The organism is Mesorhizobium sp. M2E.F.Ca.ET.209.01.1.1, from assembly GCF_004010375.2.
GTDB lineage: Bacteria > Pseudomonadota > Alphaproteobacteria > Rhizobiales > Rhizobiaceae > Mesorhizobium.
This window is the reverse complement of record NZ_SADP02000031.1, coordinates 1-55722: the sequence shown is the minus strand read 5'-3', so window position 1 is coordinate 55722 and position 55722 is coordinate 1. Positions and strand designations below refer to the sequence as shown.

Genomic DNA, 55722 nt, shown 5'->3' with positions numbered 1-55722 from the left:
CGGTGAGCGCGCCGACGCGTTCGGGATATTTCAGCGCCACGCTCTGCGCGAGCATGCCGCCCATCGACATGCCGGCTACATGCGCCCTGGCGACGCCGTGGTCGTCGAGCACGCGGACCGCATCGTCCACCATGTCCTCGAATGTGTAGGGCGGCGCGCCTGGCGGATATTTGGTCGACAGGCCGGTGTCGCGGTTGTCGTAGCGGATGACGAAGCGGCGGCGCCCCGCGAGTTGCCGGCAGAAGGCTTCCGGCCACCACAGCATCGAGGCCATGGCGCCCATGATCAGAAGGACCGCCGGATCGGCCGGATTGCCGAAGGCTTGCGAAACGATGTCGGGGCGCTGGGTTGCAGCGGTCATTTGCTCCTCCAATCCGATTGCATTTTGCAATCAGTTGCACGATAATGAAACCGATATCATAATGCAACTGGTTTTTCTGGAGACTGCCATGAGCATCGACCGACGATCCGGTTGCCCGATCAATCTCTCACTCGAAGTGTTCGGTGACCGTTGGAGCCTGATCATCCTGCGCGACATGATCTTCGGCGGCCGGCGCCATTTTCGCGAACTGCTCAATGGCTCGCTGGAAGGCATCGCCTCCAACATCCTGGCCGACCGGCTGAAGCGGCTGATGGCGCTCGGCCTGCTGACCAAGGCCGACGACCCCAGCCACAAGCAGAAGGCGATCTACAGCCTGAGCGAGATGGCGATCACGCTCGTCCCGATCATGGCGCAGCTCGGCGCCTGGGGACGCATCTGGCTGCCGGTCACGGAAGAATTGTCGATCCGCGCCGAGCTGCTCGAAAAGGGCGGCCCGCCGCTATGGGAGCAGTTCATGGACGAGCTGCGCCATGAGCATCTGGGCGCGCCTTCGAGGACACCACCGGGCGCGCCGACCGTGCGCCAGCAATTGCGGGCCGCTTATGACGCCGTCGTCGAGCGCAAGGCCGAGGAACTTCGCCACATCAAAACAGAAGCTTGAAGCGCGTTGCGCGGATCCGGTTAGAGCAATTCCAGGAAAAGTGTTCGCGGTTTTCCGTCCGGAATTGCGTCAAAACAAAGAGATAGAGCGGTTCGCCGTTTCCGTGAAACGGTGAAACGCTTTAGCGCGCCGCGATTTAAGACGAAGGGACGCACCTAAAGCGCGTCGCGATCTTTCAGATTCGCTCCGTGCGCTTTAGGTCTTGATTTTACGCATGTCTTTATCCCGAAACCGGTTCCCACTTTCGGGAGACATGCTTTGAGCGCGTCAGATGCCCTCGCCGGCGAGTTCTTCCGAAAGCGTCGAAACCTGGTCCTGGGCGCTGCGCATCATCGGATAGATCGCCAGCACCTTTTGCCAGGCCTCCAGCGCCGACTGCTTGTGGCCGGTCTCGGTCATGATCTGGGCGAGGCCAGAGAGCGCGCCGAAATGGCGCGGCTCGAGCTGCAGGGTGCGGTCGATGTCGGCCATCGACTTCCCGTAATTCTTCATCAGGAAATGCACGGTGGCGCGCCGGTTCCAGCCTTCGGCATAATCGGGCTGCAAGGTCACGACCTGGTCGAGGAAATCGAGCGCGACGTCGAATTTCTGGTCTTCCGTCGCCTTTTGCGCCCATTGCATCATCAGGTCGATCGAGGCGCTGCCTGACTGGTTCCATTCGTTCCAGATACGGCCAGCAATGCGCTCGGCCGCCTTTTCGTTGCGTTCGCGCTTCAACTCGGTGAACAGCTGATCGAGGCGGCCCTGCCTGGTCGGCGCGGCCGGCGGCGGTGTCGCAGCCGGCGGCGCGGCATCGGGAGGCAGCGCCCCCGGCACCGTTTCTGCTCCCGCGGGCAAAGCCGCGCCGGAAAGCAAAAACGCCGTGAAAAATGTAAAAAGAATCCGCATCGCCGGAATCTAATCCCGGGCGGCGGATCGTCAAAGTGATTTTAGCGTGAAAGGGCCGGCGAACCGGCACCCCGACATCAGCGCGGCGTGGTCTCTCCGTGCATGTCGTTCACCCAAACCGCTTGCCAGGTTTGGGCGAGATGCACTAAGCCGCGCGCAAGGATCAGCCCTGGCGCGCCTTGTAGCGCGGAGCGGTCTTGTTGATGATGTAGATGCGTCCCTTGCGGCGAACCAGCCGGTTGTCGCGGTGACGCGCCTTGAGCGCCTTGAGCGAATTCTTGATCTTCATGGTCTTGCCTGTTCGGTCAGGGCCCGTCCCGGGCCGAATTTTAAAGGCGCGCCCGGAAAAAGCGCGCCTTTGAACTTGGCGTGGCTCATAAACGAGGAGCCTTGCCCGTGTCAACCACATGAGCGCGCCCGAATGCCACAAGGAACGCGGCTTATCAAATATTTGCCATCGCGACGGGCGCGGCATTGCGCGACTCAAGGGTGGCTGGGATGGTGACCCAAAGCTCGAGCGACTGGAGATTTCCCATGCGCAGCCTCTTTCTGCCCGCCTGCCTGGTCCTTCTGGCAACCGCCCCGGCTGCCTTCGCCGAGGACTGCGACCGCAGCGACGACAGCCAGTCGATGCTGAACAGCTGCGCCGATGCCGACTATCAGGCGGCCGATGCCAAGCTCAACGCCGCCTATAAGAATATCGTCAGCAGCAACGATCAGGCCTCGAACAAGCTGCTGCAGACGGCGCAGCGCGCCTGGATCGTCTTTCGTGAAGCCGAATGCGCTTATGCGACCGCCGACAGCGAGGGCGGCTCCATCCATCCGATGGAGGTGTCGCAGTGCCTGACCAAGCTCACCAACGAGCGCATAAAGCAGCTCATCTCCGGCGCCAACTGCAAGCTGAGCGATCCGAGCTGCGCCGGCTCGGACGCGGGCGACGACGACCAGGATATGCAATAGAGCGCAATCACGGCCTGATGAGGCGCGTGAAATGGCCCATCTTGCGGCCGGGGCGCGACTCGGCCTTGCCGTAGAGATGCAGCATCAGGTCGGGTTCGTTAAGCAGCGCCGGTACCTTCAGCATGTCGTCGCCGATCAGGTTTTCCATCACGCAATCGAAATGGCGGTCGGGCGAGCCCAGCGGCAGGCCGGCGACGGCGCGGATATGCTGCTCGAATTGCGAGACGACGCAGGCGGCCTCCGTCCAGTGGCCGGAATTGTGCACTCGCGGCGCCAGCTCGTTGGCCAGGAGCGAGCCGTCGGCAAGCACGAAGAACTCGACGCCGATGACGCCGACATAATCGAGCGCGGAGAGGATTTTCGCGGCGGCATCCTTGGCCGCGGCAGCCGTTTGCGGGCTAATGGCCGCCGGCAAGGTCGAGCTGCGCAATATGCCTTCGCGGTGGACATTCTCGGCTGGATCGAAAGCGGCGATCGTGCTGTCGAGACCGCGCGCGGCGATCACCGAAATCTCGCGTTCGAAGCCGACGAGCGATTCCAGGATCAGCGGCACATTGCCCATCGCCTCGCAGGTGCCGGCAAAGCCGCCCGTTTCCATGTTGCGGAAGACGCGCTGGCCTTTGCCGTCATAGCCCATGCGTCGTGTCTTCAGCACGCCGCTGCCATTGAACTTCCTCAACGCCTCGGTCAGCTGGTCGTCATTGTCGACCGCGCAGAATTCGGCCGTGGGAATGCCGATACCGTTCAAAAAGCTTTTCTCGGTCACGCGATCCTGCGCCACTTCGAGCGCGCGGGCCGGCGGATAGACCGGAACTTTTGCCGCCAGCGTTTCGGCGGCGGCGACCGGGACATTCTCGAATTCGTAGGTGACGACGGCACTGGCGACGGCGAGCTCGGCAAGCGCCGCCGGATCGTCATAGGCGGCGACGATCTGCCGGTTGGCGACCTGGGCCGCCGGGCAGTCGGCCTGGGGCTCCAGGACGACGATGCGATAGCCGAGGCGAGCGGCAGCCATCGCCAGCATGCGGCCGAGCTGGCCGCCGCCGATGATGCCGATGGTCGATCCGGGCGCCAGGCTCACGGCGCGTCCGTCGGCTCGGTGGCGACCTTGGCGGTCTGCGCCGAACGCCAGGCGTCGAGCCGGGCGGCGAGCTTGTCGTCGTTGAGCGCCAGCACCGCCGCTGCCAGAAGTGCGGCATTGGCGGCGCCCGCCTTGCCGATCGCCAGCGTGCCGACCGGGATGCCGGCCGGCATCTGCACGATGGAGAGCAGCGAGTCCTGGCCCGACAGCGCCTTGGATTCCACCGGAACGCCGAAGACGGGCAGCGGCGTCATCGCTGCGGTCATGCCGGGCAGATGCGCCGCGCCGCCGGCGCCGGCGATGATGACCTTGAAGCCGGCGGCCTTGGCGCCCTTGGCGAAGTCATAGAGACGGTCGGGTGTGCGGTGAGCGGAGACGATCAGCCTTTTGTGCGGGATGCCCAGCGCATCCAGGGTTTCGGCCGCCTGGCGCATCGTCGCCCAGTCGGACTGGCTGCCCATGATGATGGCGACGTCGGCACGCTGATCGGTCAAGGTATCGCTCCCCGGCGGCAAAGGCGCGCCTTAGCGGAATTCGCCGATAGCCGCAAGGATTGTCGCGACGGCGACGCTTGAGCGTTTCACCGTTTCACGGAAACGGTGAAACGCTCTATCTCCTTGTTTTTACGCAATCCCGGAAGGAAAACCGCTCACACTTTTCCTGGAATTGCTCTAGTCCGGCCAGCGCAACGATCCGGCAGAATCCTTGCGCGCCACTTTCATCGCGTCAGCCGGCCGGTCCTTCGCCGTCAGCACCGCGCGCAGCCGCTCGGCCACGATCTCCGCCTCGCCTGGATGCAAATTGCAAGGGTCGAGGAAGAAATGGCCGCGCTCGACCTCGTGATTGCGCACGATGATCGGCGGCGAGCCAGCGGCGAGCGCGGAGGCAAGTCCGGCAGCCGTGAAGCGGCTCTCAGGGCGTACGAACACCTGCAGGCGATCGAGAGGGTTGTTGGTCGGGTCGGGAATGATCTGCGCATTGATACCCGGAATGCCCTGGACCGCGTCCTTCCACAGATTGAGCGCCGCCTCCTCGCGCTGGCGGATGCCGGCATGGTCGCGCTTTTCCCAGGCGTCGAGCGCCGCCATGGTGCCGGCGATGCTTTCCTTGCCAACCTTCATCGCGCGGGCCACGCCGCGGTTCTGCAGATAGGCGGCGCGGACCAGGTCCTTGCGGCCGGTGACGATGCCGCTGGTCGGGCCGCTCAAGAATTTGTGGCCGCTATAGACGACGATGTCGGCGCCGCGCGCCAGGAAGCTGCGCAGATCGTATTCCGAGGCAGCGTCGACGATCACCGGAACGCCCTTAGCGTGGCAAATCTCGCAAAACTCCTCCAGCGAGAGCATGCCGTACTGCACCGTATGATGGGCAACGACGTAGAGAGCCGCCGCCGTGCGCTCATTGATTGCCTCGCGCACATGGTAGTCCTGCGTGACGCTGACGGTGCCCGCCGGAATGACCTTGGCGCCGGCGACGCGGACCGACTGGTCGATGGGCGCGCCATAGTTGACGATGTGGCCAAGCTGGATCGCGACTTCCGACTTCAGCCCTTCCGTGTCGTCCGGCAGCCGCTCGATTGCCAGAAGGTTGGTGCCGGTCATCGCGCCGGCGATCGCCATGGTGATGCCTGAGGCGCAGCAGGCGGTGATGAAGCCGGCTTCGCCGCCGGTGAGACGTGCTACGACCGCGCTCGCTGCGCGCTGCAGATCGTCCATCTCCACCCATTGCGAGGCCATCTCGGCCATGGCGCTGATCGCCTCGGGTACGATGATCGAAGCACCCAATGCCGTCATCGTGCCGGAGACGTTGATGATGGGTCTCAGCCCCAGACGCTCGCGGATTGTCGTGTTGGAGCCGGCGTCGGAATAGGTTTTCATGAGGGCGAACTCCTAAAGTCAGGCGGTGATTTCGACGACCGCTTCGATTTCGACGGTGATGTTGCCAGGCAGCGAGCCGACGCCGATCGCCGAGCGGGCATGGCCGCCGATCTTGTCGAAGACATCGGCGAAAAGGTCCGAACAGCCGTTGACCACTTTCGGGTGGTCGCTGAAGGTCGGGGTTGCGTTGACGAAGCCGAGCAGTTTTACCACGCGCACGATGCGGCCGAGGTCGCCCGCCGCCGCATGCATGACCGCAAGCAGGTTGAGACCGGTGAGGCGGGCATGCTCATAAGCCTGCTCGACGGTGACGTCGTCGCCGACCTTGCCGGTGCACAGCGTGCCGTCAGCGCGCAGCGGCCCCTGGCCCGAAAGGAAGATCAGACGGCCGCTCTCAGCATGGGTTACGAAATTGGCGATGGGTGTCGGCGGCTCGGGCAGGGTCAGGCCGAGTTCTGCGAGCCGTTCGTAAGGCGACATGGAAGGGTACTCCTTGGATGGCGAAAGCCATCCGCTTTCAGAAATGCGAGGCGCGGAAACGCGCCAGGAAGGTGCGCAGCCGCTCATTGGTAGTCTCCGCGGCAAGGACTTCCTTCGGCGGCCCAACGGCCGAGACGCCGCCATCGGCCATGAAGACGATGCGGCTGGAGGCGTCGCGGGCGAAGGCCATTTCATGCGTCACCATCACCATGGTCATGCCGTCCTCGGCAAGGCTTTTCACCACGGCCAGCACCTCGCCCACGAGCTCGGGGTCGAGCGCCGACGTGATCTCGTCAAGCAGCAGGATTTTCGGTTCCATGGCGACGGCGCGGGCAATGCCGACCCGCTGCTGCTGGCCGCCGGAAAGCTCCGCCGGCAGGCTGTCGGCCTTGTGGGCGAGGCCGACGCGAGCCAGCCAGTGCTCGGCGATTGCGCGGGCCTCGGCGCTGCTCTTGCCGCGAACCTTGGTGAGGCCGAGCATGATGTTGCCGGCGGCGGTCAGATGCGGGAAGAGGTTGAAGCTCTGAAACACCATGCCGGTTTCGGCGCGCATGGCGGCCAAATCGCGCTCGCTGCGGCGCTGGCGCGTCCCGGCATCACGGTATCCGACTTCCTTGCCGTCGATGCGGATCGAGCCCGAGTCATAGCTTTCGAGGAAGTTGACGCAGCGCAAAAGCGTGGTCTTGCCGCTGCCGGACGGGCCGATGATGGTGACCACCTCGCCCTTGGCGACCTGCAGGCTGACCGAGCGCAACACCGCGACCGGGCCGAAGGATTTCGAGACCTCGGCGATCTCGAGAAGCGCTGGGCTGTTGTTGGAGCTGGTGGCCATGGCGTTAGTCCCGGATGAAGGCGAAGCGCCGTTCCAGCCTTCGGCTGGCGTAGGAAAGCGCGTAGTTGACGGCGAAATAGATCAGAGCGCCGAGGATATAGAGCGGCATCGCCTCATAGGTGCGGCCGATGACCTGGTTGACCGCCTGCATCAGGTCGGTGATGCCGAGCAGCGAAACCAGCGCGCTGCCCTTGACGGCATCGGTGACACCGTTGATCCAGGGCGGCAGGAAGCGGCGGAAGGCCTGCGGGAAGATGACCGAGGTGAGGCGCTGGCGGAAGGTGAGGCCGATCGCCATCGCCGCTTCCGACTGGCCTTTCGGTATCGAGGCGACGGCGCCGCGCACATATTCGACGACCTGCGCCGTCTTGAACAGCGTGAGCGCCAGCACCGCCGCCCAGAAGGACTGCAGATGCAGTCCGACCGCTGGCAGGCCGTAATAGACGAAGAACATCAGCACCAGGATGGGGATGCCGCGGATGGTGTCCGAGAAAATGCGCACCGCCCAACGCAGCGGCGCCGGCCCATAGACGAGGCCGATGCCCAGCAGGACGCCCGCAATCAAAGACAGGACCACAACCAGCAGCGAGACCCACAAGGTCACAGCGAAGCCTTCGGCAAGGAACGGCAGGGCATAGAGGATCTGGCTCAGCATCTCAGCGCGCCGCCCTGAACCGGCGTTCGACCAGCCTGAGCGCGAACAGCAGCGCATAGCCGGTAACCAGATACATCGCCGTTGTCACCAGATAGACCTCGACGATGCGGAATGTGTTGAAGTTGATCCACTGGGCGCCATAGGTCAGCTCGGGCACGGAGATGACCGAAGCGATCGAGGTGTCCTTGAACAGCGAGATGAAGGTATTGGACAGGGCCGGCAGTGTGATGCGCAGCATCGTCGGCAGGCGTACGTGGACCAGGCGCTGCCAGGGGGTCAGGCCGATCGCCTTGCCGGCATCGAGCTGGCCTCGGGGCACGGCCTCCAGGCCGGAGCGGAACACCTCGACCAGATAGGCGCCGCTATAGACCGACAGCGTCACGACAAAAGAGGTGGGCGCGCTGTAGGCGAGGTCTATGACGGTCGGCACACCGTAGAAGACGAGATAGACCAGCAGGATCAGCGGCACGTTGCGGATGAATTCGACATAGGCCGCGATGATCGTGCGCACGACGCGCCCGGCCGAGACGTACCAGACCGCCAGCACCAGCCCGATGACGATGCCGATGGCGATCGAGATCACGGCGAGCTCGAGGCTGAGCAGCAAGCCGCCCCACAGCTTGTCGAAATGCCGCCAGATCAGGTTGAAATTGAGCGTGTAGCCCATGCATCCGTCTCAATGGCTCGCGGTGACGAACACAGGTTCGTCATCGGCGTGGCCGATGTCGAGGAAAAACAGGCGGAAGAGCGCGCGCCCTTCCGCCGGCTTGGTCGTATGGCCAGGTCAGATGACCGGGAAGCCTGGATGGCGCGGCGGCGGCTCCTGGCCGAAATATTCCTTGAAGGCGGCATCGTAGAGCGCCGTCTCGTGGCCGAACATGGCGATAGTGAAGGTCTGGTTGACGAAGGTCAGCCAATCGAGGTCGCCTTGCCGGACGGCGGCGCCGTAGAGCATCGAGTACCAGCTCTTGCCGGCATCGAAATATTTGTCCGGGTTGCGCGAGGCGAGCCAGCGCACGGTCGACAGATCGACGGCCGCGGCGTCGGCTCGCTTGGATTCCAGCGCTTGCAGCACGTTCGCCTGGGTATCGATCTGCAGCACCTGAGCCTGCGGCAAGGCGAAATGCACCGAGCTTTCGGCATCGACATTCTGCAGGATCGAAACGCGGGTGTTGGCGCCATTGGCCAAGAGCTTGTCGAATGTCTTGTTTTCGGAGCCGGGCAGCGTCAGCAGCGCCACACCCTCCACATAGTAGGGCCGCGAGAAATGGATCAGCTGCGAGCGCTGCGCGGTCATGGTCATGAACTGGATGGTGATGTCGACCTTGTTGGTCGTCACGTTCGGGATGCGCTGCGCCGGGTCCTGGGTGACGAACTCGACTTTGGTCGGGTCGTCGAAGAGGCCCTTGGCGAGGATGCGGCCCATGGTGATGTCCATGCCGACCAATTCGCCGGCGTCGTTCTCGAAATGCCACGGCGCGTTGGTGCTGCCGGTGCCGACGATCAGCTTGCCGCGGTCGAGCGCGGTGCGCAGCACGCTGTCGGACGCGGCTTGCGCGGCGGCCTTCTCGGCGCTGATGGCGGTGAGTGCGCCGGCCGTGGCCAGCCCCGCCATTCCCAGTTTCAGAAAATCACGTCTGCCGGATGTGTCGTTCACGGCGACCTCCTTTGATGGTGTGTTCCCCAATGCAGCAGAAATACGCATCGCAATCAGCGATTGTCTCTTACAAGAGACGTGTGTATCCTGTACAAGACAGATACTAGCATCAGGAAGCGACAATGCAAGATGGTGAAACGATGAGCGGCTGGGCGGCGGAAGCCCCGCAGGAGGAGCGGCCGGCCGGCTCGCGCGAGAAGGGCCTCAACAGGGTCTTGAACATCCTGGAATTCCTGCACGCCAACCAGCGCGCAATCGGCATCGGCGAGCTGGCCAAAGGGCTGAATGCGCCGCGCTCTACCACCTACACGCTGGTGCGCGAGTTGGTCGAAGCGGGACTCCTGGAAATGGCCGGCGACGGCAATCGCGTCTATTTTGGCAAGAAGCTCTATCTCTATGGCATGGCCTATATGCGCGGCAACGACCTGCTCAGGCGCGGCCGCCAGGAGGTCGACACGCTGTCACGCGAGACCGGCGAGACGTCGGAACTCTGCATGCTGCAGAGCGGCCGATACACCATCATCCATTCCAGCCCGGGCACGAGGCCATTCCGCATCAGCTCGGCCACCGGCCTGCAGATCCCGCTGCCATGGACTGCTTCGGGCCGGTTGCTGCTGGCCGGTTTTGATCGCAGCCGAATCGAGGCGATGGTCACGGAAGACGATCTCGTGCTGCCGGACGGCCGCAAGATCGAGCTCGACAACTTCATCGACGACATCGGCAAGGCCCGCGTCACCGGCTATTGCGTCACGTCGGGCCTGGTCGATGCCTACACCAAATGCCTGGCAGCGCCCGTGTTCTCGGCGCCTGGCAAGGTCGAGGCGACGATGTGCCTTGTGGTGCCGATCGACACATCGGACGCGCGGACTGACGAACTGGTCGCGCTGCTGCGCGAGCGCGCCGCCCGGCTTTCGATCTCGTAGACGGCGAGCGCGGAAGCTGTCCGCTCAGGCGATGATGTCGGGAATGATGCGGTCTTCCAGCGCCGACAGCCGGTCTTTCAGCATCAGCTTCTTCTTCTTCATGCGCTGGATCTGAAGCGGGTCACAGCCGGTGGCGATCATCGCGTTGATGGCGGCGTCGAAATCGGCGTGTTCCTGTTTGAGCCGGGAATATTCGAGGCGTATTTCAGCCTGTTCCTGTTCGGACATTATCTACCGTTTTGCGTATGCGTCGCCCAATCGGGCTGCCTGGGCGGGGCCGGTCGGGTTTCTGTCTGTGACCGGCGCGCAGCCCTTATCACATTTCACTTTGTCGTGGAATGCTACCACGTGTCATTCGACATCGAGATCGGTTGGTGGCAAAGTGTCATTGTGCCGTCACAGTCTCAACCTGCGGTGGACGTGCCTGCGACGGCTGCAATCGAGGAAACCATGAAAGGGAGAACCAATCATGTCTCTTGCATCCCATCTTGATGAGTTGCAGCGGAAACACGGTGACATCGAGCGTGAGCTTATCGACGCGATGAACCATCCTTCGGTGGACGACCTCGAAATCGTGAATCTCAAGCGACGCAAGCTGGCAATCAAGGACGAGATTGAAAAGCTGAAGGGAAGCCCCACAGCACACTGAACATAGCCTAGGCAACATCACCGCACCCGCCGCGGTGCCAACCTACCGGTGGCAAGACATGCCACCGGCCTGTTGCCTTTAACTGAATCAGCCGACCGTTTTAGCGCGGATCTTGTAGCCCGAGGGTTGCGTGGGCCACCTGCGGTCGCCGATCGCGGGCCGTCGATTTGCCGGCCTTGCGGCTACTTGCCATTGACAAGCCATCTTTGCTCCGCCACCTCATGCCCGGAACTTTCAGATGAGGGCGGCCGGCATGACCGGATATTTTTCCTCTCCCTTTCCGCGCCGGACGTCGGTCGGCGTTTCGGTCGGCGGTGTGATCGTCGGCGGCGGCGCGCCCGTCGTCGTGCAGTCGATGACCAACACCGACACGGCCGATGTCGACCAGACCGTCGCCCAGGTCGCGGCGCTGCATCGCGCCGGCTCGGAAATCGTGCGCATCACCGTCGACCGCGACGAGAGCGCGGCGGCGGTCCCGCGCATCCACGAGAGGCTGTTGCGGCTCGGCATCGATGTGCCGCTGGTCGGCGATTTTCATTATATCGGCCACAAGCTCCTCGCCGATCACCCGGCCTGCGCCGAGGCGCTGGCGAAATACCGCATCAATCCCGGCAATGTCGGCTTCAAGGACAAGAAGGACCGCCAGTTCGCGGCGATCGTCGAAATGGCGATCAAACACGACAAGCCGGTGCGCATCGGCGTCAACTGGGGCTCGCTCGACCAGGAGCTTTTGACCCGGCTGATGGACGACAACCAGGCGAAGGGCTCGCCGCTCACCGCGCAGGAAGTGACCCGCGAGGCGATCGTCCAGTCGGCCATCCTGTCGGCCGAGATGGCGGAAGAGATCGGGCTTGGCCGCGACAAGATCATCCTGTCGGCCAAGGTCAGCGGCGTGCAGGATCTGATCGCCGTCTACACCGAGCTCGCCACCCGCTCCGACCATGCACTGCACCTGGGTCTCACCGAAGCCGGCATGGGCACCAAGGGCATTGTCGCCTCTTCCGCGGCGATGGGCATCCTGCTGCAGCAGGGCATCGGCGACACGATCCGCATCTCGCTGACGCCGGAGCCGAATGGCGACCGCACCCGCGAAGTGCAGGTGTCGCAGGAACTCTTGCAGACCATGGGCTTCCGGCAGTTTGTGCCGATCGTCGCCGCCTGCCCCGGCTGCGGCCGCACGACATCCACCGTGTTCCAGGAACTCGCCCAGAGCATCCAGGCCGATATTCGCAAGAACATGCCGGTCTGGCGCGAGAAATATCCCGGCGTCGAGAACCTCAAGGTCGCGGTGATGGGCTGCATCGTCAACGGCCCCGGCGAATCCAAGCATGCCGATATCGGCATATCCTTGCCCGGCACAGGCGAGACGCCGACCGCGCCTGTCTTCATCGACGGCAAGAAGGCGGCGACGCTGCGCGGTCCGTCCATCGCGCAGGATTTTGAGAAGATGGTCAGCGACTATATCGAGCAGCGGTACGGACACGGCAAAGCCGCGGCCGAATGAGCCCATGCCGAAAATCCACTTCGGCGGCCACCTGAAGGCGTCTTCTGTGCTTCCGGTGCTCACGGACTACCAGTCCGCTCCGCTCCGGTTCTCGAAGACACCATCATCTGGCTCGCCGGAGCGGTTTTCGACACGGGCTCGGCGCTCAATCCTTGCCATGGCGGTTGCCGTTTGCGTGATGTCGGTTTGGCTCCTTTGGGCTGGTCAGGCGCTCGCCGATCCGCCGCAGTCGCGGTCCGCGGCAAAACGGCTGATCAACCGTGTCTGCGATCTGATCGAAGCCCAGGCCCAGCAGAATGGCCTGCCCAAGGATTTCTTCGCCAGGCTGATCTGGAAGGAAAGCCGCTTCGATCCGAACGCGGTGAGCCCGGTCGGCGCCGAAGGCATCGCGCAATTCATGCCCGGCACCGCCAAGATGCGCGGCCTGGCCAATTCCTTCGACATCGAGCAGGCGCTTCCCGCCTCGGCGAAGTACCTTGCCGAGATGAGGGCAGGCTACGGCAATCTCGGCCTCGCGGCCGCGGCCTATAATGCCGGCGAGAACCGTGTGTCGCGTTGGCTGGATTCCGGCGGCTTCCTGCCGATGGAGACGGAAAGCTATGTCTTCGACATCATGGGCGAACCCGTCGACAAGTTTTCCGACAAATCCTATGCCGGCACCGTCCAGCCGCTCGACCCCAAGATGAGCTTCGCGGTCGCCTGCCGCAGGCTGCCGGTAATCATGTCGCGGACCGTCGCCATGGCCTCGATCAACGTCAAGCCGTGGGGCGTGCAGGTGGCGGGCAATTTCCGCCGCTCGGCGGCGATCGGCCAATGGCTGAGAGTCAAAAGCCGGTTCCCGGCCCTGCTCGCCAGCCATGATCCGGTGGTGAGCCGGGTGCGCACGCCGATCGGCCGGCGCGGCATCTACGCGGTCAGGATCGGCGCCGACTCGCGCGGCGAGGCCAACGGCATCTGCGAGAAGCTGCAAAGCGTCGGCGGCGCCTGCGTGGTGATGCGCAACCGGTGACTACGCCGTCTTCGCCGCCACGGTCTCGCTGAGCCAGGTGCCGATCTTGGCGCCGAGGCGATCGGGCGAGACAGGCTTCGGCAGATAGTCGTCCATGCCGGCCTCGATGCATTTTTCGCGGTCGCCCTTGAGCGCATGCGCGGTGACGCCGATGATCGGCGTGCGCTCGCCGTTCTGTTCCTCGATCGCGCGGATGGCGCGGGTTGCCTCATAGCCGTTCATCTCCGGCATGGAGACGTCCATCAGCACCAGGCGAGGACGCAGCGCGCGGTACATTTCGACCGCCGTGCGGCCGTTGCCGGCGATGCGGTAGCTCAGCCCGAAACCGTTGAGGATCTGGCCGAAGACCAGCTGGTTCACGTCATTGTCCTCGGCGATCAGGATATCGATCGGGCCGCTCGGCGCTGCGGTCGATTCCAGTGCCGCCGGCACGGGCACCGCCGGGCCGCGAATGACGGTGAAGGCCGGCGGCGCCGCCTGCGCCGCGACCGGCTCGCGCACGAAATGCGCCTTGGCGCCCTGCGTGCGCGCCTTCTGGATGGCGGAGATCACCGTGCCCAGCAGCACCGCCGAACGCGCCGGCTTGGTGAGATGCGCGACGATGCCGAAATCGATGACCATCCTGCCGAAATCGACCTGGTCGACCGAGGTGAGCAGCACGACCGGGATGGAGGAAAGACGGCTGTCCGAGGCGATCGCCTTAGCGACATCGGCGCCGTTCATGCCGGGCATCTGGTAGTCGAGGATGATGCAATCGACAGAGGCGCCGAGCTGGCAGGCGCGGTCGAGGAAGGCAAGGCCGACGGCGCCGCTTTCGGCGGCCGCGCAGTCGAAGCTCCAGCTTCTGAGCTGCTCCAGCAGGATCTCCCGGTTGACCGGATTGTCGTCGATGACCAGCACCCGGGCGCCCGTGACGTCGACCGGCACCAGCTTGTCGGCCGCTTCCTGGTTGTGCGCGGGCAGCGGCACGGCGAACCAGAAGACGGAGCCGCGGCCGATCTCGCTTTCGACGCCGATCTTGCCGCCCATCAGGTCGACGAGCCGGGCCGCGATCGCAAGGCCAAGCCCGGTGCCTTCGTGGCGGCGGGTCGAGGAGCCGTCGACTTGGGCGAATTTCTCGAACACGCTTTGCAGCTTCTCGGCCGGGATGCCGATGCCGGTGTCCTCGACGCGGACCTTGAGCTGGACCACGCCGTTCACGACATCGCCGCCGACATCGACCAGCACATGGCCCTTCTCGGTGAACTTCACGGCGTTGCCGAGCAAATTGGTGACGATCTGGCGGAAGCGCCCGGCATCGCCGACGACGAAGGCCGGCAGGCGCGGATCGACGCGCACGATGAGCTCGAGGTTCTTTTCGGCAACGCGCGCCGAGACCAGCGTCGCTACATCCTCGACCGCTTCGGCCAGGCGGAAGGGAGCGGGGTCGAGGGTGAGCTGGCCGGCATTGATCTTCGAGAAATCGAGGATGTCGTTGATGATGGTGAGCAGCGCGTTGCCGGATTTGACGATGACGTCGGTGAAGGTCTTCTGGCGCGGCGTAAGCTCCGTCTTGGCCAGCAGCTCGGCCATGCCGAGCACGCCGTTCATCGGCGTGCGGATCTCATGGCTCATATTGGCGAGGAATTCCGACTTGGCGCGATCGGCGGCCTCGGCCTTGAACAGCGACGCGGCGCTCTCGGCGAAGGCGCGCCGGATCGCATTCTCCATCGGCCGGAAGATCAGAACCGCGGCGATGCCGAGCACGGCAAACAGCAACCCGCTCGCCCACAGCAGCAGCCGGTCGTTGGAAGCGTCGGCGAGGCGACGCTCCTCGTCGAGCGCGGTGCGCACCTTGACCAGCATCGGCTGGGCGAACAGGTCGTTCTGATTGCGGATTTCGCGGTAGCTCCATTCATCGACCTTCTGGGCGGTCGACATCAAATTGAAGTTGCGCACCATGTCGCGTGCCGACCAGAACAGGTCGTTGTTCACCGAAGCGGTATCCAGCGTGTTGATGGTGTTCCTGGACAGGCGCGGCTTGATCGCGGCAAGCTGGGTGTTCAGGATCTCGATCTCGGCAGTCAGCCGCTCCGAATGCCCGCGCGCGGCGGCGGTCAGCGCATCGCGCGTCTCGCTGCGCCAGGCGGTGCCGGTCGTCTCGGCGAAATTGGTGGCGTTGCGCAGATCGCGGGCGAAGATGACGAAATTGCCGCTGAGGGCATCGACCTCGTGGCGGTACGAATTCACACGGTTGAGGGCGAACATCACGGCGGCCGAGGCCAGCGCGAAGACAAGCAGTCCCGAAATGTAGCGGATCCGGATCGACCGGAGGAAGGAAGAATATTCCGGCATGCGCAACCCCAACACATACGCACAATTTTAATGGTCGGGATTACGCTTGATTTACATTAAGATTTCGTTGGTGGGCGAGATTCCCCCGCGCTCACGGATCAAGTCGGGGGGCCGCTCTGCAAGCGGCCCCGCTTTTGGTCAATTCAGACCTTATTCCTTGGCCCGGTAGGCGTCGGGAATGACGAAGACCTCGTCGGCGCGGCCATAGCCCCCATCGGGAACCTCCTCGATCAGCACCATCGTGGTGGGACGCACACCTTCGCCGAAAAAGTCGACGAACATCTGCGTGGTCTTGTGGACCAGGTCTTCTTTCTGCGCCTTCGTGAGAGCGGCTTCGGGCATCTTGAAGTTGGCAAAGGGCATTTATCGGTTCCTTTCGCGTTGGGTTTCAGGGCTTTGGATGAAGGAGGTCGGCAAGGCCGATGCGCTCCAGAAGCTGAGCGCGGACGCGGTCGGCGACGCCGTTGACGATGGCAGCCCCGTCGTCGGACGGGTCGATATGGACGCGGAACGGCCGGCGGCCATGCGGCATCGCCACCAGATCGACGATGGCCTGCGCGACCTTGGAGGGGTCGACGTCGGCGGGCTCCAGGCCGGCAAGACCCTTGAGCGCCTGCTCATCCGCGCCCGCGTAAGGGCCTGACCAATAGGCGACAGCGCGCCCGGTGTCGGCCGGCTTGCCGGAATGAGCGAAATGCTCGGTGCCCTTGGTGAAGGCGCCCGGCACCACGATGCTCGTCTCGATCCCGAAACGGGCAAGCTCCAGCGCGTAGCTCTGTGCCAGCGCATCCATGCCCGCCTTGGCGGCGAAATATGGTGCGAGGAAGGGCGGCGTGCCGCCGCGCGTGCTGCTCGATCCGACCCATATCATCAGTGCGCGGCCGAGCGAGCGCATATGCGGAAGCACCGCACGGTTGACGCGCTGGGTGCCCAGCACATTGACGTCGTAGAGCTGCGCCAGCTGCTCTGGCGTGAAGGCCTCGGTCGGCCCGAACACCATATGGCCGGCATTGTGGATAACGACGTCGATGCGGCCGGCTTCCGCCAGGATGGTTTTTACCGCCGCCTCGATCGACGGTTCCGACAACACGTCCAACGCGATGGCGCGGATCGCCAGGTTCTCGTCGCGGGCCAGTCTTTCGATCTCGGCCGCGGCGGCGCCTCCACGCGCTTGCGGATCGCGCATCGAGGCATAGACCCGGTGGCCGGCCCTGGCGAGCGCCTTCGCCGTCATGGCGCCAAAACCGCTCGATGCGCCGGTGATGAGAATTGTCTGCTGCATGACCGCCGTCTTTCTGTTTCTGCGCAATTCCGGACGCAAAACCGCTGCGCACTTTTGCTGGAATTGCTTTTAGATCGCGCCGCCATTGGCACGGATGATCTGGCCGTTGACCCATTGGCTGTCCGGGCCGGCAAGGAAGGCGACGAGCCCGGCGATATCGTCGGGCTGGCCGAGGCGGCCGAGCGGAATGAGCCTGGTGATCGCCTCGATCTGCGCGGCGCTCTTGCCGTCGGTGAAGAGTTCGGTGTCGACCGGGCCGGGCGCGACGGCGTTGACCGTGATGCGGCGCGGGCCGAGCTCCTTGGCAAGGATATGCGTCATCGCTTCAACGCCCGCCTTGGTCGCGGCATAGACGCCGTAGGCCGGCTGGTAGAAACCCACGACACTTGAAGAAAAATTGATGATGCGGCCGCCATCGTTCAATCGCCTTGCAGCTTCGCGCATGCCGCGGAACGTGCCGCCGAGATTGATAGCGAGCTGGCGTTCGAATGCAGCGTCGTCGGTGTCGGCGATGGGCGACAGCCGCATCATGCCGGCATTGTTGACGAGGATGTCGGCCTTGCCAAAGGCCTTTTCGGCGGCGTCGAACAACGTGGCCATGCCGCTCGGTTCGCCGATATCGGCCTGTACCGCGAGCGCCTTTCCGGAGGCGGCTTCGATAACCGATACGACTTCGTCGGCCGCGTCCTTGCCACGCGCATAGTTGACGATGACGGCCATGCCATCCTGGGCGAGCCGTTCGGCGATGGCCGCGCCGATGCCTCTGGAGGCGCCTGTCACGATCGCGGTTCTTGTCTTCTGCATGATCGATCTCCGTTCATTGTTGTGAAGCGGATATAGATCGCGGCGCTTTCCGGATAATCAGGCTTCTATTGACAGCAGTATTCGGATGGAGCGAACAATTGGCGATGGATCGATTGGACAGGATGCGGCTGTTCGTCCGCGTGGTGGAGCGGCGCAATTTCACCGCGGCCGCGGCCGACCTCGGCCTGCCGCGCTCGACCGCGACCGAAGCGATCCAGCAACTGGAGGAGCATCTTGGGACAAGGCTGCTGGACCGCACCACGCGCCATGTCGCCACGACGCTCGACGGGCAGGCCTACTACGAGCGCTGCCTTTTCATCCTCGGCGAGGTGGAGGATGCCGAGGCCGGGTTTCGCAGCGCCGAGCCGCGCGGTCTGTTGCGCATCGATGCGCATCCGCTGATCACGCAGCGCTTCCTTTTGCCGGAACTCCCGGCCTTCCTCGAACGCTATCCCGGCATCGATCTGCATATCGGCCAGGGCGACCGGCTGGTCGACCTGGTGCGCGAAGGCGTCGACTGCGTCATTCGCGCCGGTGAACCGCAGGACAGCGGCATGATCATGCGGCGGCTGGCGATGATCGGCGAAATCACCTGCGCCAGCCCGAGCTATCTGAAGCGGCATGAGATGCCGGCCTCACCGGAAGCGCTGGACGGCCATCAGGCCGTCGGGTTCGTCTCCTCGCGCACGGGCGAGGTCCTGCCGCTGGAGTTCACGATCGGCTCAACGGTGCGTCAGGTCACGTTGCCCGGCCGGGTGCGTGTGAATAATTCCGACACCGCCGTCGCGCTGGCGCGCCTCGGTCTCGGGCTTCTGCAAGCGCCACGCTACCGGCTGGAAAAGGACCTCACGGACGGGACGCTGGTCGAGGTTCTGGGGGATTTTCCACCGACGCCGACGCCGCTCTCGGCGCTCTATCCGCAGAACCGCCAGCTCGCGCCGCGTCTGCGTATGTTCCTGGAATGGGCGTCGGGCATTTTCGCCAAAGCAAAACTGTGAAGCCGGTTCGGCTCGGCTAATACCCACGCCGTCAGTTATTGCGCGTCGCCACGAAAGTCGCGGCTTCCTTGAGCCACTCCGCCTGCTCTCCATAAGGCTCGAGCAGCGCATGCGCCTGGTCGATCAGGCCGTGCAACTGGCCGCGCGCCCAGTCGGGGCCGTGCAGCGAAGCAAGCGTCGCCTTGCCGGCGGCGGCGTCCTTGTTCGTCGCCTTGCCCATCTGCTTGGCGTCGGCCGTCAGGTCGAGCAGGTCGTCGGCGAGCTGGAAGGCAAGGCCGATCGCCGAGCCGAATTCGGCCAGCCGCTCCCGGTCGTCGGATGGCGCGCCGGCGACGATCGCGCCGGCCTCGCAGGCGAAGCGGATCAGCGCGCCGGTCTTCATCGCCTGCAGCGTGATGATGCCCGCCTCATCCGGCCGTTTGCGCTCGGCGTCGAGATCGAGCATCTGGCCGCCGACCATGCCGCCGGCGCCGGCCGCGCGCGAGAGCGCCAGCACGAGCGCCACCTTGCGGTCGGCAGGCAAGGCCGTCGCCTCGTCGGCGATGATGTCGAAGGCCAAGGTCAGCAGCGCGTCGCCGGCGAGGATCGCTGTCGCCTCGTCGAAGGCCTTGTGCACCGTCGGCTGGCCACGCCGCAGATCGTCGTCGTCCATGGCCGGCAGATCGTCATGGATCAGCGAATAGCAATGCACGCATTCCAGCGCCGCGGCGACGCGCAGCGCGGCGTCGTTGTCGGCCGAAAACAGCGCGGCACTTTCCATGACCAAAAAAGGGCGCAGCCGCTTGCCGCCATTGAGCACGCCATGCCGCATGGCCGCGATCAGGCGCTCGGGCCGCGCGATCTCACTGGTGAGCGGACGTCCGTCGAGAATCCGGCGCAGCTCGGTCTCGACGGCGGCAGCGCGCATCAAAAGCGTGGTTTCGAAGGCGATCTGGTCGTCTTTGCTCATGGGCGGGACCGGTAGCCGACACTCAGACATTGCGCAAGCAGGCGCGCGCCTTTATGCCGGAGGGGGCGAGGCACGGGTGGGACGGCTTGACGGAACCGATCGTCGAAGATGGAAGCGAGGGGCTGGACATGGCGCGGTCGCGGCGCCTGAGCCGCGCCAGTCTGAGGCGCATCGGCCGGCGCTGCCTGGTCGTCGCGCTCGTGCTGGCGGCCATCCCGGTCGTGCTCACTTTCCTGTACCTGCCGTCCTTCGTGCACCCCGTCTCGACGCTGATGCTGAAGGACCTCGCGACATTCTCCGGCTACGACCGGCGCTGGGTGTCGATCGATGACGTGGCGCCGGTGCTGGCGCATTCGGTGATCATGTCGGAGGACGGGCAGTTCTGCTTCCATCGCGGCGTCGATCTCGGCGAATTGCGCGGCGTGGTCGATGACGCGCTGGCCGGCGAGGCGACGCGCGGCGCCTCCACCATCACCATGCAGACGGTGAAGAACCTTTTCCTGTGGTCGCGGCCGCTTGGCAGCGTGCGCAAGGTCGTCGAGCTGCCGTTGGCCGTCTATTTCGATGCGGTGATGTCGAAGCGGCGCATCATGGAGATCTATCTCAACATCGCCGAATGGGGGCCGGGGATCTACGGCATCGAGGCCGCCGCGCGGCATCATTTCGGCATCTCTGCCAAGCAGTTGTCGCGCAGGCAGGCGGCGCTGCTGGCCGTCAGCCTGCCCAACCCGATCGCGCGCAACCCGGCCAAGCCGGGGCCGGGACTGAGGCGTCTTGCGAGCTTGATCGAGCGCCGCGCAAGCAGATCCGGCGCCTATGTGGGATGCCTCGATTAGGGCGTGATTCCGAAAAGTGGGAACCGGTTTTCGGAAAAGATCACGCTCCAACGAAGACCTGGACCAAGACGGCGTGTCGACGAAACGGCATCCTGATCCAACCGAAGCGGCGCCGCTCAAAAAAATTCGCGGGTAACGCTGGCCAAAACGGCGCAAGGCGTGTATAGGCACCCGACTTTCTCAGATTATGGCCTCGATGCGGCCCTTTCGCGAGGGTTGCCGGGGCATTTTGACCATGTAGTGGAGCATATCCATGGCCGTTCCAAAAAGAAAAACCTCTCCGTCGAAGCGCGGCATGCGCCGCTCGGCCGACGCCCTCAAGGCCCCGACCTATGTCGAGGACAAGAATTCCGGCGAAATGCGCCGCCCGCACCACATCGACCTGAAGACCGGCATGTATCGCGGCCGCCAGGTGCTGGAGCCGAAGGAAAGCTGAGAAGCTTCCAGGATTTCTGACGTTCAAAAGACCGGCCTTTGGCCGGTCTTTTTTGTTTGTCGCCGGCGGCGTCCGGAATTGATCGCTCGCCTGCCGATGGCTAGGGCGGTTCACCGTTTCACGGAAACGGCGAACCGCTCTATCTCCTTGTTCTGACGCAATTCCGGACGGTAAACCGCTCACACTTTTCCTGGAATTGCTCTAAGCAACCGGCTGACATCGTTATTTCATTAGGTCTTACAGCGTGTTCACCGCCGCGGCGAAAAACCTTGACGGCGCGCTTGCCGCGGATTTTACAAGAGGGGGTGCCCTCATTGGAGTCGCCCAGATGTTCGGTGCCGTCCCGCTGCTGATCGTGCCTTTCGTCCTCTACAATCTCGGCCTGCTTGGATTGTTCGGCGGCGGCGACGATCCCTGGATGACCGAGATGTTCTCCTTCCGCATGATGTCGGGCGGCGTGTTCTCGATGACGCTCGGCGACCTGATGGTGCTGATCGGGTTGATCTTTCTCTTCATCGAGATCTCGAAATCGGTGCGCACGACCAATGCCTCGATCCTGGATCACCTTCTGTCGACGCTGGTCTTCATCGCTTTTCTCGTCGAGTTCCTGCTGGTGAAGGGCGCGGCGCACTCCGTCTTCTTCACGCTGATGATCATCGCGCTGTTCGACGTGCTGGCCGGCTTCTCGGTGTCCATGCGGTCGGCAAGCCGTGACATCAATCTGAACTAACCCGGCACGGGAGTTTTGACGGGCCGCTTCCGTTGCCGGATGGCATGCGTTGCTGATTGGCAGAAACCGCCGGCTCGCGCAGACCACGGCAGCACGACAGATTCCGGCTGCCAACGCGGCCCCAACCTGTCAAGATCGCCAGACCGCTGAACCAGATTGTGACCTGCCCTCGTATCTCACCGCATGAACCTCATCGGCGCCGCGCTACTCTTCCTCATCGCGCTCCTCTTTGCCCTGGCCGGCGTCACCCGCGCCGGCGTCTGGCTGATCGAGCGACGCAGCCCGCCGGCCGGCGAGTTCGCCGAGATCAAGGGCGCGCGCATCCATTATGCCTATATCCCGGCGCCCGCCGGCGCCGACCTGCCGCCGGTCGTCTTCATCCATGGTGCCAGCGCCAACCTCAAGGACCAGATGCTGCCGCTGAGGCCGCCGCTCGAGGGCCGCGCCGAGATGCTGTTCCTCGACCGCCCGGGCCTCGGCTGGTCGGAACGCGGCGACAATGAAACGCTTGCCAAGCAAGCCGACACGATCGCCGCGCTGATGGACCGCCTCGGCATCGAAAAGGCGGTCATCGTCGCACATTCCTTCGGCGGCGCGATCACCAGGCTTTTGTCCGCCAGCATCCAGAAAAAACAGCCGGTCTCGTCTTCGTGTCACCGGCCACGCATCCCTGGCCGGGCGGCGCGACCGCCTGGTACTACAAGCTCACCGCCATGCCGGTGCTCGGCTGGCTGTTTTCCGAAACGCTCGCCTATCCGGCCGGTATGTTGCGGATCAGCGATGCGACGGCTTGCGTCTTCTCGCCCAACAACCCGCCGGACGATTACATCGGCAGAGCTTCGATCCCGCTGGTGCTGCGACCGTCTGCCTTCCGCGCCAACGCCGGCGACGTCGCCCAGCTCTATGACTATGTCCGGGCCGCCTCGCCCGCTTACCGGGAAATCAAGGCGCCGACCGTCGTCATCTCGGGCGACCGCGACAAGGTGGTCTACGCGACGATCCACTCTGTCGGCCTCGAGCGCGATATTCCCGGCGCCGAACTGGTTTGGGTCCGCAATCTCGGCCATAAGCCGGACTGGATCGCACCCGATCTCGTGGTCGGCGCGATCGAGAAGGTGGCCGGCACGCCGATCGACTTGCAGGCAATGGCAAGGACCGTGGAAGGCCGTATCGCCGGTGATGCCCATAACGACGGAAAATGCCCGGACATCAAAGTGCCCGACGCCGAGCTCGCGCCGGGTTGAAATTTCGGGAATTAGCTCCTGAATTCCACGGCGGAGACGGTTAGCTATGTCGAGATTCAGGTCAGGCCGAGTCGAAAGTAGTGGCTTTCGAGAACCCGAGCGGAGCGTACTTAAAAGTACGTGAGCACCGGAAGCGCAGGAAGCCGCTACTTGCAGACCGGCCTCACCTGAATATCGGCATAGCTAATGCGTGTCCGACCCGATATACGCAATGCGCAGCATATTGGTCGATCCAGGTGTCCTGAGCGGCACACCGGCCGTGATGATCACGCGGTCGCCAGGCTTGCCGAAACCTTCTTCCAGCGCGATGCGGCAGGCCCGGTCGACCATGTCGTCGAGATCGGTCGCATCCTCCGAAACCACGCAATGCGTGCCCCACAGCAGAGACAGGCGGCGCGCCGTGTTGAGGATCGGCGACAGCGCCACGATCGGCACCTGCGGGCGCTCGCGCGCGGCGCGCAGCCCGGTCGTTCCCGACGCGGTATAGGAGATGATCGCCGACAATTTCAGCGTCTCGGCGATCTCGCGGGCCGCCAGCGAAATGGCGTCGGCCCCGGTCGCCTCGGGTTCCGAACGCTGCGCGTTGATGATGCCGGCATAGGTCGGGTCGGTTTCGACCTTGGTGGCGATGCGGTTCATCATGCCGACCGCCTCGACCGGATAGGCGCCGGCCGCGGATTCGGCCGAAAGCATGATCGCGTCGGCGCCTTCGAAGACGGCGATGGACACGTCGGAGACCTCGGCGCGGGTGGGCACGGGCGCGGTGATCATCGATTCCAGCATCTGTGTCGCGATCACCACCGGCTTACCGGCGCGGCGCGCCGCGCGCGTGATCTGCTTCTGGATACCGGGCACGGCTTCGATCGGCATCTCGACGCCGAGATCGCCGCGGGCGACCATCAGCGCATCGGACAGCTCGATGATCTCAGGGAGCCGGGCAACGGCCTGCGGCTTCTCGATCTTGGCCATGATCAGCGCGCGGCCGCGCGCGATCTTGCGCGCCTCGGCCAGGTCCTCCGGCCGCTGCACGAAGGACAGCGCCACCCAATCGACGCCGGTGGCGAGCACCGCGTCGAGATCGGCGCGGTCCTTGTCGGTCAGCGCGCCGACCGGCAGGTCGGTGTCGGGCAGGCTGACGCCCTTCTTGTCGGAGATTCCGCTACCGGCAACGACGGTGCAGGCGATCGACTTGCCGTCGGCCTTCACCGCCTTCAGCTCCAGCTTGCCATCGTCGATCAAAAGTCTGTGACCGGCCTCGACCGAGCTCAGGATTTCGGGATGCGGCAGGTACACGCGCTTCGACGTGCCGGGTTCCGGATTGTCGTCGAGCGTGAAGGTCTGGCCGACAGTCAGCGCTTCCTTGCCGTTGGCGAACTTGCCCACCCTGAGCTTCGGACCCTGCAGGTCGGCGAGGATGCCGATCGGCCGGCCGACGGTGGCCTCGACGGCGCGGATGCGGCCGACCAGCGTGCGCATCAGCTCGTGATCGGTATGGCTCATATTGATGCGGAAGACATCGGCGCCCGCTTCGAAGAGCTTCTTCAGCATTTCCTCGGAGGAGGAAGCCGGACCGATGGTGGCGAGGATCTTGACCTTGCGGTTGCGTCTCATTGAGTGTTTGTTCCCGGAGCGGGGGTCGCTGGCGCGCCTCCCGTTGCGGGCTCGTCGGTCAGCTGGACCATCCAGCTGGCCTGCTCGCCCGTGTCATATTCCTGAAATCCGGCGCGTTGGAAGCCCCGGGCGACGCAATCATTCACGCCGGCGATCTTGAACTCTTTTTCGGCGACGCACATGTTAATCGGGCCGTCCCAGCGCCCGCCGCGCTCGGCGTCTTCTGCATAAAGATAATAAAACCTTGATGACAGCGGACCCTCGATCAGCGTCTTGCAGGTCGATCCTTCGATGTGCCACCAGCCCTCGGTGATCCAGCCGGCCTTGGCGCGATAGCCGATGCCGACGCCCACCAGATTTTGCGTTGCGTTGCAAACGCGGAAGTCGGCCCGGGCCGGCGAGGCCGCGGCTATCGCGAAAAATCCCGCGCAGACGATCAGCAACGGCAGGGCCAGGCGCTCACGCAGCCGGCCGGCAAAACCCATCGCAGATCCCCTTGCGAACCACATTTGCATCTCTCGAAGCCCCTTTTCAGCAAACTCCGGTCGCATGTCAACGCGCCGTTTTGTTCAATTCCAATCGATTTAGAAGGGCCCGTCGCGCAGATTCTCCCACCGCCGGGGATTTTTTGCGGAAACCTTGGCCAAACAACGGCATTGCGCCAGCGTCCTCTTCGTGGAATGACGATACCACATCGCAGCCGCCATCCCCTTTTCAGCCGATGACCCGATCCACAGTTTTCACGCCGTTCGACATTGTCGAGGGCGACCGCAAGAAAGGCGTCGTGCTTCTCGCCGACCACGCCCGCCGCGACCTGCCGGAGGAGTATGGCAGTCTCGGTTTGCCGGCGGCCGAATTCGACCGTCACATCGCCTACGACATCGGCGTCGAAACGGTGACGCGCGAGCTCGCGGCGGCGCTCGACGCGCCGGCGGTGCTGGCCGGCTTCTCGCGGCTGTTGATCGACCCCAACCGGGGCGAGGACGACCCGACCATGATCCGTCAGCTCTATGACGGCACCGTGGTGCCGGGAAACTATCCGATCGCCCCTGAAGAACGCGAGCGGCGGCTCGACCGCTTCTACCGGCCCTATCACGACGCCGTCGGCGCGATGATCGCCTCCGTGGCGCACGCGTCGGGCAAGGCGCCGTTCATCTTCTCCGTCCATTCCTTCACGCCGGTGATGCAGGGCTTTGTCCGCCCCTGGCATGTCGGCGTGCTGTGGGACCGCGACGACCGCGTGGCGCGGCCGCTGATCGATATGTTGGCTGAGGACAACGCCCTCGTCGTCGGCGACAACGAACCCTATGACGGCGCGCTGCGCGGCGACACCATGTTCCGCCACGCCATCGTCAACGGCTACGCCCATGCGCTGATCGAAATCCGCCAGGACCTGATCGCCGACCGCGCCGGGGCGCTTGCCTGGGCCGAGCGGCTGGCGCCCATCGTTGACGCCATCGACCGCCGTGCCGATATACATCAGGTGAAGATGTTCGGCTCGCGCACCGGGCCGGCATGAAGGGCCGCCAAGGCCGGGAGTTTTCCCCATGACCGAACTCAGGGACGACCAGAAGCGTGATTTCGAGGCGGCAGCCTTCCGCCGGCTGGTGCAGCATCTGCGCGATCGCGGCGATGTCCAGAACATCGACCTGATGAACCTCGCCGGCTTCTGCCGCAACTGCCTGTCCAACTGGTATCGCGAGGCCGCCGAGGCCGAGGGCGTGGCGCTGTCGAAGGATGCATCGCGCGAGATCATCTACGGCATGCCCTATGCCGAATGGCAGGCGCTTAACCAGACCGAGGCCTCCGCAGCCAAGAAGGCCGAGTTCGAGGCCAAGCGCCCGAAGGATCATTGAGCTACGGCGAGGGCATAAGAGCGAACGCTGGCGGGACAGCGCCCCCCTCTGGCCTGCCGGCCATCTCCCCCACAAGGGGGGAGATCAGATGTCGCCTCAGCTTTCGCCAATCACGGACGCTGCAGGAATGAGCGGGGCGCCGAAAGCGCCAATCTCCCCCCTTGTGGGGGAGATGTCCGGCAGGACAGAGGGGGCGCGAAGGATCGCCATCGTCCGATTTTCCCACTCCTCGCCCCTTGGTCCAACCACTTCCGCATCACGGTCCTTGACTGCCGATTGAATCGATCTAATTTGCCGCGCGAACCATTTACATGGCGGATTAGACCATGAACGTGCAAACCACGATGCAGGCCGCGACGCGCGGCCGCTGGGCCGTCGCCGGTATCTTCCTCGCCAATGGTTTTCTGACCGGCAGTTGGGCGCCGCAGATCCCGGTGTTCCTGACCCGGCTCGACATCAGCAAATTCACGCTCGGCCTGCTGATCCTTTTGTTCGGCGTCGGCGCGGTCATGGCCATGACCTGGTGCGGCCATCTCATTTCCAGGCATGGCTCGCGCAGCGTGACGCGCTGGTCCGGCATTTGCGGCAGCTTCGGCCTGCTGATCGTGGCGCTCGCGCCCAATGTTCCCCTGGCGGCGGTCGCCATGCTCATCTTCGGCGGTTCGATCGGCGGCATGGATGTCGCCATGAACTCGAATGCCGTGGTGGTGGAAAGAAGGCTTTCCCGGGCGATCATGTCGTCTTCGCACGGCTTCTGGAGCCTTGGCGGCTTCGCCGGCGGCGCGCTCGGCGGCTATTCGATCCAAAACTACGGCTATCTTCCCCATGCCGTCGCAGTCACTGTAGTCGCCTTCGCCGTGATCGCCTTCGCCATTCGCTATCTCGTCGCCGAGGACCGGCCGCAGGCTGTCGAGCATCAGAAATTCACGCTGCCGCGGCACGCGGCCGTCTATCTGGTCGGGCTGATGGCGCTGCTCACTATGATCTCCGAAGGCGCGGTGCTCGACTGGGCGGCGCTGTTCCTGCATCAGGAACTGGGCGCCGACCTCGCGGTCGCCGGCCTCGCCTATGCCGCCTTTTCCGGCGTCATGGCGCTGATGCGCTTCCTGGGGGACGGCGTGCGCAACCGCTTCGGCGCAGTGCAGACCTTGCGCGGCTCGGCGCTGGTCGCGGCCGCCGGCATGCTGGTCGCCGGCCTCTCGTCCTCGCCTTACCTCGCCATCGCCGCCTTCGCCTTCTGCGGCTTCGGCATCGCCAACATGGTGCCGATCCTGTTCTCAGCCGGCGGCAACCAGGAAGGCATGTCGTCGGGCACCGGCATGAGCGTCGTCACCACCATGGGCTATTCCGGCATATTGGTGGCACCGTCGGCGATCGGCTTCGTCGCGGAGCATTCGAGCTTCGGACCGATCTTCATTGCGCTTTCCGGCCTGCTGGTCGTCGTGCTCCTGATGGCAGGCCTCGCTCACCGGGCCGAATTCGCTCCCGAACCCGTGCCGGCCGAATAACGCTTCAGCTCCTCGTGCAGGAAATCCGCCACGCGGCGGATGCGCATGCTGGTGCGCACGTCGCGATGCATGGCGAGCCAGACAGGCAGGATCGGCAGGGGTACATCGGGCAACAGCTTTTCCAGGTCCGGATCGCGGTCGGCCAGCGGCTCCTGGCCGAGGCCGATGCCGTTGCCGGTCCGCACCGCCTCCCACAGCACGATCTGGTTGTCGGTCCGGAACCGGAAATGGCTGCGGGCCACCGGAATGCCGAACGACGTGAAGCCGCGAATGATCTCGTCGCTGCGATCGAAGCCGACCAAGGCGTGATCGGCAAGGTCGGCGGGCTTTTCCGGCCGACCGCGCCGGTCGAGATAGGCGCTCGCGGCGCATAGGCAGAGCGGAATGTCGGTGACCTTGCGCGCCACCAGCTCGTTCTGCGCCGGCCTGACCATGCGGATGGCGATGTCGGCATCGCGGCGCAAGAGATTCTCGACCTGGTTGGAGGCGACGATCTCGACCTCGATGCCGGGCTCTTCCCCGCCAAGCCGCGCCATCATGTCCGGCAGCACGAAGGCGGCGACCACCTCGCTAGCGGCGATGCGCACCGTGCCCTCGATCGCCTCGACCGAGCCCAGCGCCAGCAGCGAGAACGCATTGGCCTGCTCGCTGACCGCCCGCCCGCGCTCGTAGAGCGTGCTGCCCGCTTCGGTCAGCTCGTAGCCGCGACGCCCACGCCGGAACAGCGTGACGCCAAGTGCCGCCTCCAGCTCGGCGATATGGCGGCCGAGCGTCGGCTGGCTGGCCGCGAGCCGGCGCGCGGCGCCCGACAGACTGCCGGTCTCGGCGACTGCGACAAAACTCTTGATCAGGTTCCAGTCGAATTCATTCATTCATTTTTGAATAACAGAACGCCGACTTCAGTCAATTTCAATTCGTCGATGAAGGCATCAGATTTCAGGGGCAAACGCAAACAGCGGAGAGAACAGATGACCAAGATCGCAATCCTCGGCGCCAATGGCCGGCTCGGCCGCGTGGTCGGCAAGGCCTTCATCGATGCCGGCTTCGACGTCCGCGCCGTCACCCGCACCGGCAAGGTGCCGGCGGAACTCAAAGGCGCCACGGCTGTTGCCGGCGACGCGCTGGACCGTCAATCCCTGATCCGCGCCACACAAGGCGTCGACATCGTCTTCAACGGCCTGAACCCGATCTACACCGACTGGGGCAAGTGCATGCCGATGGCCGAGAACGTCATGGCCGCTTGCCGCGAAAACGGCGCCCTGCATCTCTTTCCGGGCACGGTCTACAATTACGGCTCGCCGATGCCGCGGGTGATCACGGAAGCAACGCCGTTCCATCCGACCACCGAGAAGGGCCGCATCCGCTGCGCCATGGAAGCGCTGTTCCGCCGCGAGGCAGAAGCCGGCCGGGTGCGCACCATCATTCTCAGGGCCGGCGACTTCTTCGGCGGCACCGGCTCGGGCTCCTGGTTCGACCTCGTCGTCGCGGCCAAGATCGCCAAGGGTGTCTATACTGCACCTGGCCCAGCCGACCTGACGCATGAATGGGCCTATCTGCCGGACTTCGCCGTGGCCTTCGTCGGCCTGGCGAAGAACTTCGACAAAACGGGCTCCTTCGAAGCCATCAACTTCCCGGGTCATGCCATCACCGACGTCGACATGAAGGCGGCGGCCGAGAAGGCGTTCGGCCGCAAGCTGAAGCTCTCCTTCATGCCCTGGTGGGTGCTGCGCGCCGGCAGCCCATTCGTCGCCATGTGGCGCGAGATCGTGTCGATGTCCTATCTGCGCTTCGAACCGCACCGGCTGGTCTCGACGCGGCTGGAAGAAGTCATTGGCGAAATCCCGCATACCCCGCTCGACCAGGCGGTGAAGGAGGCCTTGCAGGATATCGGCATCGCCGTGCAGCCCTCGCGCCTGGCTGCTTGATCAAAAGCTCCAACGAAAGATGAAACGGCCGGGTTTCAAAGCCCGGCCGCAATTCATTGAAGGTCAGATTCTGCCCATCAGCAGCAGGATCAGCAACACGACCAAAATGACACCGACGATGCCGGAAGGGCCGTAGCCCCAGGAGCGCGAATGCGGCCAGGCCGGCACGGCGCCGATCAGGATCAGGATCAGGATTATTACGAGAATTGTACCGATCGTCATGAAAAATCCTCGCCGTCTGGTTGAACTTCGAGGGAACAATGCAAAAAGCCGCCCGGTTGTTCCGGACGGCTTCTTGCACTGCCTACCTGGAAAAGCTCTATTCCGCGGCTTTCGGAAAGGCCTCCGCCGGCTCGACGCCGGTCTCGCTGGCGGGCGCGTCGGTCGAGACCTCGCCCTTGCCGCGCCGGAACAGGCGGCCAAACCAGTTGCGCCGCTGGCCGGGCTTCACCTTGGCGCGGGTGAACACCATAAGCATCGACGGCGTCACCACCAACGTCAGCAGCGTGGCGAAGGACAGGCCGAAGACGATCGCCGAGGACAGCGATATCCACCATTGCGTCGACGGCGCGTTGATCGTCGTCTCGTGATGGAAGATTTCCAGGCCGAGGCCGAAGGCGATCGGCAGCACGCCGAGGATGGCCGACACCGCCGTCAGCACCACCGGACGGGCGCGCTCGCGGCAGGTCTGCAGCACCGCGTCCATCTTGTCCCAGCCTTCCTCGCGCAACCGGTCATAGGTGTCGATGAGCACGATGTTGTTGTTCACAACCACGCCGGCGAGCGCGATGACGCCGATGCCGGACATGACGATGCCGAAGGCCTCGCCGGTCAAAAGCAATCCGAGAAACACGCCGATCGTCGCCATGACCACGCAGGACAAGACAAGCCACACGCTGGTGAACTTGTTGAACTGCGCCAAGAGCACCAGGAAGATCAGGAAGATCGCCGCACCAAAGGCCTTGCCGAGGAAGGCACTGGCCTCCGCGCTGTCCTCGTTGGATCCGGCGAGCTTCCAGCGTATGCCGCTGCCGAGATCCATGTCGGCAACAGCCTTGGTCACCTGTTCCTGCACCGCCGCGACCTGCGCGCCGGCGCTGACATTGGCCTGCACGACCACGGTTCGCGCGCCGTCGATGCGGTTCAGGATGCCGACGGTTGGCTCAGGCTTGCGCACGACGAAGTTGGAGATCGGCACCGACCCTTGCGAGGTCTGCACGCGCAGCTCGTCGAGCGTCGACAGCGTGCGTCGGTCTTCCGGCAGGCGCAGCCTTATGTCGACCGCGTCGTCGGCGCCGGCCGGCCGGTATTCCGAGAGCTTGAGGCCGTTGGTGACCAGTTGCACCACCGTGCCGACCGAAGTCGGGCTGATGCCGTATTGCGCCGCCTTGGCGCGGTCGACCTCGAGCGCCCAGTCGACGCCGGGTGGCGGCAAGCCGTCCGAAATGTCGATGACGTTGGGGATCTTGGCGATAAGCGCCGCGACCGCCCGCGCCTTGTCGTCGAGCCCGGCCGGATCGGCGGCCGACAGCCGGATCTGGATCGGCTTGCCGGTCGGCGGGCCGGCTTCCGGAACGCGCACCTCGACATCGACGCCGGGAATGCCCGCCATCACGCCGCGCAGATCGTCGAGGATCTGATTGGCGGATTTGCGCTGGCGCCAGTCGACGAACTCGTACTGAATGACGCCGACCACGTCCTCGGGAATGTCCTGGCCGCCGCCTTGCGTCTTGCCGACGCGCGTGTAGACCGATTTCACGCCGGGCCAGCCGAGCAGCCGGTTTTCCGCCGTCTTCGTCGCGGCGTCCATTTCCGCCAGCGAAAGATTGCCGCGGGCATGGACATAGAGCAGGCCGTAATCCGGCTCGACGCTGGGGAAGAACTCGACACCGGCGCCATATTTCGAATAGGCGAAGCCGACGCCGACCAGCAGGCCGACGGTGAGCAGGATGACGGTGATCGGGAAGCGCACCGCCTGCTTGACCACGGCCATGTACCAGCCGTCGCGATTGCCCTCCTCGTGATGCTCTGGCGCCTTGGCGAAGATCGCGCCCAAGGTCGGCGCGAACACCAGCGCGTAGAGCATCGAGGCCGACAGCGTCACGATCAGCGTGATCGGCATGTACTTCATGAAGTCGCCGATGATGCCGGGCCAGAACAAGAGCGGCGAGAAGGCGGCGATGCGCGTCATCGTCGCCGCGATCACCGGGCCGGCCATGCGCTTGGCGGCCAGCGCGAAGGCATCCGCCTTCGGCATGCCCTCGCTCATGCGTCGTTCGGCGAATTCGGTGACGATGATCGCGTCGTCCACCAGCATACCGACCGCCAGGATCAGGCTGAACAGCACGATCATGTTGATCGTGTAGCCCATCATGGCGAGCAGCAGGATGCCCATCAGGAAGGACGACGGGATGGCAAGGCCGATGAGCAGCGAGGCCCGTCCGGACAGCGCGTAGAGGATGACGATGAACACCAGGATGACGGCGATCATCACATGGTTCTGCAGGTCGCCCAGCAGTTGGTTGACGAAGACGGATTTGTCCTGCGTGTAGGTGACGTGCATGCCCTCGGGCATCGTCTTGATGAAATTGTCCGACACTTCCCGGACATGGGTCAGCGTGTCGATGAGATTGGCGCCGATCCGCTTCTTCACCTCGATGGCGATGGCCGGCTTGCCGTCGAGGCGCGTGACCGTCTCGGCGTCCTTGAAGGTTGAGCGTATGGTCGCGATGTCCTTGGCCTGGACCACGGCATTGGGCGTGGCGACCACCGGCAGGTTGGCGACGTCCTCGGGCGTCTCGATCAGCGACGGCACCTTGACCGCGTATTTGCCTTCCGAGCCCTCGAGATTGCCGGCAGCGACCAGGCTGTTCGAGGAAGCGACGCCCTGGATCACCTGGTCGAGCTGCAACCCGTAGGAGGACAGCTTCACCGGGTCGACGACCACCTCGACCAGATCGTCGCGCGCGCCCTGCAGCGAGCCTTCGAGCACGCCCGGCACTTCCTCGATGCGGTCGCGCAGCTCGCGCGCGGCGGCCGTCAGCACGCGCTCCGGCACATCGCCGGAAAGTGTGACGACCAGAACCGGGAATTCCGAGACATTGACCTCGTTGACCGTCGGCTCCTCGGCCGCCTGCGGCAGGTCGGCCTTGGCGTCCTGCACCTTGCTCCGGGTATCCTGCAGCGCGGTCGCCAGATCGGTCTGCGGCTGGAATTCGACCAGCACATAGCCGCCGCCCTGGAAGGCGGCCGAGCGCATCTCCTTCAGCCCCTTGAGACTCTTGAGCTTGCTTTCCATCGGTCTGAGCAGCAGGCGCTCGGAGTCTTCCGGCGAGATGCCCTGATAGATCAGGCTGACATACATCATCGGAATCGGAACGTCTGGTTCCGCTTCCTTCGGCGTCGACTGATAGGCGACCCAGCCGGCGACGAGCAGGAACAGCAGCGCCGATATTGTGAGGCGGGCATTGTTGATGGCGAGTCTGACGATATCCATGACTTCGGCCTGTTATGCTTCAAAGGCTGCGAACTGCCGTCGCCGGGGTGGCCCGGCGACGGACGCGTCGCGCTACTGCGTGCCGGCGGTGGCTTCGCCGATCAGCTTGCTGATGGTCGCCTGGTCGGCCTCGACGGGCTTCACCACATCGCCTTCCTTCACCAGCTCCTGGCCGGCGACGATGATGCGCGCATCTTCCGGAATGCCCCCCAGCACCAGTCCGTGCGGCGTGTCCTCGACCAGATCGATCGGGAAGAACGCCACCTTGTTGTCCTTGCCGACGGCGCGAATGCCGAGGTCGCCCTTGTCGCCAAGTGTGACCACCGAGCGCGGCAGCATGACCGCACTGGTCGGCTCGGCGCTGAGCGTGATCTCCGCCGTCATGCCGGCGGGGATGGAGCCGTCGCCATTGGGGATCGCCACTTCGACGCGGAAGGTGCGGGTCTGCGCCGAGGCGTCGCGGCTGATGTAGCGTACCGTGCCGGTGACCTTCTGGTCGTTGACCAGGCGCACATCGGCCTCGTCGCCGATCTTCACATAGCGCAGGTCGCGCTCGCTGATCTCGCCGCGCGCGATCACCGGATCGAGCTTCAGGATCGTCGCCACCTCGCCGCCCTGCATCACCGAGCTGCCGAGCTCCACCGGGATGCGGTCGATGACACCGTCGAACGGCGCCTTGACCTCGTTGCGGTCGAGCTCGGCCTGCGCGGTTTCGAGCTGCGATTGCGCCTGGGTCAGGTTGGAGCGGGCGGTGTCGAGCTGCAGCTTCGGCAGGTTGCCGGTCTTGGCCAGCCGCTCGGCGGCATCGAGCTCGGCCTTGCGCTGCACCACAAGCTGCTTCGCGTTGTCGACCATCGAGATTTTCTCTTCGGCAGCAAGCATCAGCACCAGGTCGCCTGTCTTGACGTGGTCGCCCTGCTTGACCGGCAGCTTGTCGATGACGCCGTTGACGCGCGTTGCAAGCACCGCGCGCTTGTCGGCCTCGGTAAGACCCGAGATCCGTATCGCCCGCGCGAAGGTCTTGCGCGGCGGCGTCACCACCGCGACGGTGCGAGGCGCTGCCTTGGGCTCGGTTTGCGCCGTGTTCGGCTTGGCAGCTTCCGGCTTCGCGGCGTCCGACTGCGCCGGCTTGCCGGCCTCAGCCGGCTTGTCGGTGGTGACCGACTTGTTCGCGGCGCTGCCGACGGACGAAAACTGGCCTGTTCCCATCCAGGCGCCAAATCCGATGAGCACGGCAATGGCTGCAAGCTTGTGAAACCTGATTTTCGGCATCGTCATTTTTCCGTAGCAGGACCTGGCGAGGTCGGCGCTTCCGACTGGGGCGCGCGGCCGATATGGGTGTGCGCGGGGCCTAGTTCAATTTGCCGTGATCGGCGGACGCGCGCTTCTACCTGAAAGTTGCGGCGCAATATAGTCGGAAAAGTTGCAAGAACATTGCGGGATGGAACGCTGTGCCTCGACAAAAGCAGGCAGTTCTGCCAGCCGGCTGGCGCTTTTGCCGGCGCGCCGACAGGTTTCCCCAACGTTACTGGCAGCAGCCGTCAGCATGATGCGAAAAATCATCCATAGCCGGCGACAACCGCCCGGTTGGAGCGCGGTCAAACCCCGCTATGCTCCGGTTGAGGCTGTCAAGTGATGAGGTTGAGCAACCGGAAGATCCGCTCGAATGTCCTGCCGTAGGGCGGGCGCAGCAGGCTGCCCGCGCTGAGCTTCGACTGGATGAAGATCGGCTTTTCCTTGCTGAACGTGCGAAAGCCCCATTCGCCGTGATAGGCGCCCATGCCGCTGTCGCCGACGCCGCCGAAAGGCTGCCGCTCCTGCACCAGATGCAGCATGCAGTCGTTGATCGTGACGCCGCCGGCCACCGTCTCGCGCACCACCCTTTGGCGGTTGGCGCTGTCTGTGCCGAACCAGTAGAGCGCCAGCGGCCGCTCGCCCCGGTTCACATGGTCGATGGCCTCGTCGACCGTGCCATATTCGACGATCGGCAGCACCGGTCCAAAGATCTCCTCGCGCATCAGCCGCAGATCGTCGCCGGCATTGCGCACCAGCACGGGCGCCATCTTGCGGTCGCTGACGCCGAGCTTCTCGTTCGCCGGATTGACCTCGGTGATGTCGGCGCCGCTGTCGCGCGCCTCGGCGACCATGTCGCTCAGCCGCCGGTGATGCCGCTCGCTGACGATCGCCGTATAGTCGGGGTTGTCGCCGAGGCGCGGATAGAGCTTGGCAATGGCGGCGGCGAATTTGGCCGCAATCACCGCGCCCTGGCCTCGCGGCACCATCAGATAGTCCGGCGCGATGCAGGTTTGTCCGGCATTGAGCAGCTTGCCATAGGCGACACTGGCGACCGAAGCGTCGAGGTCGCAGGATGGGTCGAAGATTGCCGGCGACTTGCCGCCGAGTTCGAGCGTCACCGGCGTCAGATTGGCGGCGGCCGCCAGCGCGACCTGCCGCCCGATAGTGGTCGAGCCGGTGAACAGGAGATGGTCGAACGGCAGCGACACGAACGCCTTGCCGACATCGGCGTCGCCCACCATCACGCTGACCTCGTCGGCGGCGAAGTATTTTTCGACCAGGCCGGCAAGCAGATCCGAAAACTTCGGCGTCAGCTCCGACGGCTTGATCATGACGCGGTTGCCGGCAGCGAGCGCCGCGGTCGCCGGCGCGATGGCGAGCTGGAACGGATAGTTCCAGGGCGAGACGATGCCGACGACGCCGAGAGGCTGCGGCAAGAGGCGGTTGCGGCCGGGCATGAACGGCAGGCTGGTGGCGACGCGCCGCTCGCGCATCCAGGCACTGAGATGCGACAGCGCATGCCTGATGCCGGCGCGCACGACGAACAATTCGGCAAGTCGCGTCTCCTGCGCCGAGCGGGCGGAAAAATCGCTGTCGATCGCCGCACAGATCTCGGCCTCATGTTTTTCGGTGAGCGCCAGAAGACGGTTCAGCCGGTCCTTGCGCATGTCCAGTGTCGGGAAGGGCTCCTTCTCGAAGGCCCTGCACTGCGCTTCAAACCGGACTCCGAGCGCGTTCTGCCTGGTCTGCAGCATCGCAACCTCCCCTTTACGTTCAGGTAAGACTACATCGCGCCGCAGGCATGATCCAGCGCTCCGCCGGTTCCGTTGGGGAAGATGCTGACAGCCAGGACGGACTTGCTGACAGGTAGGAAGACCTTAAGCCCGCCGTCGCGCCGATTCCGGCTTGATGCGCGCGGCGAGGAATTCCTTGACGCGGCGCCCTGGTGCCGGGCCGCGCAACGGCTTGAAGCCGTCATCGAGCTCGCCCGAGAGATCGAGCGTGGCCCGCTGGCCGACGGCATCGTAATTCTCTTCCAGCCAGTCGCTGGCAGCACTGCGGCCAAGGTCGCGCAGATAGGCGATGAAAGCCCATTCGGCATTGACCTTGGACGACGCCGAAAGGTCCTTGAACGCCTCGTCGGCGTCGATGCGATGCATGCGGATATCACGATATTCGCCATGCGGCAGGCGTCCGGCCGCGATCAGCTCCTTGACGAAGGCGATCGAGCGGAATTCGCGCAGCAGCCCGGCATTGAAGGTGATCTCGTCGATGCGGTTCTGGATCTCGTTGGCGCTTTTCGGCGTGCCTTCGCGCACCACGGGATTGATCTGCACCAGAAGCACGTCCTCGGTGGCCGCCGCCTTGAAGAAGGGAAAGAGCGCCGGATTGCCGCCATAGCCGCCATCCCAGTAGGGCACGCCCTTGATCTCCACCGCCCGGAACAATTGCGGCAGGCAGGCCGACGCCATCACCGTGTCGAGGTCGATTTCGCCGTCGGAGAAGACGCGCAGCTGCCCGGTCTCGACATTGGTCGCCGAGACGAACAGCTCCATCGACTTGCAGGCGCGCACATTGCCGAAGTCGATCTCCTTCGCGACCACATCGCGCAGCGGGTTGAGGCCGAGCGGATTGGCGACATAGGGCGAGAACACCCGCGACATCGTGTCGAAGAAGAGATAGCCCGGCGTGTTCTCGATCGACCAGTTGCCCCACGCGACGTCCCACGGCATGCGCTGTACCGGGCTGAAACGGCCCTTCGAGGCCACCGCCCGCCAGAAATCGTCGAGCTTTTTTCGCGCGCCTTCCACGCCGCCCCGGACAAAACCGTCAGCCAGCGCCACCGCGTTCATGGCCCCGGCGCTGGTGCCGGACACCGCCGCGATCTCTAGCCGCCCATCCTCCAGCAGGCGATCGAGGACGCCCCAGGAGAAGGCGCCATGCGAGCCGCCGCCCTGGAGCGCGATGTTGATCTTCTTCTTTTCCTCCGCCTTGCCGTTCTTCGCCATGGCGTTGTCCTTGATATGCCGAGCGCCTCGCTGGATCTGCCATCGGACAGCATCAAAGCGAAATTATGTTGCAGTGCAGCATATAGGCACCCCGAAACACAAGGACACATGAAATCTTTGTCACCAGGCTCCAGACAAAAAGCGCCGCCCTGAGGTGTGTCGAGATTCAGGTCAGGCCGAGTCGAAAATGGTGGTTTCCGAGAACCGGAGCGGAGCGTACTTTGCGTACGTGAGCACCGGAAGCGCAGGAAGCCGCCATTTGCAGGCCGGCCTCACCTGAATATCGACGCACCTAGGCCACAAGATCCGGCACCGGCCCTACATAACGCGATTGCGGGCGGATCAGCCGTCCGGTCGCCTGCTGCTCGCGCGCATGCGCGACCCAGCCGGCGACGCGACCGGCGGCGAAGACGTTGGAGAAAGCCTCTTTCGGGAAGCCGACCGCTTCGAGCAGAAGCGCGGTGTAGAACTCGACATTGGTCTGGATGGAGCGCTGCGGCTTGGCGATCCTGAGCACATCGAGCGCGGCCTGTTCCACCGTCTCGGCGAAAGCCAGCCGGCTGCCGGTCTCGTTGCGGGAACCAAGCTGCCGCACCACCGCCTTCAGCGCGTCGGCGCGCGGATCGCGCACGCGGTAGATGCGATGGCCGAAGCCCATGATGCGCTCGCCATGCGCGATCTCATTACTGAGCCATGCGGTGGCGTCGCCACTCGCCTCGATGGCGTCCAGCATCTCGATCACCGGGCCCGGCGCGCCGCCATGCAGCGGGCCCTTCAGCGCGCCGAGCCCGGCCAGGATCGCCGAGGTCAGCCCGGCCTGTGTCGAGGCCACCACGCGGGTCGCGAAGGTCGAGGCATTGAGCCCGTGGTCGCAGACCGTCACCAGATAGCTGTCCAGCGCCTTGGCAAGCGCCGGCGACGCGGCGCCGGCGAGCATCCGCAGCATATCGCCGGCATGATCGGCTTTTGCGTCGGGAGCGATCGGAGTCTCGCCTCGGCCAAGGCGCAGCAGGGCCGGCGTCAGCACCGCCGGCGCCGCGATCAAGCGCAGCGCGTCGGCAAGCCCGTCGCCGTCCGGCAGGACGGCCATGCCGGCCCGCATGCCGCTGTAGATGTCGAGCGGCGCAAGCTGAGCAAGCAGCGGTTTCACCCGATCAAATACCTCCAGCCGCGCCTTGCCGATCGCTTTCTCCAGTTCAGCATCGCGGGGAAGATCGTCGAAGAAGCCGTCGAACAGCAGGCGCACCACCTGCGTATAGCGCCAGCGGCCGGCAAGCTCCGCGAGCGAATGGCCGCGGATGGTGAGATGCCCGCCCACACCATCGACATCGGAAAGCACCGTGTCGGCAGCCACAACATCATCGAGCCCATTCGCCATGATCGTCTCCTTGACCTTTTGCGCATTGCAACTAATGCTACGCAATCAATGCATCAATCTTGATCAAGATAATCAATGTAAGGCGGCAAATGACGGAATGGCTGACGCGGGAGCAGGCGCTGGAGCGGCTGAACGTCCGGCCCCAAACGCTCTACGCCTATGTCAGCCGCGGCCGCATCGGCATGAAGCCGGACGACGCCGACCCGCGCCGCAGCCAGTACCGCGCCGACGATATCGACGCGCTCGCCACGCGCCGCGACCGCGGACGGAGCCCGCAGGCGATCGCCGAAAGCGCCATCGCCTGGGGCGAACCGGCCATCGCAACATCGATCTCGACTGTGCTGCATGGCCGCCTCGTCTATCGCGGCAAGGATGCGGTGGCGCTTTCGGCGACGGCGACGCTCGAGGAGACCGCCAAACTCCTGTGGGCTTCCGATCGTCCAGTGTCGTTCGCCTCGCTGACGCCGTCGGCCGCCCGGCGGAGCGGCACGCCGACAGCTTTCGCCAGGCTCTCGGCGCTCGCGGCCGAAGGCTGGTCCTCCCTCGGCCGCAGGCCGGCCATGCTGCAGCAGGACGGCGCCGCCGCCACCAGCGCGCTGGCCACGGCACTCGGCGCGACGCCAGGCTCCGAACCCGTGCATGCAAGGCTGGCGCAGGGCTGGTCCGTGGAAGCCCCCGGCGCCGACCTCATCCGCAAGGCGCTGGTGCTTTTGGCCGATCACGAGCTCAACGCCTCGACCTTCGCCGCCCGCGTCGCGGCCTCCACCGGCGCGCCGGTCGCGGCCTGCCTGCTCGCTGGCCTCGCGACGCTCACCGGCCCGCGTCACGGCGGCGCGGGCGCGGCGGCGATCGCGCTGGTCGAGGATGCCGAGCGGCTGGGCGCGGACGAGGCGATCGCCCGCTGGCTGGCGCATGACCGCCCGCTGCCCGGCTTCGGCCACCCGCTCTATCCGGAAGGCGACCCGCGCGCCGAGGGCGTCTTCTCCGGCCTCGAGATCGACGACGGGCTGTCGCGACTGCGCAAGGCGATCCTCGCCGCGACCGGCCTGCATCCCAACATCGACTTTGCGCTTGCGGCGATGACGCGCAGCCTGCGCCTGCCCGCCGACGCCCCCTTGCGCCTGTTCGCGCTCGCCCGCAGCGTCGGCTGGACGGCGCACGCCATCGAGCAGGTAACCAGCAACAGGCTGATCCGGCCCCGCGCCCGCTATGACGGGCCGGTCGGGATTTAGTGGATGAATCTTCTATAAGGGTGAAGCGCTTAGCGCTTTGCCTTGCGGCAAGTCGCGCCAGGGGGTGCCGAGATTCGGGTCAGGCCGAGTCGAGAACGATGGCTGCCGAGAACCGGAGCGGAGCGTACTCAAAGTACGTGAGCACCGGAAGCGCAGGCAGCCGTCGTTCGCAGGCCGGCCTCACCCGAATATCGGCATACCCTAAGACATCGTGTCGAGCTTGCGCTGCATCGCCGCGATCTGCGCCTTCAGTTCCTGCAGATCGTCGGACTTCTCTTCCTTCTTCAGCGGCTCGGCCGGGGCCGCGGCATTGCTGCCGGCGGGCGGGAACGGCGTGAACATGCGCATGGCGTTCTGGAACATCTCGACATTGCGGCGTGTCTGTTCCTCGAGCGCCTTGATCGGCGTCTTCATCATGTCGATCGGCGTCTTGCCGAAGGCGCCCTTCATCTGCTCGCGAAACCGCTCCTGCTCCTTGGAGAAGGCGATCATCGACTGTTCGAGGAAGCTCGGCACGATCATCTGCATCTGATCGCCGTAGAAGGAGATGAGCTGTCGCAGGAACGGGATCGGCAGCATGTTCTGCCCGTCCTTGTTCTCCAGCTCGAAAATGATCTGCGTCAGCACCGGATGCGTGATGTCGTCACCGGTCTTTGCGTCCTGGACCGTGAACTCCTCGCCCTTCTTGACCATCTCGGCCAGGTCCTCGAGCGTCACATAGGTGCTCGTGCCGGTGTTGTAGAGCCGGCGATTGGCATACTTCTTGATGACGATCGGGTCGTCTTTTGCGGCCATCCGTATCCTCCCCAGGACACCGGCACCTCTAGGAGTAAGCGGCCGGTAACGATTGCGCCCTCTATCGAGGATACGCGCAAAAGCGTCACAATTCCAAGTGGTTTGTGCACTGCGGCATCAATTAATGCTGCACAGCCATTGCAAAATCCGCCGCGCGGCCGACGTCACGTTACCGCGACTGGCGCGCGCTCTGCTTGCCGCGCATGGCGGCCATGCCCATTTCCGGTTTGACTCAGATCATTGAACGGGCAAGAAAAGTCTTCAACGATAGCCTAAAATACGACACCTCGAAGTCTGGAGAAGAAAATGGCCGCTTCCAATTCAATCGTCGTCGCCAGCGCCGCTCGCACCGCGGTCGGCTCCTTCAACGGCAGCTTCGCCGCCACGCCGGCGCATGAGCTCGGCGCCGTGGTCATCAAGGAATTGCTCGCCCGCGCGAGCGTCGAGGCCGCGGAGGTCGACGAGGTCATCCTCGGCCAGGTGCTGACCGCCGCTCAGGGACAGAACCCGGCCCGCCAGGCCTCGATCAATGCCGGCCTGCCGAAGGAAACCACGGCCTGGGGCCTCAACCAGGTTTGCGGCTCGGGCCTGCGCGCCATCGCGCTCGGCATGCAGCAGATCGCCGCCGGCGATGCCAAGGTGATCATCGCCGGCGGCCAGGAATCGATGTCGCTGTCGCCGCACGCCGAGCACCTGCGCGCCGGCGTCAAGATGGGCGACTACAAGATGATCGACACCATGATCAAGGACGGCCTGTGGGACGCTTTCAACGGCTACCACATGGGCAACACCGCCGAGAACGTCGCCCGCCAGTTCCAGATCACCCGTGAAACCCAGGACGAGTTCGCGCTTGCCTCGCAGAACAAGGCCGAGGCCGCGCAGAAGGCCGGCAGGTTCAAGGACGAGATCGTCGCCTTCACCATCAAGGGCAGGAAGGGCGACACCATCGTCGACCAGGACGAGTATATCCGCCACGGCGCGACGCTCGACGCCATGACCAAGCTGAAGCCGGCCTTCGACAAGGACGGCACGGTCACCGCCGCCAACGCCTCCGGAATCAATGACGGCGCAGCCGGCGCGCTGCTGATGACCGAGGCCGAGGCCGCCCGCCGCGGCATCACCCCGCTGGCGCGCATCGCTTCATGGGCGACCGCCGGCGTCGACCCGGCGATCATGGGCACCGGACCTATCCCCGCCTCGAAGCGGGCGCTGGAGAAGGCTGGCTGGTCGGTCAAGGACCTCGATCTCGTCGAGGCCAACGAGGCCTTCGCCGCGCAGGCCTGCGCCGTCAACCAGGGCATGGGCTGGGACCCCTCGATCGTCAACGTCAATGGCGGCGCCATCGCCATCGGCCATCCGATCGGCGCGTCCGGCGCCCGCATCTTCAACACGCTGGTTTACGAGATGCGCCGCAGAAGTGCCAGGAAGGGCCTTGCCACGCTGTGCATCGGCGGCGGCATGGGCGTCGCCATGTGCGTGGAAGCGCTGTGAGCGAATAGCAAATAGGGAGTAGCGAATAGGGAAGAAGAAGCGACGCGCGCGGCGGGACATCAAATCCCTACTCGCTATTCGCTACTCCCTATTGGCTCAGACGATTTCAAAGGGAGGACCACATGAGCAAAGTAGCAATCGTCACCGGCGGATCGCGCGGCATTGGTGCTGCGGTATCGGTCGCCTTGAAGAACGCCGGCTATTCGGTCGCGGCCAATTATGCCGGCAATGACGAGGCGGCCCAGAAATTCAAGGCCGAGACCGGCATCCCGGTCTACAAATGGTCCGTCGCGGACTACGAGGCCTGCGCCGCCGGCATCAAGCAGGTCGAAGCCGATCTCGGTCCGGTCGGGGTGCTGGTCAACAATGCCGGCATCACCCGCGACGCCATGTTCCACAAGATGACGCCCGCGCAGTGGAGGGAAGTGATCGATACCAACCTCTCCGGCGTCTTCAACATGACGCACCCGCTGTGGGGCGGCATGCGCGATCGCAAGTTCGGCCGCGTCATCACCATTTCCTCGATCAACGGCCAGAAGGGCCAGGCCGGCCAAGTCAACTATTCGGCGTCGAAGGCCGGCGACATCGGCTTCTCGAAGGCGCTCGCACAAGAAGGCGCCCGCGCCGGCATCACCGTCAACGTCATCTGTCCGGGCTATATCGCCACCGACATGGTCAAGGCGATCGACGAGAAGGTGCTCAATGAGCGCATCATCCCGCAGATCCCCGTCGGCCGCCTCGGCGAGCCGGAAGAGATCGCGCGCTGCGTCGTCTTCCTGGCTTCCGACGAGGCCGGCTTCATCACCGGCTCGACCATCACCGCCAATGGCGGCCAGTACTTCGCCTGACAGCATTTGTCGCCATGGCGGCTCCTGTTAGCGAGTAGCAAATAGGGAGTAGCGAATAGGGAGTAGCGAATAGGGAAGAACGGCGGCGTCAGCGCGACGGCTATCAGATTTCTATCCCCTATTCCCTATTCGCTACTCCCTATTCGCTCCAACTTGCCTCAATTCGGGACGCAAAAGTTAACGGCCCGGCCGCGCTCTGTGCACAACCCCTTCACAAGCTGTGAATCCTCGGTGGGTAAGCTGTGGACAACACCATATCTAGGGGTGAACAAACCGTGAAACTTCCTGCATCTCCGATTCGTCGCCGATTCGTTCTGGCTTTGGCCGGAAAGTTAACCGCGGGAAGCGAAAACGTTACCCAAATCGTTAAAAGCGATTAAGAAAAATCAACAAATTCATAACCTTGACGATGGCCCTCGAATCGATCCCGACCGTTCACCGGCAAAAGTTAACGGCGGCTCGATCCGGCGGAGGCAAGGCATGAATCGGGCCAGTTTCCCGATTCAGCATGTGGTGAGACTCGCTGTCAAAAAATCCACATATAGCCGTGAACAAAACCTGAATCAGATCGAGTCAGCGATTCGTCGCTGATTCGTTCCAGACTCGTTCCAGCCGTTAACAACGACCGATTTTGGCTGCCCCGACCGGCCCTGCCTGTCCTCGAAGGAACATTCCGCTTTCTCTTCCCGCCCGAAGTCCCTATGTGTCCCTTGTCACACGCGGCGGCACCGCCGTGCTCCAGACTGCAAGCGGCAGAAACCTTATTTCCGAGCCGATGAACATTCAGCCGAAACATTCCCAGCCACTGATCCTTTCGGGCCGCGACGTGACGGCCGTGCTCGGCCCGACCAACACCGGCAAGACCCATCTCGCCATCGAGCGCATGGTCGCGCATGAGACCGGTATTATCGGCCTGCCGCTCCGGCTGCTCGCCCGCGAGGTCTATGCCCGCGTCTGCGAGAAGGTCGGCGCCCACAAGGTGGCGCTGATCACCGGCGAGGAGAAGATCGTCCCTGCCGGCGCGAAATATTCGGTCTGCACCGTCGAGGCGATGCCGCGCGAGACCGACGCCGCCTTCGTCGCCATCGACGAAGTGCAGCTCGCCGGCGACCTCGAGCGTGGCCATATCTTCACCGATCGCATCCTGCATCTGCGCGGCCGCCAGGAGACGCTGCTGCTGGGCGCGGCCACCATGCATGGCATCCTGCAGAAGCTCTTGAAGGGCGTCTCCGTGGTGACCCGGCCGCGCCTGTCGCATCTCGCCTATGCCGGGTCGAAGAAGCTGACCCGGCTGCCGCGGCGCACGGCGATCGTCGCTTTCTCGGCCGACGAGGTCTATGCCATCGCCGAGCTGATCCGCCGTCAGCAGGGCGGTGCGGCCGTCGTGCTCGGCGCGCTCAGTCCCCGCACCCGCAACGCGCAGGTGGAGATCTTCCAGTCCGGCGACGTCGACTATCTCGTCGCGACCGACGCCATAGGCATGGGACTGAACCTCGACCTCGAACATGTCGCCTTCGCCCAGAACCGCAAGTTCGACGGTTACCAATACCGCAACCTGACCGCCGCCGAGCTCGGCCAGATCGCCGGCCGCGCCGGCCGGCACCTGCGCGACGGCACGTTCGGCGTCACCGGCCAGGTCGACCCGTTCGACGAGGATCTGGTCGCCAAGATCGAGGCGCATGATTTCGACCCGGTGAAGGTGCTGCAATGGCGCACCGCCGATTTCGATTTTTCCAGCCTCGACGCGCTCAAGCGCTCGACTGAGACCAATGCGCCGGTCGAGGGGCTGACCCGGGCGCTGCCGGCTGTCGACGCGCAGGCGCTGGAGCATCTGTCGAAGGACGGCGACATTCGCGCTTTGGCCACCGGCAAGGAGCGTGTCGCGCTGCTCTGGGAAGCCTGCGCGCTCCCCGACTACCGCAAGATCGCGCCGGCCCAGCACGCCGACCTCATCGCCTCCATCTATATGGACCTTGCGCGCCATGGCCATGTCGATGAGAATTACATGGCCGAGCAGGTGCGGCGCGCCGATACGACCGAAGGCGATATCGACACGCTCTCGCACCGGATCGCACAGATCCGCACCTGGACTTTCGTCTCCAACCGCCCTGGATGGCTGGCCGATCAGCTACACTGGCAGGAAAAGACGCGCGAAATCGAAGACAGATTGTCGGATGCGCTGCATGAGCGGTTGACGAAACGCTTCGTAGACCGCAGGACTTCCGTCCTCATGCGGCGCCTTAGAGAAAATACCATGCCTGAAGCCGAAATCAGCCCAACCGGAACCGTCCTCGTCGAAGGCCATCATGTCGGCGAGTTGCAAGGGTTCCGCTTCACCGCCGACCAAAGCGCCGGCGGCGAAGACGCCAAGGCGGTGCGCACCGCCGCCCAGAAGGCGCTCGCGGCCGAGTTCGACGCGCGCGCCGAACGCTTTGCCGCCTGCGCCAATGGCGACCTGGCCTTGGGCTCCGACGGCGTCCTGCGCTGGATCGGCGCGCCGATCGGCACGCTGGTCGGCGGTGACGAGGCGCTGAAGCCGCGCCTTGTCCTGCTTGCCGATGAGCAACTGACCGGCCCTGCCCGCGACAAGGTCGCGGCGCGCGCCGAGCGTTTCGTCAATTTCCAGATCGAGTCGCTGCTGAAGCCTCTGGTCGATTTGAAGAATGCCGACCAGCTCACCGGTATCGCGCGCGGCATCGCCTTCCAGCTCGTCGAGCATTTCGGCCTGATCAATCGCCGCGACATCGCCGAGGAGATGAAGTCGCTCGATCAGGAAGGCCGCGCCGCGCTGCGCCGGCTCGGCGTGCGCTTCGGCGCCTACCATGTCTTCGTGCCGGCGCTGATCAAGCCGGCTCCGGCCGGCCTGGTGACCTTGCTATGGGCGCTGAAGAACGACGGCAAGGACAAGCCGGGCTTCGGCGATGTGGTGCATGCGCTGGCCTCCGGCCGCACCTCGGTCGTCATCGACCCGGCTTTCGACAAGACCTTCTACAAGCTCGCCGGCTACCGCAATCTCGGCCGCCGCGCCGTGCGCGTCGATATCCTCGAGCGGCTTGCCGACCTCATCCGCCCGGCGACCAACTGGAAGCCCGGCCTCGGCCAGCGTCCGGACGGCGCCTATGACGGCCACGCCTTCATGGTGACGCCGCCGATGATGTCGATCCTCGGCGCGACCGCCGACGACATGGAAGAGATCCTGAAAGGTCTCGGCTATCGCGCCGAGGCGAAACCTGCCGCCGAAGTGAAGGCGAAGCTCGACGCGCTGGACGACGCTGTCCGTGAACAGGCTGCCGCCAAGCTGGCGGCGGAAGAAGCGGCACGTGCCGCGCAGGCAGCGGCGGCCGAAGTTGCGACGACGGACACGGTTGCCGAGACATCGGCCGAGGGTTCGGAGCCGGCCGCCGTCGAACCTGTAGCCGAAGCTCCGGCTGAAGCCGTCGCGGAAGCGGCAGCGGAACCTGTCGCGGGAGAGCCAGCAGAGGTTCCGATCGAGGTCGCGGAAGAGGCTCCAGCTGTGGAAGAGACCGCAGTGGTGGACATTGCTGCAGCGACCGAGTCGGCCGCAAGCGCCGACGCGCTTACCTCCCCCTCGATGGGGGAGGTCGCGGCGCGAAGCGACGCGGGTGGGGGTGAGGGCGCCGACGACGCAAGCAGTGCCGATACCACCGAAGCCGGCGCTCCCACCGCCCCGGCGCTGCGCGCCGACCCTCCCCACGAGGGGGAGGGTACTGCCGCTGCCAGCGAGGGGCCGGTCGAGGCCGAGGAGCCAAAACCGATCCTTCTGTGGCGGCAAGCCCGTTTCGACCATCAGCGCCCGCGCCATCGCCAGGACAACCGCCGCGACAATCGTCCGCGCGGTGGCCAGCCCGCGCGCGAGGCGGGTGCCGCAAGCGGGCAGCCTGGCGACAAGCCTGCCCACGAGGGCCGCCGCGACGGCACCGGCAAGCCGCGCTTCGACCGCTCGAAATTCAAGCCGAGGCCGGATGCGGGCGACCGCCGCGAGGGCGGTGAACGCCGCGAAGGCAGGCCGCAAGGCGAGCGCCCGGATCGCCACGAGGGGGGCCGCCGGGACGGCCGGCCCGACTGGAAGGCCAACCGGCAGGACGGCAAGGGCAACGCGCCGGGCGGCAAGCCGGCCTTCCAGGGCAAGCCGCGCGAAGAGCGCCCACAGCGCTTCGATCCGGATTCGCCCTTCGCCAAGCTCGCCGCCTTGCGCGACCAGCTGAAGAAATAACCTCGGCCGGTCGCAATGGTTGGAGAAGGCCGCCAGCGCATCGACAAATGGCTGTTCTTCTCGCGCGCGGTGAAATCGCGCTCGCTGGCGGCGAAGATCGTCGTTGCCGGCCGCGTCCGCATCAATCGCGACAAAGCAGCGCAGGCCTCCGATCTGGTGAAGCCCGGCGACGTGCTGACCATCACGCTCGAGGGCCGTATCCTGGTCTGGAAGGTGGTGAATTGCGGCACGCGGCGCGGGCCGGCCGATGAAGCGCGCCTGCTTTACGAGGACATGTCGCCGGCACCCACGCCCAAGGGCGAGGCCGTTGCGGACGCCATTCCGGCACTGCGCGAGGCCGGCAGCGGCCGCCCGACCAAACGCGAGCGCCGCCAGACCGACCGTCTGTTAAGCGACGATTGAGCCATAACCGGCCCGGTGCGTAGCCGGAGCAATTCCGCGAAACCTGCGCGGCGATCAGGCTCGGTGACCTCGATCCGCTGTTCCGGCCGGAATTCCTTTCCGGCCCTCCGGCTCCGCCGGCAATCCCTACCCTTGCATGCGGCGGGCAAAGGGGTTACCTCACCTGAAAAAGCCCAACAAAATGGGACGTTCCGGAGCCTGCAATGACCTATGTCGTGACCGACAATTGCATCAAATGCAAATACATGGACTGCATCGAGGTCTGTCCGGTCGACTGTTTCTACGAGGGCGAGAACATGCTCGTCATCCATCCCGACGAGTGCATCGACTGCGGCGTGTGCGAGCCCGAATGCCCCGCCGACGCGATCAAGCCGGACACCGAGGGCGGCCTCGACAAATGGTTGCAGATCAACGCCGAATACGCCGAGAAATGGCCGAACATCACGGCCAAGAAAGAACCGCCGGCCGACGCCAAGACCTTTGACGGCGAGACCGGGAAGTTCGAGAAATATTTCTCGACCGAACCCGGCGAGGGTGATTGATAAAGAGGCCTATAGCGGGGGCATGACGCCGCGTAACGGGGCCGATACAAAGACTGTCTTGACAGGCAGCACTGCCGCTTGGGGTTAGCGAACGCGGCAAAACCTTGATTCTTCCGACTTTTTGTGTTACATAAGCCAAACATGCCGGTGACACGACGTCGATTTATGGCGCTAACGCCCCAAATCACTGAAAGGTGAGCTTTTAAATCCGGACCAGAGCGATCTGGGGCAGGCGGTCGCATTCGCGCGATATGCCGGTTCCCTGCTTTTCCGGTGGGTTCATCCTGTTGCGACGGCTAACGGTCGGCTATCGCCGACCCCATGGGTTCGCGCCGGCATGATGCCGGCGGCACAACTAAGGAGTTCAGGGCGTAATGGCAACGATCACCCCGCAGAAGAAGTCCACCGCGGCCCGCCACGGGTTCAAGACCGGCGAGTTCATCGTCTATCCGGCGCATGGCGTCGGCCAGATTGTGGCGATCGACGAGCAGGAAGTTGCGGGTCACAAGCTGGAACTGTTCGTCATCGATTTCCAGAAGGACAAGATGCGGCTGAAGGTGCCGGTCGCCAAGGCGACCTCGATCGGCATGCGCAAGCTGTCGGAAGAGGATTATGTCGACCGCGCGCTGAAGGTCGTGCAGGGCCGAGCCCGCATCAAGCGCACCATGTGGTCGCGCCGCGCCCAGGAATATGATGCCAAGATCAATTCCGGCGACCTGATCTCGATCTCGGAAGTCGTCCGCGACCTCTACCGCGCCGACAACCAGCCGGAGCAGTCCTATTCCGAGCGCCAGCTCTATGAAGCCGCGCTCGACCGCATGGCCCGCGAGATCGCCGCGGTGAACCGCATGTCGGAGACCGAGGCGGTGCGCCTCATCGAGGTCAACCTCAACAAGGGCCCGAAGCGCGGCGCCAAGGCCGACAACGAAGAATCCGAACAGGAAGAAGCTGCCTGAGCTCTTCCGCTTTTGGCGTTACGAAGAACCCGGCCTCGCGCCGGGTTTTTTGTTTTTTAAGAGCCTGTCCAAGGTTACGCGCCTCCCCCTTCCTTCTGCGCCTCTTCCTGCCGCAACGAAGCGATGAAGCGCTTCGTCCGCTCGCGCTCCGGATTGTCGAACACCACCGAGGCCGGACCTTTCTCGACGATCGCGCCGGCATCGAGGAAGACGACCTCCTGCGCGATCTTGGAGGCGAGCCTGAGATCATGCGTGGCCATCACCATGGTCGTGCCCTCGCGGGCCAGCTGCCCGAGCACGTCGACCACTTCCTGCGCCAGCTCCGGATCGAGCGCCGAGGTCGGCTCGTCGCAGAGCAGCACGCGCGGCGACGGCGCCAACGCGCGGGCGATCGCCACGCGCTGCTGCTGGCCGCCCGACAGCGTCGCCGGCCAGGCATCGGCCTTGTGCGCCATGCCGACCTTTTCGAGCAGCGCCATCGCCCTCTCGCGCGCCCTCGGCTCGGGCCATTTCAGCACCGTCACCAGCCCCTCCATGACATTCTCGATCGCCGTGCGATGCGGGAAAAGCTGGAAGTTCTGGAACACCATGCCGGTCTGCAGGCGGATGCGCTGAATATCTTTTGCCGACACCTTGCCGCCCGGATGAAACGCAAGCGTCTCCTCGCCGATGCGCAAGGAACCGGACGTCGGGATCTCCAGCAGGTTGATGCAACGCAGCAGCGTGCTCTTGCCGCCGCCGGAAGGGCCGACCAGTGCCGTCACGCTGCCTTCGTCGATGCTGACGGTGACGCCCTTCAGCACAAGATTGTCGCCAAAACGCTTCTCGATATTGGTGAGGCCGATCATGCGTTGGCCTCCAGGAAGCCGCCATAGCGGTTGAGCCGCACCTCCAGCCGGGCCTGCAGCGCCGACAGCACCGAGCTCAACGCGAGATAGAGCGCCGCCGCCTCGACATAGAGGATCAGCGGCTCGTAGGTGGTGGCGACGATGCGTTGCGCGGCCTGGAACATCTCAGGCACGGTGATGGCTGCCGCCAGCGAGGTGTCCTTGACCAGCGAGATGAAGGTGTTGGAGAGCGGCGGCACCGCGACGCGACCCGCTTGCGGAAGGATGGTGCGCCGCATCGCTTGGCTCCAGGTCATGCCGATCGAGTAGGAAGCCTCCCACTGGCCCTTCGGCACCGAACCGATGACGGCGCGGATGATCTCGGAGGTGTAGGCGCCGATGTTGAGCGTGAAGCCGATCAGCGCCGCGGGAAAGGCATCGAGCAGGATGCCGACCGACGGCAGGCCGTAGAAGATCAGGAACAATTGAACGAGCAGCGGCGTGCCGCGGAAGATCCAGACATAGAAGCGCACCAGCGCGACCAGCGGCTTCGGGCCGAACAGCCTGATCAGCGCCGTCACCAGTCCGGCGATGAGCCCCAGCGCGAAGGACAGAAGAGTGAGCGGCACGGTGAAGATGAGCGCCGCCCACAACAGTGTCGGCAGCGACTCCAGCATCAATTGCAGCCAGTGCGGCACGGGGCGCTTCTCCTTCCCAGATACGGCGGCACCTTCCCCCGTACGGAACGACTATCTTGCAAAAACGAGCGGGCCGTCAAAGACGGCCCCGATGGATATCATTGAAAAAATGGCGGGTCGTCGAAGACGGCCCGCCGGTTTCGAACAAACGGCAATGGCTTACTGCGAGACGTCCTGGCCGAAGTACTTGTCGGCGATCTTCTTGTAGGTGCCGTCGGCCTTGATGTCGGCCAGCGCCTTGTTGATGGCCGCGACCAGTTCCGGATCGCCCTTGCGCACGATGACGCCGGAATAGTCGGCATTTTCTTCCTGCGCGGCGATCTTCACATTGGCGTCCGGTTTGTGCTTCTTGAAGTCCAGGAAGGACAGGCTGTCGTTGATGGTGGCGTCCGCGCGGCCGGTGAGCAGAAGCTGGATCGACTGGTCGAAGCCGTCGGTGCCGACCAGTTCGGCGCCGTTCTTCTCGGCGAGCTTGCCGAAATTCGAGGTCAGCGACTGCGCCGACTTCTTGCCCTTGAGATCGGCGAAGGTCTTGATGTCGGTGTTGTCGCCGCGCACGATCAGCACCGCCTTCGAGGCGATATAGGGATCGGAGAAATCATACTTGGCCTTGCGGGCGTCGGTGATGCCGACCTCGTTGATGACGGCGTCGTAGCGGTTGGCGTCGAGGCCTGCGATCAGACCGTCCCACTTGCCTTCCAGGAACTCGACCTTGACGCCAAGCTTCTCGCCGATCGCCTTGGCGATCTCGACATCGAAGCCGACCAGCGCGTTGGATTCGTCATGATAGTTGAAGGGCGCATAGGTGCCTTCAGTGCCGACCTTGAGCACGCCGGCCTGCTTGATCTGGTCGAGATTGGCGCCGGCATGGCCGGCGGTGACCGCCAGAACCTGCAACGTTCCGGCGATGAGGAGCGACTTAAGCCATTTCATTTTTCTGTGATCCCGTTTTGACCGGTGGCCCGGTCCGATTGTGAGAGCCGGAAACTGACAGATAGAAGGTCGCGAAATAAGGAACCGGATTTCAAAAATGGGCTTTGCCGAAAATCTAATTCTCAAAATCGCCCAATAATCCGCCAAGCGGCATTTCGGGGCCCGCTAACGGAATGTTCCCGCCGGCAACATTTGCCCCCTCGGGCGGCGGAACCATCCATGCGCCTGACACGTTGCATGGCAGTTGTAGGGCGCGGCGGCGTCTTTTCAACTGTCGTAAGTGCAATCGCCGCCAACAGGAGCCGGCATGATCGAGGACGCGGCAGGACGGACACTGGTCAGGGCGGCAATGAAGGCTCCCTATCTCGAGCGCGACGAAGAGCATGTCCTTGCGCTGCGCTGGAAGGAAGAGAACGACCAGCACGCCCTGCATCGGATTACCGTCGCCCACATGCGCCTGGTCATCTCCATGGCCTCGAAATTCCGCCACTACGGCCTGCCGCTCGGCGACCTGATCCAGGAGGGCCATGTCGGCCTCCTCGAGGCTGCGGCTCGTTTCGAGCCCGCGCGCGAAGTGCGCTTCTCGACCTATGCCACCTGGTGGATCCGCGCCTCGATGCAGGATTACATCCTGCGCAACTGGTCGATCGTGCGCGGCGGCACCAGCTCGGCGCAGAAGGCGCTGTTCTTCAATCTCAGGCGTTTGCGCGCTCGGCTCGCCAACGGCGCCGAGCCGCTCTCCAATGCCACGCTCTACCGTGAGGTCTCGGCGGCGCTCGGCGTTCCCGAAGCGGACGTGGCGATGATGGATTCACGCCTGTCCTCTCCAGACAGCTCGCTCAACGCACCGCTTGCCGACGAAAACGGCGCTGCCGAGCGGATGGATTTCCTGGTCTCCGAAGACCCGCTGCCGGACGAGATCGTCGGCGAAAGGATCGATGTCCAGCGCCGCGCCCTCTGGCTGAAGAGCGCACTTGGCGCGCTCAATGCCCGCGAGCTTCGCATCATCGAGGAGCGCAGGCTGAGCGATGACGGCGCCACGCTTGAATCGCTTGGCGAACAGCTCGGCATCTCCAAGGAGCGCGTCCGCCAGATCGAGGCGCGCGCCATGGAAAAGCTGAAGCTGGCGCTGGTGAAGCAGAATCCTGAATTTCTGGCGGAAGCCGCCTGACAGAAGCAGACAGAACCCGGTATGTTAGTCTATAAATTTACTAAATAGACATGCACTGAAGGTTTTGCCGATATTATTTTCGTAAATATGCGAACACTGTGAATTTCCTGACATAAAATCGCGGCGCAATCAGCCTTGTTGAAGCCTCCACGTCCTTACGAATGGGGGATTTGCCATGCTGCGATGCTGCGTGTTTCTTGCGGCCTTGATGCTCGTGAGCCTCACGACCCTCGAGGCTCATGCCGATCGAAGGGTTGCTCTCGTGATCGGCAATTCGCAATACCGAGAGATTCCGGCGCTCAAGAATCCGGACAAGGACGCTGAGGATGTATCGAAGACATTCCGGCTGGCCGGCTTCGAGGTTTTCGCCGCCAGGGACCTCACCAGGCTTCAGTTCGAAGAGCGGTTCCGCAACTATCTGGCTGCGGCCGACGGCGCCGATCTGGCGGTCGTCTACTATTCAGGTCACGGCTTCCAGATCGGTGGGGAGAATTTCCTTATCCCGGTCGATGCGTCGCTGAAAGACGCGGCCGACATGGAAGTCCAGGCCATCAAGGTCGACGACATATTGCGGCAGTTGCGGTCAAGATCGAAGGTCCAGATGATCATCCTCGACGCCTGCCGCAACGATCCGTTCCCCCGCAAGGACTATTGGCTGCGCGACCAGTTGATAGTCGCCGGCGGCAGCGGGCTTGCGCAGGTGACCGGCTCGCAGAACACGCTGATTGCCTTTGCGACCGAACCGGGTGCCGTCGCCTATGACGGCTCCGGCAATCTCAGCCCCTTCTCATCCGCCTTCTCCCGCCGCGCGCTGACGCCGAACCAGGAGATACGCTCGGTCATGGCCGCCGTGCGCCGTGACGTGGTCAAGGCGACCAACGGCAGGCAGGTTCCGTGGGAGAGTTCCTCACTGATCGACGATGTGGTGCTGATGCGCGGCGCGGATCAGCCAGCGCTGCCGCCCAACGCGCAGCAGGATCAGGAGACGGCGGAGCGCGGGATCAAGGTCGCCGCCGCTGCCGAAGCGATCGACAATCGCGACATCAGTGTCCCGGTCGGCGTCGGCCCGGTTCCGCTGCAGCTGGATTTCCCTGCCAAGGGCGCCGGGGTCAGCCTCAAGCTTGCGCGCTACCCGGCGACCGGGACGCTGTCCCTGCCCGATCGCGTGCTTTCGCCGCAATCGAGCCTGATGGCCGCCGAGATCGACAATCTGCGCTACGAGCCGCAGATCGGCGCCGCCGCTCCCCTCGAGGTCGGCTTCCAGATCCGCGCTGGCAAGGCGTCAAAGCCGGCCACGGTGAAACTGTCGCCAAGCGTCGACCCTTGCGACCGGGCGGCAGGCGCGCCGCTCGACCTGCAGGGCGTCGCCCCCGGCCGCCAGCCGAACGAGATCGGCGGCGGAGCGATCGAAGCTTGCGAAGCGGCCGTTAAAGCCTACCCCAATGTCGTCCGCTTCCGCTATGAGCTCGGACGGGCGTTGCTGGCGGCCGGCGAGGTCGACGAGGCTAGGAAGGCCATTCAGGAGGCCGCCGACAAGGGCCATGCCCGAGCCGTTTTCGAGCTCGCCTATATGGCGGCGTCCGCAACAGGCACGGCCGCGGATGTTACGAAAGCGAATGGCCTCTATGCCCAGGCGGCCGACCAGGGCGATCCAGCCGCCATGGCTGCCTGGGGACGCGCTTTGTTCAACGGCGTCGGCGTCGAGCCGAACCCCCGAAAGGGATTGGACCTGCTGCTCAAGTCTGCGGCGATGGGGCATATCAGCGCCATGAACGATCTCGCGTTGATCTTCCAGGAAGGCCGCAATGGCGTGCCCGCCGATCCGGCCCGCGCTCTGTCGTTCCTCAAGGCCAGCATGGAACGGCAGGAAATCTATTCGATGAGCATTCTCGGTCTTGCCGGGCGCCGCTTCCAGACAGCCGCTGTATGCAAGCCCAAGGTAATCACGAAGATCAGGGTGATCCGCGCGCCTGCACCGCCGATGATCACCCCACCTCCGGTCAAACCAATGCCGCCCTTAATCGAGCCGGCGCCTTGGCGGGGCGGCAGGAGCGGCGATCGCCCGTCTCCTTCCAGGCAGAGCAGTACTGACGACAGCACCCCGGACAGCGGCACTCCGGATACCCCCGACAGTCCCACCACGGGCGAACCTCCCGGCACCGACGGCAGCACCACAGGCTTTGGTGGCATCTCCACCGTCAGAGGTGGATAGCAGCCGCGACGCGTGGCCGGACCAGCCGTGACAACGCATGTCGCCATGTCGAGTGCGCGGCTTAACAGGCTGCGGAAAAACCGGAGCCGTGGGGCCGTTTTGCGTTTGGTTGATGCGAGATCGGCTTATGCGAGGGTCATTTTAGCGGCTCTTTCGGCTGGTTTTGCCGCGATCGGCCGGTTTGAGGTGGAT

Annotated in this window: 53 protein-coding genes and 1 pseudogene (1 of these 54 only partly in view); 24 read left to right on the top strand and 30 right to left on the bottom strand. The window is 64.4% G+C overall.

The window, feature by feature from the left end; translation table 11 throughout:
- Nucleotides 1-361: the 5' end (the start) of an alpha/beta hydrolase gene (locus EN852_RS32465; RefSeq protein WP_127879961.1), read on the bottom strand. The gene continues 467 nt to the left of window position 1, outside the view; the window shows 361 of its 828 coding nt (coding positions 1-361); it begins with the start codon at nt 359-361; the stop codon falls past the left edge of the window.
- An 88-nt stretch (nt 362-449) separates the two neighbouring features.
- Here EN852_RS32465 and EN852_RS32460 point away from each other — a divergent pair, with 88 nt between their 5' ends.
- On the top strand, nt 450-983 hold the full coding sequence (locus EN852_RS32460; protein WP_127879960.1) for a helix-turn-helix domain-containing protein: 534 nt from the start codon (nt 450-452) through the stop codon (nt 981-983).
- Between the two features lie 267 nt (nt 984-1250).
- On the opposite strand, the gene EN852_RS32455 is transcribed toward EN852_RS32460, so the two are convergent.
- Both EN852_RS32455 and ykgO read right to left on the bottom strand, forming a co-directional pair.
- A complete protein-coding gene (locus EN852_RS32455; protein WP_127879959.1) occupies nt 1251-1871 on the bottom strand; it encodes a hypothetical protein in 621 nt (206 codons plus the stop codon).
- Nucleotides 1872-2034: 163 nt separating this feature from the next.
- Complete coding sequence (gene ykgO, locus EN852_RS32450) at nt 2035-2160, bottom strand: type B 50S ribosomal protein L36 (RefSeq protein ID WP_040974291.1); 126 nt, start codon at nt 2158-2160, stop codon at nt 2035-2037.
- A 245-nt stretch (nt 2161-2405) separates the two neighbouring features.
- Here ykgO and EN852_RS32445 point away from each other — a divergent pair, with 245 nt between their 5' ends.
- Nucleotides 2406-2831 carry a lysozyme inhibitor LprI family protein gene (locus tag EN852_RS32445; RefSeq protein ID WP_127879958.1) on the top strand — a complete coding sequence of 142 codons (426 nt, stop codon included), beginning with the start codon at nt 2406-2408 and terminating at the stop codon, nt 2829-2831.
- A gap of 7 nt (nt 2832-2838) precedes the next feature.
- Here EN852_RS32445 and EN852_RS32440 read toward each other — a convergent pair whose 3' ends face one another.
- The 8 genes from EN852_RS32440 to EN852_RS32405 form a co-directional block, all read right to left on the bottom strand.
- Complete coding sequence (locus EN852_RS32440) at nt 2839-3912, bottom strand: 5-(carboxyamino)imidazole ribonucleotide synthase (protein ID WP_127879957.1); 1074 nt, start codon at nt 3910-3912, stop codon at nt 2839-2841.
- Nucleotides 3909-4406 carry a 5-(carboxyamino)imidazole ribonucleotide mutase gene (purE, locus tag EN852_RS32435; RefSeq protein WP_127865637.1) on the bottom strand — a complete coding sequence of 166 codons (498 nt, stop codon included), beginning with the start codon at nt 4404-4406 and terminating at the stop codon, nt 3909-3911. The genes EN852_RS32440 and purE overlap by 4 nt, the downstream gene beginning before the upstream one ends.
- A 177-nt stretch (nt 4407-4583) precedes the next feature.
- A complete protein-coding gene (locus tag EN852_RS32430) occupies nt 4584-5789 on the bottom strand; it encodes an aminotransferase class V-fold PLP-dependent enzyme (protein WP_127879956.1) in 1206 nt (401 codons plus the stop codon).
- A gap of 18 nt (nt 5790-5807) precedes the next feature.
- A complete protein-coding gene (locus EN852_RS32425; RefSeq protein WP_127865635.1) occupies nt 5808-6269 on the bottom strand; it encodes a RidA family protein in 462 nt (153 codons plus the stop codon).
- A gap of 37 nt (nt 6270-6306) precedes the next feature.
- Entirely contained in the window at nt 6307-7101 is a 795-nt protein-coding gene (locus tag EN852_RS32420) for an amino acid ABC transporter ATP-binding protein (RefSeq protein ID WP_127879955.1), read from the bottom strand.
- Nucleotides 7102-7105: 4 nt separating this feature from the next.
- Complete coding sequence (locus EN852_RS32415) at nt 7106-7756, bottom strand: amino acid ABC transporter permease (protein WP_127879954.1); 651 nt, start codon at nt 7754-7756, stop codon at nt 7106-7108.
- Between the two features lies 1 nt (nt 7757).
- Complete coding sequence (locus tag EN852_RS32410; protein WP_095816734.1) at nt 7758-8423, bottom strand: amino acid ABC transporter permease; 666 nt, start codon at nt 8421-8423, stop codon at nt 7758-7760.
- Nucleotides 8424-8540: 117 nt separating this feature from the next.
- A complete protein-coding gene (locus EN852_RS32405; RefSeq protein WP_210238274.1) occupies nt 8541-9371 on the bottom strand; it encodes a transporter substrate-binding domain-containing protein in 831 nt (276 codons plus the stop codon).
- 164 nt (nt 9372-9535) lie between these two features.
- Here EN852_RS32405 and EN852_RS32400 point away from each other — a divergent pair, with 164 nt between their 5' ends.
- Nucleotides 9536-10336 carry an IclR family transcriptional regulator gene (locus tag EN852_RS32400; RefSeq protein WP_127879952.1) on the top strand — a complete coding sequence of 267 codons (801 nt, stop codon included), beginning with the start codon at nt 9536-9538 and terminating at the stop codon, nt 10334-10336.
- Nucleotides 10337-10360: 24 nt separating this feature from the next.
- On the opposite strand, the gene EN852_RS32395 is transcribed toward EN852_RS32400, so the two are convergent.
- The gene (locus EN852_RS32395; protein ID WP_040985243.1) at nt 10361-10564 is read right to left on the bottom strand and encodes a DUF465 domain-containing protein; all 204 of its coding nucleotides are present in this window, start codon (nt 10562-10564) and stop codon (nt 10361-10363) included.
- Between the two features lie 241 nt (nt 10565-10805).
- Here EN852_RS32395 and EN852_RS32390 point away from each other — a divergent pair, with 241 nt between their 5' ends.
- The 3 genes from EN852_RS32390 to EN852_RS32380 all read left to right on the top strand — a co-directional run bounded on the left by EN852_RS32390 (nt 10806) and on the right by EN852_RS32380 (nt 13498).
- Nucleotides 10806-10985 (top strand): YdcH family protein, encoded by a 180-nt coding sequence (locus EN852_RS32390; RefSeq protein ID WP_127879951.1) that lies wholly within the window; start codon nt 10806-10808, stop codon nt 10983-10985.
- A gap of 253 nt (nt 10986-11238) precedes the next feature.
- A complete protein-coding gene (gene ispG / locus EN852_RS32385) occupies nt 11239-12489 on the top strand; it encodes a flavodoxin-dependent (E)-4-hydroxy-3-methylbut-2-enyl-diphosphate synthase (protein WP_127879950.1) in 1251 nt (416 codons plus the stop codon).
- Between the two features lie 178 nt (nt 12490-12667).
- Entirely contained in the window at nt 12668-13498 is an 831-nt protein-coding gene (locus EN852_RS32380; RefSeq protein WP_246694471.1) for a lytic transglycosylase domain-containing protein, read from the top strand.
- Here the strand turns inward: EN852_RS32380 and EN852_RS32375 are convergent, their stop codons facing one another.
- The 4 genes from EN852_RS32375 to EN852_RS32360 all read right to left on the bottom strand — a co-directional run bounded on the left by EN852_RS32375 (nt 13499) and on the right by EN852_RS32360 (nt 17918).
- Nucleotides 13499-15832 carry a response regulator gene (locus tag EN852_RS32375; RefSeq protein ID WP_127879948.1) on the bottom strand — a complete coding sequence of 778 codons (2334 nt, stop codon included), beginning with the start codon at nt 15830-15832 and terminating at the stop codon, nt 13499-13501.
- Between the two features lie 150 nt (nt 15833-15982).
- A complete protein-coding gene (locus tag EN852_RS32370) occupies nt 15983-16195 on the bottom strand; it encodes a 4-oxalocrotonate tautomerase family protein (RefSeq protein WP_127879947.1) in 213 nt (70 codons plus the stop codon).
- A 25-nt stretch (nt 16196-16220) separates the two neighbouring features.
- Complete coding sequence (locus EN852_RS32365) at nt 16221-17114, bottom strand: SDR family oxidoreductase (RefSeq protein WP_127879946.1); 894 nt, start codon at nt 17112-17114, stop codon at nt 16221-16223.
- A 69-nt stretch (nt 17115-17183) separates the two neighbouring features.
- Nucleotides 17184-17918: an SDR family oxidoreductase gene (locus EN852_RS32360; RefSeq protein ID WP_189546304.1), complete on the bottom strand. Its 735-nt coding sequence runs from the start codon at nt 17916-17918 to the stop codon at nt 17184-17186.
- Nucleotides 17919-18022: 104 nt separating this feature from the next.
- On the opposite strand from EN852_RS32360, the gene EN852_RS32355 reads away from it, so the two are divergent.
- On the top strand, nt 18023-18916 hold the full coding sequence (locus EN852_RS32355) for a LysR family transcriptional regulator (protein ID WP_127879969.1): 894 nt from the start codon (nt 18023-18025) through the stop codon (nt 18914-18916).
- 31 nt (nt 18917-18947) lie between these two features.
- Here the strand turns inward: EN852_RS32355 and EN852_RS32350 are convergent, their stop codons facing one another.
- Entirely contained in the window at nt 18948-19823 is an 876-nt protein-coding gene (locus EN852_RS32350) for a polyprenyl synthetase family protein (RefSeq protein ID WP_246694472.1), read from the bottom strand.
- Nucleotides 19824-19993: 170 nt separating this feature from the next.
- Here EN852_RS32350 and EN852_RS32345 point away from each other — a divergent pair, with 170 nt between their 5' ends.
- The 4 genes and pseudogenes from EN852_RS32345 (at nt 19994) to EN852_RS32330 (ending at nt 23111) form a co-directional block, all read left to right on the top strand.
- Nucleotides 19994-20701: a transglycosylase domain-containing protein gene (locus EN852_RS32345; RefSeq protein WP_189401852.1), complete on the top strand. Its 708-nt coding sequence runs from the start codon at nt 19994-19996 to the stop codon at nt 20699-20701.
- 253 nt (nt 20702-20954) lie between these two features.
- Nucleotides 20955-21137 (top strand): 50S ribosomal protein L32, encoded by a 183-nt coding sequence (gene rpmF, locus EN852_RS32340; protein ID WP_006203806.1) that lies wholly within the window; start codon nt 20955-20957, stop codon nt 21135-21137.
- A gap of 328 nt (nt 21138-21465) precedes the next feature.
- Entirely contained in the window at nt 21466-21867 is a 402-nt protein-coding gene (locus EN852_RS32335) for a hypothetical protein (protein WP_040985222.1), read from the top strand.
- A gap of 183 nt (nt 21868-22050) precedes the next feature.
- Nucleotides 22051-23111, top strand: a pseudogene (locus tag EN852_RS32330) (alpha/beta hydrolase).
- Between the two features lie 183 nt (nt 23112-23294).
- Here the strand turns inward: EN852_RS32330 and pyk are convergent.
- Complete coding sequence (pyk, locus tag EN852_RS32325; protein ID WP_127865622.1) at nt 23295-24722, bottom strand: pyruvate kinase; 1428 nt, start codon at nt 24720-24722, stop codon at nt 23295-23297.
- On the bottom strand, nt 24719-25273 hold the full coding sequence (locus tag EN852_RS32320; RefSeq protein WP_189401837.1) for a DUF1036 domain-containing protein: 555 nt from the start codon (nt 25271-25273) through the stop codon (nt 24719-24721). The genes pyk and EN852_RS32320 overlap by 4 nt, the downstream gene beginning before the upstream one ends.
- Nucleotides 25274-25443: 170 nt before the next feature.
- Between EN852_RS32320 and EN852_RS32315 the strand changes: the two genes are divergently transcribed.
- From EN852_RS32315 to EN852_RS32300, 3 genes are all read left to right on the top strand, one after another.
- Entirely contained in the window at nt 25444-26241 is a 798-nt protein-coding gene (locus EN852_RS32315) for an N-formylglutamate amidohydrolase (RefSeq protein ID WP_127879943.1), read from the top strand.
- A 28-nt stretch (nt 26242-26269) separates the two neighbouring features.
- The gene (locus EN852_RS32310; RefSeq protein WP_127879942.1) at nt 26270-26578 is read left to right on the top strand and encodes a DUF1244 domain-containing protein; all 309 of its coding nucleotides are present in this window, start codon (nt 26270-26272) and stop codon (nt 26576-26578) included.
- 326 nt (nt 26579-26904) lie between these two features.
- Nucleotides 26905-28086 (top strand): MFS transporter, encoded by a 1182-nt coding sequence (locus tag EN852_RS32300; protein ID WP_127879941.1) that lies wholly within the window; start codon nt 26905-26907, stop codon nt 28084-28086.
- Here EN852_RS32300 and EN852_RS32295 read toward each other — a convergent pair.
- On the bottom strand, nt 28044-28958 hold the full coding sequence (locus tag EN852_RS32295) for a LysR family transcriptional regulator (RefSeq protein WP_127879940.1): 915 nt from the start codon (nt 28956-28958) through the stop codon (nt 28044-28046). The genes EN852_RS32300 and EN852_RS32295 overlap by 43 nt on opposite strands.
- Nucleotides 28959-29054: 96 nt before the next feature.
- On the opposite strand from EN852_RS32295, the gene EN852_RS32290 reads away from it, so the two are divergent.
- Nucleotides 29055-30011 (top strand): SDR family oxidoreductase, encoded by a 957-nt coding sequence (locus EN852_RS32290; RefSeq protein ID WP_127879939.1) that lies wholly within the window; start codon nt 29055-29057, stop codon nt 30009-30011.
- Nucleotides 30012-30074: 63 nt separating this feature from the next.
- Here EN852_RS32290 and EN852_RS32285 read toward each other — a convergent pair whose 3' ends face one another.
- From EN852_RS32285 to EN852_RS32260, 6 genes are all read right to left on the bottom strand, one after another.
- Nucleotides 30075-30233: a DUF3309 family protein gene (locus EN852_RS32285; protein WP_040991775.1), complete on the bottom strand. Its 159-nt coding sequence runs from the start codon at nt 30231-30233 to the stop codon at nt 30075-30077.
- A 97-nt stretch (nt 30234-30330) separates the two neighbouring features.
- The gene (locus EN852_RS32280; protein ID WP_127879938.1) at nt 30331-33507 is read right to left on the bottom strand and encodes an efflux RND transporter permease subunit; all 3177 of its coding nucleotides are present in this window, start codon (nt 33505-33507) and stop codon (nt 30331-30333) included.
- A 72-nt stretch (nt 33508-33579) separates the two neighbouring features.
- Nucleotides 33580-34779 (bottom strand): efflux RND transporter periplasmic adaptor subunit, encoded by a 1200-nt coding sequence (locus tag EN852_RS32275; RefSeq protein ID WP_127879937.1) that lies wholly within the window; start codon nt 34777-34779, stop codon nt 33580-33582.
- Between the two features lie 356 nt (nt 34780-35135).
- Entirely contained in the window at nt 35136-36557 is a 1422-nt protein-coding gene (locus EN852_RS32270) for a coniferyl aldehyde dehydrogenase (RefSeq protein ID WP_127879936.1), read from the bottom strand.
- Between the two features lie 123 nt (nt 36558-36680).
- Nucleotides 36681-37811 (bottom strand): patatin-like phospholipase family protein, encoded by a 1131-nt coding sequence (locus EN852_RS32265; protein WP_127879935.1) that lies wholly within the window; start codon nt 37809-37811, stop codon nt 36681-36683.
- Nucleotides 37812-38103: 292 nt separating this feature from the next.
- Complete coding sequence (locus tag EN852_RS32260) at nt 38104-39189, bottom strand: citrate synthase/methylcitrate synthase (protein ID WP_127879934.1); 1086 nt, start codon at nt 39187-39189, stop codon at nt 38104-38106.
- Nucleotides 39190-39278: 89 nt separating this feature from the next.
- On the opposite strand from EN852_RS32260, the gene EN852_RS32255 reads away from it, so the two are divergent.
- Nucleotides 39279-40421 carry a citrate synthase gene (locus EN852_RS32255; RefSeq protein ID WP_127879933.1) on the top strand — a complete coding sequence of 381 codons (1143 nt, stop codon included), beginning with the start codon at nt 39279-39281 and terminating at the stop codon, nt 40419-40421.
- Between the two features lie 201 nt (nt 40422-40622).
- Here EN852_RS32255 and phaR read toward each other — a convergent pair whose 3' ends face one another.
- Nucleotides 40623-41216 carry a polyhydroxyalkanoate synthesis repressor PhaR gene (gene phaR / locus EN852_RS32250; protein WP_127879932.1) on the bottom strand — a complete coding sequence of 198 codons (594 nt, stop codon included), beginning with the start codon at nt 41214-41216 and terminating at the stop codon, nt 40623-40625.
- Between the two features lie 306 nt (nt 41217-41522).
- Here phaR and EN852_RS32245 point away from each other — a divergent pair, with 306 nt between their 5' ends.
- From EN852_RS32245 to EN852_RS32220, 6 genes are all read left to right on the top strand, one after another.
- Nucleotides 41523-42707, top strand: coding sequence for an acetyl-CoA C-acetyltransferase (locus EN852_RS32245; RefSeq protein WP_127879931.1), 1185 nt, complete (start codon nt 41523-41525; stop codon nt 42705-42707).
- A 122-nt stretch (nt 42708-42829) separates the two neighbouring features.
- Nucleotides 42830-43555 (top strand): acetoacetyl-CoA reductase, encoded by a 726-nt coding sequence (phbB, locus tag EN852_RS32240; RefSeq protein WP_127879930.1) that lies wholly within the window; start codon nt 42830-42832, stop codon nt 43553-43555.
- A gap of 775 nt (nt 43556-44330) precedes the next feature.
- A complete protein-coding gene (locus tag EN852_RS32235) occupies nt 44331-47789 on the top strand; it encodes a helicase-related protein (protein ID WP_127879968.1) in 3459 nt (1152 codons plus the stop codon).
- Between the two features lie 15 nt (nt 47790-47804).
- A complete protein-coding gene (locus EN852_RS32230; protein ID WP_127879929.1) occupies nt 47805-48191 on the top strand; it encodes an RNA-binding S4 domain-containing protein in 387 nt (128 codons plus the stop codon).
- A gap of 203 nt (nt 48192-48394) precedes the next feature.
- Nucleotides 48395-48733 carry a ferredoxin FdxA gene (gene fdxA / locus EN852_RS32225; protein WP_127865606.1) on the top strand — a complete coding sequence of 113 codons (339 nt, stop codon included), beginning with the start codon at nt 48395-48397 and terminating at the stop codon, nt 48731-48733.
- Between the two features lie 374 nt (nt 48734-49107).
- Nucleotides 49108-49689: a CarD family transcriptional regulator gene (locus EN852_RS32220; protein WP_095816705.1), complete on the top strand. Its 582-nt coding sequence runs from the start codon at nt 49108-49110 to the stop codon at nt 49687-49689.
- Between the two features lie 74 nt (nt 49690-49763).
- Here the strand turns inward: EN852_RS32220 and EN852_RS32215 are convergent, their stop codons facing one another.
- From EN852_RS32215 to EN852_RS32205, 3 genes are all read right to left on the bottom strand, one after another.
- On the bottom strand, nt 49764-50537 hold the full coding sequence (locus EN852_RS32215; RefSeq protein ID WP_127879928.1) for an amino acid ABC transporter ATP-binding protein: 774 nt from the start codon (nt 50535-50537) through the stop codon (nt 49764-49766).
- Entirely contained in the window at nt 50534-51214 is a 681-nt protein-coding gene (locus EN852_RS32210) for an ABC transporter permease subunit (protein ID WP_027166691.1), read from the bottom strand. The genes EN852_RS32215 and EN852_RS32210 overlap by 4 nt, the downstream gene beginning before the upstream one ends.
- Nucleotides 51215-51373: 159 nt before the next feature.
- Nucleotides 51374-52147 (bottom strand): amino acid ABC transporter substrate-binding protein, encoded by a 774-nt coding sequence (locus tag EN852_RS32205; RefSeq protein WP_127879927.1) that lies wholly within the window; start codon nt 52145-52147, stop codon nt 51374-51376.
- Nucleotides 52148-52454: 307 nt separating this feature from the next.
- On the opposite strand from EN852_RS32205, the gene EN852_RS32200 reads away from it, so the two are divergent.
- Nucleotides 52455-53318 carry an RNA polymerase factor sigma-32 gene (locus EN852_RS32200; protein ID WP_126064022.1) on the top strand — a complete coding sequence of 288 codons (864 nt, stop codon included), beginning with the start codon at nt 52455-52457 and terminating at the stop codon, nt 53316-53318.
- Nucleotides 53319-53526: 208 nt separating this feature from the next.
- The gene (locus EN852_RS32195) at nt 53527-55530 is read left to right on the top strand and encodes a caspase family protein (RefSeq protein ID WP_246694470.1); all 2004 of its coding nucleotides are present in this window, start codon (nt 53527-53529) and stop codon (nt 55528-55530) included.
- The last annotated feature ends 192 nt before the right edge of the window (nt 55531-55722 follow it).

Bases quoted from the DNA above. Each gene is read 5' to 3' on its own strand.
- EN852_RS32195 (WP_246694470.1), top strand. From the start codon at position 53,527: ATGCTCGTGAGCCTCACGACCCTCGAGGCTCATGCCGATCGAAGGGTT.
- EN852_RS32360 (WP_189546304.1), bottom strand. From the start codon at position 17,918: ATGCAGAAGACAAGAACCGCGATCGTGACAGGCGCCTCCAGAGGCATC.
- EN852_RS32460 (WP_127879960.1), top strand. From the start codon at position 450: ATGAGCATCGACCGACGATCCGGTTGCCCGATCAATCTCTCACTCGAA.
- EN852_RS32395 (WP_040985243.1), bottom strand. From the start codon at position 10,564: ATGTCCGAACAGGAACAGGCTGAAATACGCCTCGAATATTCCCGGCTC.
- phbB (WP_127879930.1), top strand. From the start codon at position 42,830: ATGAGCAAAGTAGCAATCGTCACCGGCGGATCGCGCGGCATTGGTGCT.
- EN852_RS32345 (WP_189401852.1), top strand. From the start codon at position 19,994: ATGGCGCGGTCGCGGCGCCTGAGCCGCGCCAGTCTGAGGCGCATCGGC.
- ykgO (WP_040974291.1), bottom strand. From the start codon at position 2,160: ATGAAGATCAAGAATTCGCTCAAGGCGCTCAAGGCGCGTCACCGCGAC.
- rpmF (WP_006203806.1), top strand. From the start codon at position 20,955: ATGGCCGTTCCAAAAAGAAAAACCTCTCCGTCGAAGCGCGGCATGCGC.
- EN852_RS32415 (WP_127879954.1), bottom strand. From the start codon at position 7,756: ATGCTGAGCCAGATCCTCTATGCCCTGCCGTTCCTTGCCGAAGGCTTC.
- EN852_RS32260 (WP_127879934.1), bottom strand. From the start codon at position 39,189: ATGGCGAATGGGCTCGATGATGTTGTGGCTGCCGACACGGTGCTTTCC.
- EN852_RS32245 (WP_127879931.1), top strand. From the start codon at position 41,523: ATGGCCGCTTCCAATTCAATCGTCGTCGCCAGCGCCGCTCGCACCGCG.
- EN852_RS32375 (WP_127879948.1), bottom strand. From the start codon at position 15,832: ATGCCGGAATATTCTTCCTTCCTCCGGTCGATCCGGATCCGCTACATT.
- fdxA (WP_127865606.1), top strand. From the start codon at position 48,395: ATGACCTATGTCGTGACCGACAATTGCATCAAATGCAAATACATGGAC.
- EN852_RS32425 (WP_127865635.1), bottom strand. From the start codon at position 6,269: ATGTCGCCTTACGAACGGCTCGCAGAACTCGGCCTGACCCTGCCCGAG.
- EN852_RS32335 (WP_040985222.1), top strand. From the start codon at position 21,466: ATGTTCGGTGCCGTCCCGCTGCTGATCGTGCCTTTCGTCCTCTACAAT.
- EN852_RS32230 (WP_127879929.1), top strand. From the start codon at position 47,805: ATGGTTGGAGAAGGCCGCCAGCGCATCGACAAATGGCTGTTCTTCTCG.
- EN852_RS32420 (WP_127879955.1), bottom strand. From the start codon at position 7,101: ATGGCCACCAGCTCCAACAACAGCCCAGCGCTTCTCGAGATCGCCGAG.
- phaR (WP_127879932.1), bottom strand. From the start codon at position 41,216: ATGGCCGCAAAAGACGACCCGATCGTCATCAAGAAGTATGCCAATCGC.
- pyk (WP_127865622.1), bottom strand. From the start codon at position 24,722: ATGAGACGCAACCGCAAGGTCAAGATCCTCGCCACCATCGGTCCGGCT.
- EN852_RS32455 (WP_127879959.1), bottom strand. From the start codon at position 1,871: ATGCGGATTCTTTTTACATTTTTCACGGCGTTTTTGCTTTCCGGCGCG.
- EN852_RS32255 (WP_127879933.1), top strand. From the start codon at position 39,279: ATGACGGAATGGCTGACGCGGGAGCAGGCGCTGGAGCGGCTGAACGTC.
- EN852_RS32270 (WP_127879936.1), bottom strand. From the start codon at position 36,557: ATGCTGCAGACCAGGCAGAACGCGCTCGGAGTCCGGTTTGAAGCGCAG.
- EN852_RS32300 (WP_127879941.1), top strand. From the start codon at position 26,905: ATGAACGTGCAAACCACGATGCAGGCCGCGACGCGCGGCCGCTGGGCC.
- EN852_RS32410 (WP_095816734.1), bottom strand. From the start codon at position 8,423: ATGGGCTACACGCTCAATTTCAACCTGATCTGGCGGCATTTCGACAAG.
- EN852_RS32320 (WP_189401837.1), bottom strand. From the start codon at position 25,273: ATGCGACCGGAGTTTGCTGAAAAGGGGCTTCGAGAGATGCAAATGTGG.
- EN852_RS32315 (WP_127879943.1), top strand. From the start codon at position 25,444: ATGACCCGATCCACAGTTTTCACGCCGTTCGACATTGTCGAGGGCGAC.
- EN852_RS32355 (WP_127879969.1), top strand. From the start codon at position 18,023: ATGGATCGATTGGACAGGATGCGGCTGTTCGTCCGCGTGGTGGAGCGG.
- EN852_RS32295 (WP_127879940.1), bottom strand. From the start codon at position 28,958: ATGAATGAATTCGACTGGAACCTGATCAAGAGTTTTGTCGCAGTCGCC.
- EN852_RS32205 (WP_127879927.1), bottom strand. From the start codon at position 52,147: ATGAAATGGCTTAAGTCGCTCCTCATCGCCGGAACGTTGCAGGTTCTG.
- EN852_RS32200 (WP_126064022.1), top strand. From the start codon at position 52,455: ATGATCGAGGACGCGGCAGGACGGACACTGGTCAGGGCGGCAATGAAG.
- EN852_RS32285 (WP_040991775.1), bottom strand. From the start codon at position 30,233: ATGACGATCGGTACAATTCTCGTAATAATCCTGATCCTGATCCTGATC.
- EN852_RS32400 (WP_127879952.1), top strand. From the start codon at position 9,536: ATGCAAGATGGTGAAACGATGAGCGGCTGGGCGGCGGAAGCCCCGCAG.
- EN852_RS32430 (WP_127879956.1), bottom strand. From the start codon at position 5,789: ATGAAAACCTATTCCGACGCCGGCTCCAACACGACAATCCGCGAGCGT.
- EN852_RS32405 (WP_210238274.1), bottom strand. From the start codon at position 9,371: ATGGCGGGGCTGGCCACGGCCGGCGCACTCACCGCCATCAGCGCCGAG.
- EN852_RS32215 (WP_127879928.1), bottom strand. From the start codon at position 50,537: ATGATCGGCCTCACCAATATCGAGAAGCGTTTTGGCGACAATCTTGTG.
- EN852_RS32275 (WP_127879937.1), bottom strand. From the start codon at position 34,779: ATGCCGAAAATCAGGTTTCACAAGCTTGCAGCCATTGCCGTGCTCATC.
- EN852_RS32290 (WP_127879939.1), top strand. From the start codon at position 29,055: ATGACCAAGATCGCAATCCTCGGCGCCAATGGCCGGCTCGGCCGCGTG.
- EN852_RS32445 (WP_127879958.1), top strand. From the start codon at position 2,406: ATGCGCAGCCTCTTTCTGCCCGCCTGCCTGGTCCTTCTGGCAACCGCC.
- EN852_RS32280 (WP_127879938.1), bottom strand. From the start codon at position 33,507: ATGGATATCGTCAGACTCGCCATCAACAATGCCCGCCTCACAATATCG.
- EN852_RS32310 (WP_127879942.1), top strand. From the start codon at position 26,270: ATGACCGAACTCAGGGACGACCAGAAGCGTGATTTCGAGGCGGCAGCC.
- EN852_RS32390 (WP_127879951.1), top strand. From the start codon at position 10,806: ATGTCTCTTGCATCCCATCTTGATGAGTTGCAGCGGAAACACGGTGAC.
- EN852_RS32380 (WP_246694471.1), top strand. From the start codon at position 12,668: ATGTCGGTTTGGCTCCTTTGGGCTGGTCAGGCGCTCGCCGATCCGCCG.
- EN852_RS32220 (WP_095816705.1), top strand. From the start codon at position 49,108: ATGGCAACGATCACCCCGCAGAAGAAGTCCACCGCGGCCCGCCACGGG.
- EN852_RS32235 (WP_127879968.1), top strand. From the start codon at position 44,331: ATGAACATTCAGCCGAAACATTCCCAGCCACTGATCCTTTCGGGCCGC.
- EN852_RS32265 (WP_127879935.1), bottom strand. From the start codon at position 37,811: ATGGCGAAGAACGGCAAGGCGGAGGAAAAGAAGAAGATCAACATCGCG.
- EN852_RS32370 (WP_127879947.1), bottom strand. From the start codon at position 16,195: ATGCCCTTTGCCAACTTCAAGATGCCCGAAGCCGCTCTCACGAAGGCG.
- ispG (WP_127879950.1), top strand. From the start codon at position 11,239: ATGACCGGATATTTTTCCTCTCCCTTTCCGCGCCGGACGTCGGTCGGC.
- EN852_RS32365 (WP_127879946.1), bottom strand. From the start codon at position 17,114: ATGCAGCAGACAATTCTCATCACCGGCGCATCGAGCGGTTTTGGCGCC.
- EN852_RS32350 (WP_246694472.1), bottom strand. From the start codon at position 19,823: ATGCGCGCTGCCGCCGTCGAGACCGAGCTGCGCCGGATTCTCGACGGA.